This window comes from Listeria farberi, from assembly GCF_014229245.1.
GTDB lineage: Bacteria > Bacillota > Bacilli > Lactobacillales > Listeriaceae > Listeria > Listeria farberi.
On sequence record NZ_JAARZJ010000012.1, the window covers coordinates 1 to 57,671 of the forward strand.

The 57,671-nt window shown below is 38.0% G+C and carries 62 protein-coding genes, 1 tRNA gene, 1 pseudogene, 1 riboswitch and 1 other annotated feature (1 of these 66 running past the window's edge); of the genes and pseudogenes, 7 read left to right on the forward strand and 57 right to left on the reverse strand.

Annotated features, from left to right (window positions below; genetic code table 11):
- Window positions 1–36: 36 nt before the first annotated feature.
- The 3 genes from HCB45_RS11150 to HCB45_RS15470 form a co-directional block, all read right to left on the reverse strand.
- Entirely contained in the window at window positions 37–552 is a 516-nt protein-coding gene (locus HCB45_RS11150) for a hypothetical protein (protein ID WP_185619905.1), read from the reverse strand.
- A 225-nt stretch (window positions 553–777) separates the two neighbouring features.
- The gene (locus tag HCB45_RS11155) at window positions 778–1,143 is read right to left on the reverse strand and encodes a hypothetical protein (RefSeq protein WP_185619906.1); all 366 of its coding nucleotides are present in this window, start codon (window positions 1,141–1,143) and stop codon (window positions 778–780) included.
- Window positions 1,079–1,351: an IS3 family transposase gene (locus tag HCB45_RS15470; protein WP_221771198.1), complete on the reverse strand. Its 273-nt coding sequence runs from the start codon at window positions 1,349–1,351 to the stop codon at window positions 1,079–1,081. The genes HCB45_RS11155 and HCB45_RS15470 overlap by 65 nt, the downstream gene beginning before the upstream one ends.
- A 174-nt stretch (window positions 1,352–1,525) precedes the next feature.
- On the opposite strand from HCB45_RS15470, the gene HCB45_RS15475 reads away from it, so the two are divergent.
- The gene (locus tag HCB45_RS15475) at window positions 1,526–2,020 is read left to right on the forward strand and encodes a site-specific integrase (RefSeq protein ID WP_376740640.1); all 495 of its coding nucleotides are present in this window, start codon (window positions 1,526–1,528) and stop codon (window positions 2,018–2,020) included.
- Here the strand turns inward: HCB45_RS15475 and HCB45_RS11170 are convergent.
- The 5 genes from HCB45_RS11170 to racE all read right to left on the reverse strand — a co-directional run bounded on the left by HCB45_RS11170 (window position 2,021) and on the right by racE (window position 4,941).
- Window positions 2,021–2,094 (reverse strand) — tRNA-Arg (locus HCB45_RS11170). It abuts the gene before it with no gap.
- 110 nt (window positions 2,095–2,204) lie between these two features.
- The gene (locus HCB45_RS11175; protein ID WP_185619908.1) at window positions 2,205–2,729 is read right to left on the reverse strand and encodes a metallophosphoesterase; all 525 of its coding nucleotides are present in this window, start codon (window positions 2,727–2,729) and stop codon (window positions 2,205–2,207) included.
- A 37-nt stretch (window positions 2,730–2,766) separates the two neighbouring features.
- On the reverse strand, window positions 2,767–3,378 hold the full coding sequence (locus HCB45_RS11180) for an XTP/dITP diphosphatase (protein WP_185318571.1): 612 nt from the start codon (window positions 3,376–3,378) through the stop codon (window positions 2,767–2,769).
- A gap of 3 nt (window positions 3,379–3,381) precedes the next feature.
- On the reverse strand, window positions 3,382–4,128 hold the full coding sequence (rph, locus tag HCB45_RS11185) for a ribonuclease PH (RefSeq protein WP_185318570.1): 747 nt from the start codon (window positions 4,126–4,128) through the stop codon (window positions 3,382–3,384).
- 12 nt (window positions 4,129–4,140) lie between these two features.
- Window positions 4,141–4,941, reverse strand: a complete 801-nt coding sequence (gene racE / locus HCB45_RS11190) for a glutamate racemase (RefSeq protein WP_185619910.1) — start codon at window positions 4,939–4,941, stop codon at window positions 4,141–4,143.
- Window positions 4,942–5,088: 147 nt separating this feature from the next.
- Here racE and HCB45_RS11195 point away from each other — a divergent pair, with 147 nt between their 5' ends.
- The gene (locus tag HCB45_RS11195) at window positions 5,089–5,583 is read left to right on the forward strand and encodes a YslB family protein (protein WP_185319010.1); all 495 of its coding nucleotides are present in this window, start codon (window positions 5,089–5,091) and stop codon (window positions 5,581–5,583) included.
- A 55-nt stretch (window positions 5,584–5,638) separates the two neighbouring features.
- Here the strand turns inward: HCB45_RS11195 and HCB45_RS11200 are convergent, their stop codons facing one another.
- The 7 genes from HCB45_RS11200 to zapA form a co-directional block, all read right to left on the reverse strand.
- Window positions 5,639–6,853: an aspartate kinase gene (locus HCB45_RS11200; RefSeq protein ID WP_185619912.1), complete on the reverse strand. Its 1,215-nt coding sequence runs from the start codon at window positions 6,851–6,853 to the stop codon at window positions 5,639–5,641.
- Between the two features lie 190 nt (window positions 6,854–7,043).
- Entirely contained in the window at window positions 7,044–8,855 is a 1,812-nt protein-coding gene (gene uvrC / locus HCB45_RS11205; RefSeq protein WP_185318567.1) for an excinuclease ABC subunit UvrC, read from the reverse strand.
- Between the two features lie 75 nt (window positions 8,856–8,930).
- The gene (gene trxA, locus HCB45_RS11210) at window positions 8,931–9,242 is read right to left on the reverse strand and encodes a thioredoxin (RefSeq protein WP_185318566.1); all 312 of its coding nucleotides are present in this window, start codon (window positions 9,240–9,242) and stop codon (window positions 8,931–8,933) included.
- Window positions 9,243–9,322: 80 nt separating this feature from the next.
- Entirely contained in the window at window positions 9,323–11,680 is a 2,358-nt protein-coding gene (locus HCB45_RS11215; RefSeq protein ID WP_185619914.1) for an endonuclease MutS2, read from the reverse strand.
- A 22-nt stretch (window positions 11,681–11,702) separates the two neighbouring features.
- Window positions 11,703–13,415 carry a DNA polymerase/3'-5' exonuclease PolX gene (polX, locus tag HCB45_RS11220; RefSeq protein WP_185619916.1) on the reverse strand — a complete coding sequence of 571 codons (1,713 nt, stop codon included), beginning with the start codon at window positions 13,413–13,415 and terminating at the stop codon, window positions 11,703–11,705.
- Between the two features lie 90 nt (window positions 13,416–13,505).
- Window positions 13,506–14,048: a CvpA family protein gene (locus HCB45_RS11225; protein ID WP_185318563.1), complete on the reverse strand. Its 543-nt coding sequence runs from the start codon at window positions 14,046–14,048 to the stop codon at window positions 13,506–13,508.
- Window positions 14,048–14,311, reverse strand: coding sequence for a cell division protein ZapA (zapA, locus tag HCB45_RS11230; RefSeq protein ID WP_185318562.1), 264 nt, complete (start codon window positions 14,309–14,311; stop codon window positions 14,048–14,050). The genes HCB45_RS11225 and zapA overlap by 1 nt, the downstream gene beginning before the upstream one ends.
- Before the next feature lie 153 nt (window positions 14,312–14,464).
- On the opposite strand from zapA, the gene rnhC reads away from it, so the two are divergent.
- Window positions 14,465–15,391, forward strand: coding sequence for a ribonuclease HIII (rnhC, locus tag HCB45_RS11235; protein WP_185619992.1), 927 nt, complete (start codon window positions 14,465–14,467; stop codon window positions 15,389–15,391).
- 36 nt (window positions 15,392–15,427) lie between these two features.
- Here the strand turns inward: rnhC and HCB45_RS11240 are convergent, their stop codons facing one another.
- From HCB45_RS11240 to HCB45_RS11275, 8 genes are all read right to left on the reverse strand, one after another.
- The gene (locus HCB45_RS11240; protein WP_185619918.1) at window positions 15,428–16,102 is read right to left on the reverse strand and encodes a uracil-DNA glycosylase; all 675 of its coding nucleotides are present in this window, start codon (window positions 16,100–16,102) and stop codon (window positions 15,428–15,430) included.
- A 105-nt stretch (window positions 16,103–16,207) separates the two neighbouring features.
- Window positions 16,208–19,408: an MMPL family transporter gene (locus HCB45_RS11245; protein ID WP_185619920.1), complete on the reverse strand. Its 3,201-nt coding sequence runs from the start codon at window positions 19,406–19,408 to the stop codon at window positions 16,208–16,210.
- Window positions 19,405–19,875, reverse strand: a complete 471-nt coding sequence (locus tag HCB45_RS11250; protein WP_185318559.1) for a MarR family winged helix-turn-helix transcriptional regulator — start codon at window positions 19,873–19,875, stop codon at window positions 19,405–19,407. Before HCB45_RS11250 ends, HCB45_RS11245 begins: the two co-directional genes overlap by 4 nt.
- Before the next feature lie 95 nt (window positions 19,876–19,970).
- Entirely contained in the window at window positions 19,971–23,381 is a 3,411-nt protein-coding gene (locus tag HCB45_RS11255; protein ID WP_185619922.1) for an FtsX-like permease family protein, read from the reverse strand.
- A 13-nt stretch (window positions 23,382–23,394) separates the two neighbouring features.
- Entirely contained in the window at window positions 23,395–24,096 is a 702-nt protein-coding gene (locus HCB45_RS11260; RefSeq protein WP_185318557.1) for an ABC transporter ATP-binding protein, read from the reverse strand.
- 159 nt (window positions 24,097–24,255) lie between these two features.
- A complete protein-coding gene (gene pheT / locus HCB45_RS11265; RefSeq protein WP_185318556.1) occupies window positions 24,256–26,664 on the reverse strand; it encodes a phenylalanine--tRNA ligase subunit beta in 2,409 nt (802 codons plus the stop codon).
- The gene (pheS, locus tag HCB45_RS11270; RefSeq protein WP_185318555.1) at window positions 26,664–27,716 is read right to left on the reverse strand and encodes a phenylalanine--tRNA ligase subunit alpha; all 1,053 of its coding nucleotides are present in this window, start codon (window positions 27,714–27,716) and stop codon (window positions 26,664–26,666) included. Before pheS ends, pheT begins: the two co-directional genes overlap by 1 nt.
- Before the next feature lie 45 nt (window positions 27,717–27,761).
- Window positions 27,762–27,990: a binding site (T-box leader), on the reverse strand.
- Between the two features lie 91 nt (window positions 27,991–28,081).
- Window positions 28,082–28,405, reverse strand: a complete 324-nt coding sequence (locus HCB45_RS11275) for a winged helix-turn-helix transcriptional regulator (protein WP_003721618.1) — start codon at window positions 28,403–28,405, stop codon at window positions 28,082–28,084.
- 157 nt (window positions 28,406–28,562) lie between these two features.
- Between HCB45_RS11275 and HCB45_RS11280 the strand changes: the two genes are divergently transcribed.
- On the forward strand, window positions 28,563–28,922 hold the full coding sequence (locus HCB45_RS11280) for a DUF6054 family protein (protein WP_003721617.1): 360 nt from the start codon (window positions 28,563–28,565) through the stop codon (window positions 28,920–28,922).
- A gap of 44 nt (window positions 28,923–28,966) precedes the next feature.
- On the opposite strand, the gene HCB45_RS11285 is transcribed toward HCB45_RS11280, so the two are convergent.
- The 7 genes and pseudogenes from HCB45_RS11285 to HCB45_RS11315 form a co-directional block, all read right to left on the reverse strand.
- The gene (locus tag HCB45_RS11285) at window positions 28,967–29,725 is read right to left on the reverse strand and encodes a TrmH family RNA methyltransferase (RefSeq protein ID WP_185318554.1); all 759 of its coding nucleotides are present in this window, start codon (window positions 29,723–29,725) and stop codon (window positions 28,967–28,969) included.
- 25 nt (window positions 29,726–29,750) lie between these two features.
- Complete coding sequence (locus HCB45_RS11290; protein ID WP_185318553.1) at window positions 29,751–30,830, reverse strand: M42 family metallopeptidase; 1,080 nt, start codon at window positions 30,828–30,830, stop codon at window positions 29,751–29,753.
- Window positions 30,831–30,940: 110 nt separating this feature from the next.
- Window positions 30,941–31,954 (reverse strand): glucosaminidase domain-containing protein, encoded by a 1,014-nt coding sequence (locus HCB45_RS11295; protein ID WP_221771106.1) that lies wholly within the window; start codon window positions 31,952–31,954, stop codon window positions 30,941–30,943.
- A 272-nt stretch (window positions 31,955–32,226) separates the two neighbouring features.
- On the reverse strand, window positions 32,227–33,096 hold the full coding sequence (locus HCB45_RS11300; RefSeq protein WP_185619995.1) for a glucosaminidase domain-containing protein: 870 nt from the start codon (window positions 33,094–33,096) through the stop codon (window positions 32,227–32,229).
- Between the two features lie 343 nt (window positions 33,097–33,439).
- Window positions 33,440–33,988: a DUF2812 domain-containing protein gene (locus HCB45_RS11305; RefSeq protein WP_185619924.1), complete on the reverse strand. Its 549-nt coding sequence runs from the start codon at window positions 33,986–33,988 to the stop codon at window positions 33,440–33,442.
- Window positions 33,989–33,990: 2 nt separating this feature from the next.
- On the reverse strand, window positions 33,991–34,302 hold the full coding sequence (locus HCB45_RS11310; RefSeq protein WP_185318551.1) for a PadR family transcriptional regulator: 312 nt from the start codon (window positions 34,300–34,302) through the stop codon (window positions 33,991–33,993).
- Between the two features lie 91 nt (window positions 34,303–34,393).
- A pseudogene (locus HCB45_RS11315) lies at window positions 34,394–34,536 on the reverse strand (DNA topology modulation protein); the annotation flags it as partial.
- Window positions 34,537–34,624: 88 nt separating this feature from the next.
- On the opposite strand from HCB45_RS11315, the gene HCB45_RS11320 reads away from it, so the two are divergent.
- Window positions 34,625–35,074, forward strand: a complete 450-nt coding sequence (locus HCB45_RS11320; protein WP_070250510.1) for a DMT family transporter — start codon at window positions 34,625–34,627, stop codon at window positions 35,072–35,074.
- Between the two features lie 14 nt (window positions 35,075–35,088).
- A complete protein-coding gene (locus HCB45_RS11325) occupies window positions 35,089–35,556 on the forward strand; it encodes a DMT family transporter (RefSeq protein WP_003729724.1) in 468 nt (155 codons plus the stop codon).
- 45 nt (window positions 35,557–35,601) lie between these two features.
- On the opposite strand, the gene HCB45_RS11330 is transcribed toward HCB45_RS11325, so the two are convergent.
- From HCB45_RS11330 to cblT, 20 genes are all read right to left on the reverse strand, one after another.
- On the reverse strand, window positions 35,602–36,168 hold the full coding sequence (locus HCB45_RS11330) for a cob(I)yrinic acid a,c-diamide adenosyltransferase (protein WP_185318550.1): 567 nt from the start codon (window positions 36,166–36,168) through the stop codon (window positions 35,602–35,604).
- Window positions 36,132–37,667: a cobyric acid synthase gene (locus HCB45_RS11335; protein ID WP_185619926.1), complete on the reverse strand. Its 1,536-nt coding sequence runs from the start codon at window positions 37,665–37,667 to the stop codon at window positions 36,132–36,134. Before HCB45_RS11335 ends, HCB45_RS11330 begins: the two co-directional genes overlap by 37 nt.
- Window positions 37,667–38,473, reverse strand: a complete 807-nt coding sequence (locus HCB45_RS11340; RefSeq protein WP_185619928.1) for an energy-coupling factor ABC transporter ATP-binding protein, CbiO family — start codon at window positions 38,471–38,473, stop codon at window positions 37,667–37,669. The genes HCB45_RS11335 and HCB45_RS11340 overlap by 1 nt, the downstream gene beginning before the upstream one ends.
- 12 nt (window positions 38,474–38,485) lie before the next feature.
- Window positions 38,486–39,163 carry an energy-coupling factor ABC transporter transmembrane protein gene (locus HCB45_RS11345; protein WP_185619997.1) on the reverse strand — a complete coding sequence of 226 codons (678 nt, stop codon included), beginning with the start codon at window positions 39,161–39,163 and terminating at the stop codon, window positions 38,486–38,488.
- Window positions 39,150–39,446: an energy-coupling factor ABC transporter substrate-binding protein gene (locus HCB45_RS11350; protein ID WP_185318546.1), complete on the reverse strand. Its 297-nt coding sequence runs from the start codon at window positions 39,444–39,446 to the stop codon at window positions 39,150–39,152. The genes HCB45_RS11345 and HCB45_RS11350 overlap by 14 nt, the downstream gene beginning before the upstream one ends.
- Complete coding sequence (locus HCB45_RS11355) at window positions 39,443–40,093, reverse strand: energy-coupling factor ABC transporter permease (RefSeq protein ID WP_010990808.1); 651 nt, start codon at window positions 40,091–40,093, stop codon at window positions 39,443–39,445. The genes HCB45_RS11350 and HCB45_RS11355 overlap by 4 nt, the downstream gene beginning before the upstream one ends.
- An 80-nt stretch (window positions 40,094–40,173) precedes the next feature.
- Window positions 40,174–40,884, reverse strand: a complete 711-nt coding sequence (locus HCB45_RS11360; RefSeq protein WP_185619930.1) for a cobalt-factor II C(20)-methyltransferase — start codon at window positions 40,882–40,884, stop codon at window positions 40,174–40,176.
- The gene (locus tag HCB45_RS11365) at window positions 40,877–41,662 is read right to left on the reverse strand and encodes a sirohydrochlorin cobaltochelatase (protein ID WP_185318544.1); all 786 of its coding nucleotides are present in this window, start codon (window positions 41,660–41,662) and stop codon (window positions 40,877–40,879) included. Before HCB45_RS11365 ends, HCB45_RS11360 begins: the two co-directional genes overlap by 8 nt.
- Window positions 41,659–43,140 (reverse strand): uroporphyrinogen-III C-methyltransferase, encoded by a 1,482-nt coding sequence (gene cobA, locus HCB45_RS11370; RefSeq protein ID WP_185619932.1) that lies wholly within the window; start codon window positions 43,138–43,140, stop codon window positions 41,659–41,661. Before cobA ends, HCB45_RS11365 begins: the two co-directional genes overlap by 4 nt.
- Complete coding sequence (gene cobK, locus HCB45_RS11375; protein ID WP_185619934.1) at window positions 43,140–43,892, reverse strand: precorrin-6A reductase; 753 nt, start codon at window positions 43,890–43,892, stop codon at window positions 43,140–43,142. Before cobK ends, cobA begins: the two co-directional genes overlap by 1 nt.
- The gene (gene cobJ / locus HCB45_RS11380) at window positions 43,889–44,614 is read right to left on the reverse strand and encodes a precorrin-3B C(17)-methyltransferase (RefSeq protein ID WP_185619936.1); all 726 of its coding nucleotides are present in this window, start codon (window positions 44,612–44,614) and stop codon (window positions 43,889–43,891) included. The genes cobK and cobJ overlap by 4 nt, the downstream gene beginning before the upstream one ends.
- A complete protein-coding gene (cbiG, locus tag HCB45_RS11385) occupies window positions 44,611–45,642 on the reverse strand; it encodes a cobalt-precorrin 5A hydrolase (RefSeq protein WP_185619938.1) in 1,032 nt (343 codons plus the stop codon). The genes cobJ and cbiG overlap by 4 nt, the downstream gene beginning before the upstream one ends.
- Complete coding sequence (locus tag HCB45_RS11390) at window positions 45,629–46,378, reverse strand: cobalt-precorrin-4 methyltransferase (RefSeq protein WP_185619940.1); 750 nt, start codon at window positions 46,376–46,378, stop codon at window positions 45,629–45,631. The genes cbiG and HCB45_RS11390 overlap by 14 nt, the downstream gene beginning before the upstream one ends.
- A 5-nt stretch (window positions 46,379–46,383) precedes the next feature.
- Window positions 46,384–46,953: a decarboxylating cobalt-precorrin-6B (C(15))-methyltransferase gene (locus HCB45_RS11395; RefSeq protein WP_185619942.1), complete on the reverse strand. Its 570-nt coding sequence runs from the start codon at window positions 46,951–46,953 to the stop codon at window positions 46,384–46,386.
- A complete protein-coding gene (locus tag HCB45_RS11400; protein ID WP_185619944.1) occupies window positions 46,943–47,539 on the reverse strand; it encodes a cobalt-precorrin-7 (C(5))-methyltransferase in 597 nt (198 codons plus the stop codon). Before HCB45_RS11400 ends, HCB45_RS11395 begins: the two co-directional genes overlap by 11 nt.
- Entirely contained in the window at window positions 47,536–48,657 is a 1,122-nt protein-coding gene (cbiD, locus tag HCB45_RS11405) for a cobalt-precorrin-5B (C(1))-methyltransferase CbiD (protein ID WP_185619946.1), read from the reverse strand. The genes HCB45_RS11400 and cbiD overlap by 4 nt, the downstream gene beginning before the upstream one ends.
- Window positions 48,658–48,672: 15 nt before the next feature.
- Window positions 48,673–49,305: a cobalt-precorrin-8 methylmutase gene (locus tag HCB45_RS11410; RefSeq protein ID WP_185619948.1), complete on the reverse strand. Its 633-nt coding sequence runs from the start codon at window positions 49,303–49,305 to the stop codon at window positions 48,673–48,675.
- A 12-nt stretch (window positions 49,306–49,317) separates the two neighbouring features.
- Window positions 49,318–50,265 (reverse strand): adenosylcobinamide-phosphate synthase CbiB, encoded by a 948-nt coding sequence (gene cbiB / locus HCB45_RS11415; RefSeq protein WP_185619950.1) that lies wholly within the window; start codon window positions 50,263–50,265, stop codon window positions 49,318–49,320.
- The gene (locus HCB45_RS11420; RefSeq protein WP_185619952.1) at window positions 50,262–51,620 is read right to left on the reverse strand and encodes a cobyrinic acid a,c-diamide synthase CobB; all 1,359 of its coding nucleotides are present in this window, start codon (window positions 51,618–51,620) and stop codon (window positions 50,262–50,264) included. Before HCB45_RS11420 ends, cbiB begins: the two co-directional genes overlap by 4 nt.
- A gap of 161 nt (window positions 51,621–51,781) precedes the next feature.
- Window positions 51,782–51,971, reverse strand: a riboswitch (cobalamin riboswitch).
- Complete coding sequence (gene cblT / locus HCB45_RS11425) at window positions 51,953–52,447, reverse strand: alpha-ribazole transporter (protein WP_009934281.1); 495 nt, start codon at window positions 52,445–52,447, stop codon at window positions 51,953–51,955. It overlaps the preceding riboswitch by 19 nt.
- A 313-nt stretch (window positions 52,448–52,760) precedes the next feature.
- Here cblT and HCB45_RS11430 point away from each other — a divergent pair, with 313 nt between their 5' ends.
- The gene (locus HCB45_RS11430; RefSeq protein WP_185619954.1) at window positions 52,761–53,312 is read left to right on the forward strand and encodes a helix-turn-helix transcriptional regulator; all 552 of its coding nucleotides are present in this window, start codon (window positions 52,761–52,763) and stop codon (window positions 53,310–53,312) included.
- Window positions 53,313–53,356: 44 nt separating this feature from the next.
- On the opposite strand, the gene HCB45_RS11435 is transcribed toward HCB45_RS11430, so the two are convergent.
- The 7 genes in view from HCB45_RS11435 to HCB45_RS11465 are tightly spaced (at most 15 nt apart) and all read right to left on the reverse strand, a layout consistent with a single transcriptional unit that may run on beyond the window.
- Window positions 53,357–53,800: a EutQ-related cupin domain-containing protein gene (locus HCB45_RS11435; RefSeq protein WP_185607699.1), complete on the reverse strand. Its 444-nt coding sequence runs from the start codon at window positions 53,798–53,800 to the stop codon at window positions 53,357–53,359.
- On the reverse strand, window positions 53,793–54,914 hold the full coding sequence (gene eutH, locus HCB45_RS11440; RefSeq protein WP_003761804.1) for an ethanolamine utilization protein EutH: 1,122 nt from the start codon (window positions 54,912–54,914) through the stop codon (window positions 53,793–53,795). The genes HCB45_RS11435 and eutH overlap by 8 nt, the downstream gene beginning before the upstream one ends.
- 15 nt (window positions 54,915–54,929) lie before the next feature.
- The gene (locus HCB45_RS11445; protein ID WP_185619956.1) at window positions 54,930–55,475 is read right to left on the reverse strand and encodes an ethanolamine utilization microcompartment shell protein; all 546 of its coding nucleotides are present in this window, start codon (window positions 55,473–55,475) and stop codon (window positions 54,930–54,932) included.
- The gene (locus HCB45_RS11450; RefSeq protein ID WP_003721582.1) at window positions 55,468–55,737 is read right to left on the reverse strand and encodes a EutN/CcmL family microcompartment protein; all 270 of its coding nucleotides are present in this window, start codon (window positions 55,735–55,737) and stop codon (window positions 55,468–55,470) included. The genes HCB45_RS11445 and HCB45_RS11450 overlap by 8 nt, the downstream gene beginning before the upstream one ends.
- Before the next feature lie 14 nt (window positions 55,738–55,751).
- The gene (locus tag HCB45_RS11455; RefSeq protein WP_185318531.1) at window positions 55,752–56,324 is read right to left on the reverse strand and encodes a TIGR02536 family ethanolamine utilization protein; all 573 of its coding nucleotides are present in this window, start codon (window positions 56,322–56,324) and stop codon (window positions 55,752–55,754) included.
- Complete coding sequence (gene eutD, locus HCB45_RS11460; RefSeq protein ID WP_185318530.1) at window positions 56,321–56,962, reverse strand: ethanolamine utilization phosphate acetyltransferase EutD; 642 nt, start codon at window positions 56,960–56,962, stop codon at window positions 56,321–56,323. Before eutD ends, HCB45_RS11455 begins: the two co-directional genes overlap by 4 nt.
- A 12-nt stretch (window positions 56,963–56,974) precedes the next feature.
- Window positions 56,975–57,671, reverse strand: the 3' portion of a protein-coding gene (locus HCB45_RS11465; protein WP_185607697.1) for a cobalamin adenosyltransferase family protein. Its footprint extends 59 nt past the window's final position; only the last 697 of its 756 coding nucleotides appear in the window; its start codon lies beyond the right edge, outside the window — the gene reads right to left on this strand; its stop codon occupies window positions 56,975–56,977.

Below are 57,671 nucleotides of genomic sequence, written 5' to 3' on the forward strand. Positions count from 1 at the left end.
ATATAAAAATTGACATAGGCATTCTTGATTTCTGTTTTATTTAATTATTTTATAGGGTACTCCATTAAAACCAGCATTAATCATATTTTCTGGAGTAGAAAAGAAATCGTTAATAGAAGGATTTGCTTCTGTTAATAACTTATTTTGGAATTCTACTAAATTAGCACTTTGATAGTTAAAACCAGTTGTGAAATAAAATTCACGTGGAATGAATGGATCCTGATTAGAGTCATACATCATATCCATATTATTTTTACTAATTTTTTCATTTATCGGCCATTGTCTATTTGGGAAAAGTTCTTGGGCGCGAAGAAACACCTCATTAAACCATGAATCAAATAACTGATCTTCTTCTGATATATATCGAGCTAATGTAAGCAGTCGAGTTACATTTCCATAAAGTGTAGGACATGTTTCAATATAGTTAAAACGTGCGTCGCTTAATAAATCATGAGTAGCCCAAAGCGGTGGTTCTATGTTGTCTTTTATAACATCCTCATATGATTCAATACTGCGCCATTTATATAGGTAATATTTATTAATCCTAACCAATGTGCATCATTTTAGTGCCTGATGTAATGGTACAGCGCTTTTTATTGTTAAACGCTTTAATTATAGTGAACATAACTATGAAGGTACTACTCTATTGATGAAATATTCAGTAGTGAAGTAGTTTATTCTCCTTGTATCTTTTCCTGATTACGACACACTTCGCTAAAACGTATGCGGTTTAGATTCCCAAACCCATGTAGCTTTTTTTAACGACTAATTCTCTTATTATGTGAGCGTAGTATATTCCAGGTACTTTTTATTATTGTCATCAAACAAACACTCACCAACAATACGCGCAACCTTTTTCCGTTGATTACTTGTCTTACTATAAACTTGTTCCTCAATTTTTTGTGCTTCCTCCGAGCTTAATTTCAATTGACTTATTTCATCAATACTAATTACATATAAATCATCAAGTTCTGAGAATTTTGAAAAAATCTGTTCTTCGAGTATATCAAATTCTATCATGTTTTGAATTTTACCAATAATACCTTGAATTTGCTTGTCATCTGATAACTTATAAATTTCATATAATCTTTTTAGTATCTGCATTGAATTTTCTTTTATATCTTTTGCAGTAGCCTTGTCCATACTTAACCATCCGTTCTCTTATGTTTAATCTATTTATTATAAGTGTTAATAAGATTGAAACTACATTCACAAAAAATAGTTGTTTTAAATTTAGCTTTATTCTATCATAATTATAATAATAAATATATTCTTTACTTGCAAAAATCAATGCACTGACAGATTTAAATTGGTCATCATGTTTGAAAAACAGTACATATCTATTAATCATTCTGACCAAGTATTTAATACTCAGCCTCTATGCTAAAATTAGTAGCTGGCACTTTCTTTTTTTGAACTTCTTGTAATATATTCTCAGCTTTCTGTTCATAAGAATGATTTTAATACTTATACTCAATCTTGGCATATTCTCTCCGCAGTCTTATATAATAAAAAACAAAAATCTATCGTTAAGCTTACTACAAAAACAACAAAATCTGACCGTCAAATTAAAGTAGACAATTTAACGCACTATTTATTAAAACCATTAATTGATAATTCTACATCTGATTATATATTTAAGTATTCAGAAGATTTATCACGTGCAGAACATTACGTAAGTCGTTTTAAGAAATATTGTAAGTTAGCAGGTGTCAAAACAATTCGTTTTCATGATTTAAGGCACTCTCATGCATCTCTTTTAATTGCCTCAGGAGAAGACCGATTTACTGTATCTAAACGCCTAGGTCATTCATCGACGACCTTCACAGAAACTATTTATGGACACCTCTTTCCTGATAAGCAAAACTCGATTACGTCTTTACTTGAAGAGACTTTTAAAAAGGGCTTTAAAAAAAGTGTGCAATTTTGTGCAATTAATCCTGAAAAAGACAGTAAATCAGAACAAAAAAAAGACACCAAGAACGTTAAATTCGTTGGTATCACTATGTTTATCCCTTAACGTCCTGAGAGGGATTCGAACCCCCGACCGACGGCTTAGAAGGCCGTTGCTCTATCCAGCTGAGCTATCAGGACAAATGGCACTGTTTTTTCAACAGCCAAATACCATTTTATGTTTAAATTGCTTGTTTGTCAATGGTTTTCTTTAAGTTATTACATTTTTTCTCTTTTGAGTGTCTTTTGACCTAGTTATGCTTTATTAAAGGGAAAATTTGGGTCAAATCAGTTAATTCATTATCGTCACGGTCCATGAAGCGAACTTTGATTCCTTCTGGTGTGGAGTCAATAAGCGCGTATGTTTTGATACGAATGCGACCTCTTGGTAAAGAAATGCTGCCAGGATTTAAAATGATGGTGTCATCTAGCATATCAACACCTAGTTCATGAGAATGACCAAAGAATGCAAAATCAGCATTTAATTCACGAGCTCGATATCGTAAGTTCATAAGTGTCATCTTGATGTTGTAAAGATGGCCATGTGTGGTTAATATACGATAGCCATCCACTTCCCCTACCCAATCATTTGGAAAGCCTCCGCCAAAGTCACAGTTACCTCTAACAGTATGAAATCCCTGAATCGCTGGATCATCAGCTTCTAATTCAGAATCCCCACAATGAATCATAGCATCAACAGTATTTTCGTATTTTTCTTTAAGATGGATTAAGCAGTCACGTTCTGAGTGGCTGTCGCTAACTACTAATAATTTCATTTTATTTCCTCCCCCTAGTATTCTGTTACTTATTCTCTCACTTTTTAGTAACTTTTTCTACAACTTCTGTTAAATCTTTTTCTAGCTGTTTAATGGCATTAGCTCGGTGGCTGATTTCGTTCTTTTTCTCTGCTGGTATTTCTGCCATTGTTAGACCAAATTCGGGTAAGAAAAATAATGGATCATAACCGAAGCCATTCGTTCCGCATAGTTGTTCTGCGATAATTCCTTCCACTTCCCCTGTATAAAAAGACGTTTTCTCAGAAGGTGTAGCTACAGCAAGTGTGCAGTGGAAACGAGCAGTTCTTTTTGCTGATTCAACGCCTTCTAAATTTTTGAGTAGTTTTTCGTTATTTTTGGCATCATCATGAGCAACACCAGCATAGCGTGCCGAATAGACGCCAGGAGCTCCGTCAAGCGCGTCTACGATTAATCCGGAATCATCGGCAATAACGGTTTGATTTAGTAAGCTAGCAACCGTTTCGGCCTTCAGCGCGGCATTTTCGGCAAAGGTTGTACCTGTTTCTTCAATTTCACCAATTTCTGGAAAATCAAGAAGGGTAGCAACTTCTATATTAAACTTCGCAAAGATTTTTTCGAATTCTTTTGCTTTTCCTTTATTTGCGGTGGCAATAATAATTTTACTCATTTTTTATTCTCCTTTAATCCGCGCTGTGATTTTGTCTCCGAGTGTTTCTTTTTGGATTTCAATTAGTTCGCTTATTCCTTTTTTGCCTAGAGCGATTAGTTCAGCAAGTTCGGCTTCTGAAAAAGTAGCTTCTTCACCTGTTCCTTGGAGTTCTACAAAAGCGCCGCTACCAGTCATGATAATATTCATATCTACTTGCGCTGCGCTGTCTTCTACGTAGTTAAGGTCAAGTACTGTTCCGCCTTCTTCTAAAACACCTACACTAGTTGCTGCTAGGAAATCTTTGACAGGAAATTTAGCAAATGGTATTGCTTCGTCTAGTTTGGAGATTGCCATAACCATTGCGATGAATGCACCCGTAATAGAAGCTGTACGTGTGCCCCCGTCTGCTTGGATAACGTCGCAATCAAGCCAGATAGTTCTTTCACCAAGTGCATCTAAATCAACAACGGCACGGAGCGCACGTCCAATTAAACGCTGAATTTCCATTGTTCTTCCGGTAACCTTCCCTTTAGAAGATTCGCGGATATTACGTGTATTCGTTGCTCGTGGTAACATAGAGTATTCAGCAGATATCCAGCCGCGACCTTCCCCGCGCATAAATGGTGGAACTTTTGCTTCTACACTTGCAGAACAGATAACTTTTGTATTTCCTGATGCGATTAAAACAGAACCTTCTGGATGCATTAAGTAATCAGGTGTTACTTCGATTTCTCGTAATGCATTTTTTTCTCTTCCATCAAATCTCATTAGTGACACCTCTTATTTTCCTAATTTTATATGTTCTACTACCATATCTGGCATATTTAACCAGTCTTTTGCAATATCTTTGAAAATTTGTGTAGACCCTGTGGTGAAAAAGCGATGTTCAATTTCTTCGTCAGTTGCATCTAATAGATTATGATAATCCAGTAAAGCACTGACTTCGCTTGCTGTCTCTTCTCCGGAATTAATGACGGAAACGCCATCTCCCATAAAGTTTTCAATAATTGGTTTTAATAGTGGGTAATGTGTACATCCCAAAATCACCGTATCAATCTTGGTGCTTTTCAGTGGTAAGAGTGACTCGGCTACGACTTTTTTGGCAATGGCGCTTTTATACTCGCCAGATTCTACAACAGAGACAAATTTTGGACATGCAAGTGAATCTACTTCTACTCGGCGATTTAAGCCTTTTAGAGCCGTCGGATAGGCCATACTTTCGACTGTCCCAATCGTTCCTAAGACGCCAATTTTGTTGTTTTTTGTTGCTTTGAGTGCTGCTCTTGAGCCAGGTTGAATAACGCCGATAACTGGAATATCCAGTTTTTCACGTATGTCATATAGCGCTGCCGCTGTAGCAGTATTACATGCAATAACGAGCATTTTGATGCCACGGTCTACTAGAAAATTGGTCATTTCCCAAGTAAACTGAGCTACTTCTTCTTTGTCGCGTGGTCCATAAGGGCAACGTGCGGTATCACCTAAATAATATACTTGTTCATGGGGTAGCTGCTTTAGTACTTCACGCACTACTGTCAAACCGCCTACTCCCGAATCAATAAAGCCAATAGCTTGTTTCACAGTCTCGCCTCAATTTCTTTATTAATTTCCAATTTTTTTATCTATACCTTCCATTTTCTTATTTTTTCCGTTTTTTCGCAAGTCTTTTTTATGAAAAAAGCTTTTTTATAGAAATTTATTTATTGTGCTTTCCATTTTAGGATGATTTTGGTTATAATGGTGTATGAAAGTGGGGTATCCGAAATGACAGAAAATGAACAGAATGACCACGAGGAAAACTTACTCGTCTCAAGCTTTGGTTTAGATTTATTACGAAATTATTTAATTCCCGAAATTCTTGGTGATGAAGCACCTCATATTATGTACTGGGCTGGGAAAGATTTAGCACGTAAATTCCCGCTTGAATCTCTGCATGAAGTAGCTGTTTTTTTTGAAAAAGCTTCATGGGGAAAAATTAGTATTATAAAGGAAAAAAAAGATGAGTTGCGTATACTTTTAGAAGGTGACATGGTAGATTCGCGATTCCGTATACAAGAAAATCCTACTTTTAAACTAGAAGCTGGTTTTATCGCCGAGCAATTACAAGCACAGAAAAAGCTCTATACGGAAAGTTATGATGAAATAGATAAGCGTAAAAAACAAGTGACGATTATCGTTAAATGGGACCGTAAAGAAACGATTGATAACGAGGAACGTTACTAAAAAGATAAGCTTACAACAACAAAGAGAAAATTTACTTTGGTGTTGTAAGCTTATTTTATTTATCTAGCTCAAATTGGTCATGTAAAACTTGTGCCGATTCAACCATTTTACGCGCTGATACGACAGTGGAGACTTTGATTTCGGATGTGCTAATCATTTTTATGGGGATATTATTTTCTGTTAGCGCTTCAAACATTGTGGCAGCTACACCAGGATTACTTACCATTCCAGAGCCAACAATGGACACCTTTGCTAAATCTTGTTCTGATTCTAGTTTTTCGATTTGAAGCAATTCTTTGCTTTCTTCTAAAACTGCCAGTGTCGCTAAGAGTGCGCTTGTTTTGATAGTGAAGGATAGATTGCCGTGACCTAGTCCAGTAATTCCTTGAATAATAATATCTACATCAATATTATTTTCTGCTAATTTTGTAAAGACTTTGGACACACGCATTGCTTCTTTTTGTTTCCAGTGGATAGTTACACGAGTGATTTGGTCTTCAAAAGCGATTCCACGGACTACTTTGGTATTTTCCATTGTTAGATCCTCCTCAATCATTGTTCCTGGTACTTGTTCGTGACTCGCTCTGACTTCAAGCGGAATTCGGAAGTTTTTGGCATATTCAACCGAGCGGGGATGTAAAACGCCGGCACCAAGATTAGCTAATTCTAACATTTCATCATAGGTGATTTGTTCTAGCTTTTGGGCTTTTTTCACGTAACGAGGATCGGTTGTAAATACACCCACTACATCCGTGCAAATCGCGCATTTTTCAGCTTTCAGAGCGGATGCGATAGCAACTGCAGTTGTATCGGAGCCTCCCCGACCTAGCGTAGTAATTTCACCATCTGTTGTGAAGCCTTGGAATCCAGCTACAACGACAATTTGTCCCGCATCAAGTGCAGATTCAATACGAGCGCTATCAATATCGGCAATTCTCGCATTACTATGTACGGCTTCTGTTTCAATTCCCGCTTGCCATCCTGTATACGAAATAGCGTCGTGCCCTTTTTCTTTTAAAGCCATCGCAAGTAAAGAAATGGTAATTTGTTCGCCAGTAGAAAGTAGCATATCCATTTCGCGTTTATCTGGAGCCTCGCTAATTTCTTCAGCCATTGCGACTAATTTGTCAGTTGATTTCCCCATTGCGGAAACGACAACGATGACTTTATTCCCTTGTTTTTTTTCATAAATGGCTTGTTCTGCTGTTTTCCCGATTTTATCCACGGTGCTCACAGAGGTTCCACCAAATTTTAATACGACTAGTCCCAATCTCGTTCCCTCCTGTCTTGTTAGTTCTTTTTTATCAATGTTTATATTTTAGCGCATTTATGTGATGAAGGGAAGTTTATTATGTGGAAAAGCTATTTTATCTGAGAGGTTCGTTCAGTTGTTTATCTATTTCTACGCAATAAACGCCAATAACATCAAAATCATTGGCGTTTATTAATAGTGTAGAAAATCATTTTTGTTCAGTATTTTTTGCTTTTTCATTGAATGCTGTGATGTGTTTATGCACTTCTTCAGCAACATTTAGTGGGACACCTGCTTCTTTAATTTCTTCAATAGACGCTTCTTTTAATTTTTTCATGGAGCCGAAGTGTTTAAGTAATTTTTTCTTACGTCCGGGTCCTACTCCTGGAATGCCGTCAAGAATGGATTGGAAGCCAGTTTTGCTACGGAGTTGTCGGTGAAAAGTAATGGCAAAACGATGGACTTCATCTTGCATGCGTTGTAGTAAATAGAATTCTTGGCTGTTTCTTTCGAGTGGAACAATTTCTAGTGGATCGCCAAATAATAGTTGACTGGTGCGGTGTTTGTCATCCTTTGCAAGACCAGCTACTGGAATATCTAAGCCAAGTTCATTTGTTAGGACATCTTTGGCGCTATCAATTTGTCCTTTACCACCATCAATTAATATTAAATCAGGCATTGGTAATGCTTCTTTAAGTACCCTCCAGTAACGACGTCGGATAACTTCTCGCATTGTTGCGTAATCATCTGGTCCTTCCACGGTTTTAATTTTGTATTTACGATAATCATTTTTACTTGGTTTTCCGTCGAGAAATGTGACCATCGCGGAAACTGGGTCTGTACCGTGAATATTGGAGTTGTCAAATGCTTCCACCCGCGATGGTGTTGGAATCCCCATTGCTTCACCAAGTCGCTCTACTGCACCAACTGTACGTTCTTCATTACGTTCAAGTAGCATAAATTTCTCGTTTAGCGCGATTTTGGCATTTTTATAAGCAAGTTTTACGAGCTCTTTTTTATTTCCGCGCTGTGGTACGATAATTTTTGTGTCGGGAACGACGGCTTGAACGGCTTCGCTATCGACATCATCTGGTAAATAAATTTCTTTAGGTGGAATATGGTTTGCTTTTTGATAAAACTGGCCAATAAATGTGAGGAAATCTTCATCAGCATCATTGTAAAATGGAAATTGAGAAACATCGCGCTCAATCAGTTTTCCTTGGCGAATGAAAAATACTTGGACGCACATCCAGCCTTTATCAATGGCGTAACCAAAGACATCGCGGTCGACGAAATCGTTCATCGTCATTTTTTGTTTTTCCATTGTTGTTTCGATTGCATTAATCTGGTCACGGAATTCACCGGCTTTTTCGAACTCCATATTTTCTGCCGCTTCTTGCATTTTTTTCATTAAATCATTTTTAACGGTTTTATAGCCGCCATTTAAGAAGGCTACGATTTCATCTTGCATTTCTTTATACTTACTTGCTTCCACGTCAAATACACACGGGGCAAGGCATTGTCCAAGATGATAATATAAACACACTTTATTTGGTAATGTACTGCATTTACGAAGTGGATAAAGTCGGTCTAAAATACGTTTTACTTCATTTGCAGCATAGACATTTGGATAAGGACCGAAATATTTCCCTTTGTCTTTCTTTACTTGACGGGTAATAATCAGGCGCGGATGTCGTTCATTCGTAATTTTAATAAACGGATAAGTTTTGTCATCTTTTAAGCGAATATTAAAACGTGGGTCGTGTTTTTTAATTAAATTGATTTCTAGTAGTAATGCTTCTACGTTGGATGATGTTACGATATATTCAAAGTCCACAATTTCTTGAACTAAGCGCTGCGTTTTACTGTCGTGTGTTCCTGAAAAATACGAACGGACACGATTTTTTAACACTTTTGCTTTTCCGACATAAATGATAGTTCCTTGTCTATCTTTCATCAAATAACAACCAGGTTGGTCCGGCAGAAGCGCTAGTTTATTTTGGATATGTTCAGAAGACATTTTATCAACTCCAGTTACACATTTAAAAAGAAGCCTAGAATGTTTGTTCTAAGCTTCTTTCATTTTAGCATAATTTTAAACGTATTTGTTGATGACTTCATCCAGTTCTTCTTTTGGACGGTAGCCGATAATTGTTTCTACTACTTCGCCATCTTTTTTAATAAGAAGTGTTGGAATGCTCATAACACCAAAGCTTCCAGGTGTTTCTGGGTTTTCATCTACGTCCATTTTGACGATTTTAAGTGCTTCGCCGCGTTCTTCTTGTATTTCTTCTAAAACTGGAGCCACCATGCGGCAAGGACCACACCATGTTGCCCAGAAATCTGTTAATACTAAACCTTCATTAGTTTCTTGTTCAAATGTTGCATCTGTAATTTCTTTTACCATGATTTAATTCACTCCTTATGACTTTTGTACACACAGTATAGCATTTACGCCAATTTGGAGCCATGTTTTTGCTCAGTTGTTTACTTGAACTCAACGATTGTTACACCGTTCCCGCCTTCTGCTGCGGCTCCGAAGCGAATCGATTTGACCATGCGATGATTTTTTAGATATTCTGTGACGCCGGTTCTAAGGGCACCAGTTCCTTTACCATGAATAATTGCTACTTGAGGATATCCTGCGAGTAGTGCTTCATCCAAGTATTTGTCGACTTTTTGCAAAGCATCTTCGTAACGTTCGCCGCGCAAATCGAGCTCGCTTTTTGCTGGAGAGCCGCCGCTATGAACCGATGTAATGATTCGTTGTTTTTTTGGTTTCTCTGGTTGAATGTATTCTAAGTCAGTGGTTTTGATTTTCATTTTGATGATGCCGATTTGGACGTTCCATTCTTTATCGCTAATTTTGTTTAAAAGTGTGCCTTTTTGGCCGAGCGATAGTACACGAACATTGTCTCCTTCTTGGAATACGTGTGGCTTTTGTTTTGGTGCTTGTGGAATAGTTTTATTTATTGTTTTTGGTTTAGTTTTTCCAAGTCTTGTTTTAGCATCGATTAGTTCATGTTCTTTGATTCCCGCCGCCCCGTTTAATTGCATTGCGCGCAGTTCATGGATAATTTCTTCGGCTTCTGTTTCGGCTTTTTCTACGATTCCAGCAGCTTTTTCGTTTGCTTGTTCGAGTAATTTATCTTTTTGTTGATAGTAATTGGTAATTTCTTTTTGTAAATCTTTTAAAAGAGCATCGGCACCGCGAGCTAGTTCGCGCGCTTCTTCATATTCTCTTTCTGCTAGATTTCGTTTTTCTTCTAGACTTGATATCATGTCATTTAAGTCTGCACTTTCAGTATCAACGAGGCTTCTTGCTTCTGTGATGATACTTTCACTTAAACCAAGGCGGCGTGAAATATCAAATGCGTTACTTCGTCCAGGTACGCCAATGAGTAGTTTGTATGTTGGACTGAGTGTTTCAACATTAAATTCAACGGAAGCATTTGTCGCATGTGCTCGGTTATATCCATAAGCTTTTAGTTCAGGATAGTGAGTCGTTGCCACCACACTTGCACCTTTTTTATGACTCGCATCAAGAATGGCAATGGCGAGTGCTGCTCCTTCTTGAGGATCCGTTCCTGCACCAAGCTCATCATATAAAATAAGTGATTTATGATTTACTTTTTCTAAAATGGAAACAATGTTTGTCATATGGGATGAAAAAGTACTTAAGCTTTGTTCGATAGATTGTTCATCGCCAATATCAGCAAATACGTTTTCAAAAACAGCGATAGTCGAATCTTCTTGCGCTGGGATTTGTAAGCCTGATTGTGCCATCAAGGTTAATAAGCCTAATGTTTTTAACGTAATTGTTTTACCACCTGTATTTGGACCAGTAATAACAATCGTACTAAAATCCTCACCTAAATAAATGTCATTAGCAACAACTTTCTCAGCCTCTAAAAGCGGATGTCTGGCTGCTATTAAATGGACGATTCCTGTATCGCTCAAATGCGGCGTTACAGCTTTCACAGCTTTCCCGAATCGAGCTTTTGCGAGAATGAAATCAAATCGACCTAAAATAAAGGTATTATGATGAATCTCATTAATCCAGCCAGCTAATGAAGCAGAAATTTCAGCTAAGATTCGTTCGATTTCTTGTTTTTCTTTCGCTTGAAGGGCTTTGCGTTCGTTATTTAGATCAACCACGCTTTGTGGCTCAATGAAAAGCGTTTGACCGGATGCAGATTGGTCATGAACGATACCGCCATAATGTCCTTTATATTCTTGTTTCACGGGGATAACATAGCGATCATTTCGAATCGTAATAACCGCATCACTTAGCATTTTTGAAGCGTTGCGATCGCGTAAATAAGATTCTAGCTTTTCACGCACCCGGTCCTCTGTCCGGCGCAAAGTACGACGAATCGAGCTAAGGGCTTCACTAGCTGTATCTAATATTTTCCAGCTTTCATCTATTGAAATGGCAATATCTTCCTCTACATCTTTTAATACTAAAAGTTCATCAGAAAGTGCGCCGAGTAAAGGTATTTCGACCCCAATTTCTAGTAAGTCGTTCATAAAGTTTTTCATTTGACGGCTTACACGCAAGTTACTACCAATTTGGTAGATTTCTAGCCCGTTTAAATCGCCCCCAATCTCTAGACGTTTTAAATGTGCAAAAACATCTGTTAGACCAGTGATTGGCGCACTTCCCCGTAAGCGAATAATTTTGGCTCCTTCTTCTGTTTCAAGTTGTGCTTTTTGTACCACTTGAAAATCTGTAGCTGGAGCAAGTTCGTAAATCGCTTGCTCCCCTAGTGAAGAAGAAGCAAATTCAGCAAGTTGTTTTTTTATTTTATCAAATTCTAAAATGGCTTCTACTTTTTTTTCCATTTGTCATCCTTCTTTTTAAAAGTTATTTATTCTGTAAAAATTGTTTGAATTCTGCGGCTGATTTCGTATTCAGGATTGCAGATTTATCTAGCCAAGCTTTCGTTGCTGCACGGACTCCAATCGACATAAAATCAAGATGTTTCGTGTCGTGTGCATCCGTATTAATTGCAATTGGAACTCCCGCCGCGTGAGCCATTTCTAAATGCTCGCGGTTTAAATCAAGACGCTGTGGATTGGCATTTAATTCTAAGGCAGTTCCTGTATTTTTCGCTAAATTGATTAGTTCTTTCATATTAACATGATATGGCTTTCTTTTCACGACAATTCTACCTGTTGGATGCGCAATTAGGCGCACATATGGATTTTCACAGGCTGTTTTTAGTCGTTTCATAATCTCTTCTTCTGATTGTTGAAAACTGGAATGAATCGATGCGATAACAAAATCCAGCTGTTTCAATGTTTCATCATCAAAGTCCAGTGAGCCATCCGCTAAAATATCCATTTCAACACCTGAATAAACATCAATTTCCGGATAATTAGCAGCTACTTTTTTGATTTCCGCCTGTTGCTCAAGTAATCTTTTCTCATCCAGACCATTGGCTACTCGCAAAAATTTTCCATGATCGGTAATAACCATATATTCATACCCTTTTGCAATACAAGCTTCAATCATTTCTGGAATCGCATAAGCCCCATCTGACCAAGTGGTATGCATGTGTAAGTCACCCCGGATATCACTTAACTCAAGGAATCTTGTATCCTTCGTCACGCGCTCAATTTCTGTGCCATCTCGGCGAACTTCAGGTGGTAGAAACGGGATCTTAAAATGTTCAAAAAACGTTTTTTCCGATTCAAAGTGACAAACACTGCCATCTTCTTGTTCCACACCATATTCGCTTATTTTTTCATTTGATTGTTTGGCTAATTGACGCATTTTGATATTATGATCTTTAGAGCCAGTAAAATGGTGCAGTGTCGTTGCGAAAGCTTTCTTTTCTACTAAACGGAAATCTACTGAGATAGTAATTTTATCTTCTAATACAGCTGATACTTTTGTTTCACCAGCTCCAATAACGTCCGTAATTAATGGAAATGCAAGTAAAGCTTTTTGTACATCTTCTGGCTTTTCAGTAGCAATAACGTAATCTAAATCTTTCACCGTTTCCCGTAATCTTCGTAAACTGCCTGCTTGAGCAAAAGTTTCGATTGGAGCAATATCCGCAAGATAAGCTTCTACTTTTTGAATGATTGGTAAAACATCATTTAGCGGATATCTATCAGGACGCTCACCCATTTCGAGCACTGCTTCAACCATTTTTTCAGCAGACTTTTTGCCAAAACCTTTTAATGCTTCAATATGACCGTTTTCTGCTTCTTGGAGTAGTGTATCTTTATCCACCACACCAAGCTCATGATAAAGACGTGATAATTTCTTACCGCCAAGCCCTGGCACATCTAAAAGTGGGACGAGGCCAGCAGGTACTTCTTTTTTTAACTCCTCAAGTTCTGGACATTTCCCGTTATCTAAATAACGTTGAATAATTTCGCCTGTTGTTTTCCCAATCCCACTTATCTTCGTAAAATCATCTATTTCAGAAAGGCTTCTGCTATCTAACTCAATTGCTTGCGCGGCTTTTCGGAAAGCAGATATTTTAAAGCTGTTTTCTCCTTTTAATTCCATATAAGTGGCAATTTCTTCAAGTAAACGAATAATCTCTTTTTTATTGGTAGCCATCTTTTTTCCTCCTTTTACATCATTAAAAAATACCAGAGAAATCCTATCCAAAATTGGCTAAGAGTATACATCTGGTATCGAATGTTTCTTTTATTTTGGCAGAATGTCTGTCATCCAGTCATAAAATTGTTCAGACAATATTGGCGTGTTTTCAAGTATCCACTGGGCAACCGTCGAACTATCGATGAGGTTTTCAGACCAATTCGCCGGATAAATTGCCATGATGAACAAGACAACAAAAATAATTAAGTACGATTTAATAACACCAAAAACAGCTGCTAATAATCCATTAATTTGGCGTAAGACTGGTATTTTAGTCAAGCCACCAACAAGGGAAGCGAGCATATGCACAACAATGATAGCGACAATAAAAATAATCGCAAATCCAAGTACGTTGTAATAAGCTGTTTCTGTTCGTAATTCTTGTAAAATAATAGATAACCCATCTGCAGTATCACTACCTGGATAAGGAATAAATGTTAAATGTGGCGCTAAATCTTCGTAATACGTATACGAGATAAAAAATGCCAAAATATAACCTAATAATAAGATAAGTTGTTTGATAAGGCCTGTTCTAAATCCTGCAAAAAAGCCGCAAACAAGTAAAATTAAAATAATCGCATTTAAAATCATTAATCTCTTCCTTTAATTCGAGCCAGTTCTTGCTCCAACTCTAGATATTTTTGTTCTAGTTTTAAATAATCGTGTGTCGCATTCACAGCTGTCAGTACAGCGAGCCTACCACTATCTAGTGCGTGATTTTGGGAGCCGATTTCGTGCATTTTTTCATCGACCTCGCGAGCTACTTTTCGTAAGTGGTCTGTTGTTTCTACGCCAACAATCGTATATTCTCTACCGTAAATTGTTGTCACTACTTTATTTCTATCATTTGCCACGTAAATTCCTCCTCGCCCAAATTCATTTAGGCCGCTACTTGTCATAATCTTATCACGAAAAAGCTGGAAAGAAAAGAGTCAACCACCTGTTTAGCTGATATTCAGTCTTTCGTCGTAGTATGTTACAATAGAGCTTTGAAAGGATGATGCCTTATCGCAAATACAGTTATCTTAGTCGACCAACCAACACTTGAAAAAATGAAACAAACATATCTCCCTTTTTCTACTCCAAAACTACCACCAGGAGCTGTTTTTGCTGCAAAAAAACCTGGTGTCTCCATCACTGGCTATAAATCGCGCAAAGTGATGTTTCAAGGGGTGAACGGGGAAGCTGAAGCAAAAAAATGGGTAGCAACTCTTCCAGAATCAAAAGCAAAAGCGCCCTCTGTCTCTAAAGGGATTCTTCCGGCAAACTTCGCATCAAAAAATGTCATTGGTTCAGATGAAGTCGGCACTGGCGATTTTTTTGGACCGATTACGGTTTGTGCCGCATACGTGGACGCGGAAATGATGCCACTTTTAAAAGAACTAGGCGTAAAAGATTCTAAAGCGATGAAAGATCCAGAAATTTGTCGCATTGCCGAGAAAATCATGCTACTTGTTCCACATAGTGTGCTACTTTGCCCTAATCCTAAATACAACGAACTCCAAAAAAGGGGCATGAACCAAGGACAAATGAAAGCTTTATTACATAATCGCGCCATTGAAAACGTCTTGAAAAAGCTTGCTCCAGTTAAACCAGAAGCGATTTTAATTGATCAATTTGCTGAAAAAAATACGTATTACCGTTATTTAGCAAAAGAACCAAGTATTATTCGAGAAGATGTGTTTTTTGCGACAAAAGCAGAAGGGTTACATCTTTCCGTAGCTGCTGCTTCGATTATTGCTCGTTATAAATTTGTGCAAGCTTTTGATGCGATGTCAAAAGAAGTTGGCATCTCGCTTCCAAAAGGTGCAGGACCTCATGTGGATGCTGTTGCAGCGGAAATCATCGAACGATTTGGTTTGGAAACATTAGCTAAATATACAAAACAACATTTCGCAAATACAGAGAAAGCACTAAAAATGGTTTATAAGTAAAAAACATCTCGTCAATTAATGGCGAGATGTTTTTATTTATATAGAAGGAATTTGCCAATCGATTGGTTTTACACCATTTTGTTCTAAGAATTGATTCGTCTTAGAAAAATGTTTGCATCCCATAAAACCGCGCGATGCTGAAAGTGGGCTTGGATGAACGGATGTAAACGCAGTATGTTTCGGGTTTGTTAGTAATTGCACCTTTTCTTTCGCATTGCTTCCCCATAGTAAAAAGACTACTGGTTCTTCTTTTTGATTAATGATTTCAATAATGCGGTTCGTTAGTATTTCCCAGCCTTGTCCCCGGTGTGAGTTAGCTTGACCAGCGCGTACAGTTAGAACCGTATTTAATAGTAGTACTCCTTGATCTGCCCACGATATCAAATAACCATTATTTGGAATCTCACAATTCAAGTCATTATGTAATTCTAAATAAATATTTTGCAGTGATGGTGGAATCTGTACTCCTTGTTGAACGGAAAATGAGAGACCGTGTGCTTGACCTGGTCCGTGATATGGGTCTTGTCCGAGAATTACCACTTTGACATCTTTATAGGCTGTATGCTTTAATGCATTGAAAATATCGTACATGTCTGGAAATATTTTTTTCGATTGGTATTCTTTTTTTAAGAACTGGCGAAGGGTTAAATAATATGGTTGGTTAAACTCATTTTTTAGTAACTCATCCCAGTCATTTCCGAGTTTTATCATGGTTCCTTCCTCCTTCATTTATCTATCTACACTTATCTTAGCAAATTAATTTTTGAAATCAAACTAAAAACCGCACCCCTTTAAAAAGGAATGCGGTTTATTTTGTTATTTTTTCGGTGGTACGTTTTCTTGATGGTCACCTTTTCTTGTAATAAATGGCCACCAGTTGCCTCGTCCGAATAGTTTAACCATTACCGGAACGAAGAGCGGTAAAATAACGACGGCATAAAGTACTAATCCGATTAGAACAACAGTCGCTATTTCCAACAAAGAAAGTACGCCAGCTGGCATCATTGCAGCGAATGTTCCACCGAGAATAATGACTGCTGAGAAGATAACACCACCCATATTTTTCATGGCTTTTATCATTCTATCACGTACAGAGAGTCCGTTGTATTCGTTAAATCTCGACATCAAGAATATCGAATAATCAATACCGAGTGCAACGAGTACTACAAATCCGAAGAACGGCGTTGCCCACGTTAGACCACTGTATCCGAGAATTCGCATAAAGATAATTTCTGCGAACCCAAGTGCAGCAAAGTACGTTAATACTAGTGATGCAATTAGATAAATTGGCATGACTAGAGAACGTAGCACAATAACAAGCGTGACAAAAACACTCGCTAGAACGATAACAAGAACTAAATGATAGTCAGCAGTTGACATATCTCTTGTATCGTAATTGGCACTCGTCATTCCACCAATACCAATTTTCGCATTTTCTAGTTTGGTTCCTTTCATACTGGCTGCTAGTTGTTCATTAATGTCATCAATCGAATCCATCGCTTCATTGGAATATGGATTTTTAGTTAAAATCACATTAATTGTTGCCAGTTTTCCATCAGAAGAGATGTACTGGTCTAATACTTTTTGGAAGTCAGCATTTTTTAGTAGCGCATCTGGTACATAAATTCCGGAACTTGCATAGGGAACTTTTGACCAATCTTCAATAAGTCCGTTCGCTGTGTTTAGACCGCTTTCTACTTTGCCTAATCCATCTGCCCCGGAGGTTAGACCATCTGTTAATTGACCCATTTGACCGTTAATGCCTGCAAAGCCATCTTTTAGAGCACCTTGTCCAGCGGCGATTTGAGTTAGAGCATTAGATATTTCCGGCATTTTGGAAACCACTTGTCCTTGACCGTCTGCGGCTTGATTTAAACCTTTTTCTAATTGATCTAGTCCTGTTTCGATTTGGCCAAGTCCTGTACTAAAAGCGCTAAGTCCGTTCGAGATTTGCTTGGACTGTGCATTTAATTGATTCATTGCGGTTGCTAGTTGCTGAATACCTTGATTTAGTTCTTTCATTTTTGCTTGAAGTGCTGCCATTTGTTGTCCGGCAGTTGTTTTCAATTCATTTCCAGCTGTTTCTAAGCCTTGAATATCTGCGGCTAGTTTTTGGAATCGAGGATCATTTCTCACTTCTGGATGAGCTGCTGCAAATGCTTGAAAAGATTCCCCGATTTTTTTAAACTGCGCCTCTAGTCTGGAAGTATCAATTGCTTGGGAGTTCGGGTTTTCAAATCCTTTTAATTGGTCTGCTACGTTTTGTAAGTTTTTCTGAATTTCAGCGTAACCTGCTTGGATTTGCGCTTCCCCATTTTGTAACGTAGCTAGTTGTGATTTGGCTGTTGCTACGCCTTGTTTTAAGTCGCTAGCTCCAGTTGCTCCGCTTTCAATTCCTATTTGGATTTGTGCAAGCGCTGTTTGTAATTGGTCAATTCCTTCTTGTGTTGCAACAGTGCCTTTTTGTAAGTCGTTTACTCCTGAGACGGCTTTATCAAGGGCTGGCTCGGATTTTTTGAGTTCTGAACTTGCTGAATCTAAGCCTTTTTTCACTTCCCCTACGCCATCAGTTGCTTGGCCTACGCCGTCGTTTACTTGTCCAGCTTGGTTTTTAATGTAAATATCATCTACTCGTTTTCCGGCTGGACGTGAAGCGCTCATAACCATATCAATGCCTTTTAGATGTGATAAATCATCGGAAATTTTTTCAATTTGCGCGATGTATTCGGTTGTACGCATGTTATCATCATTTTCGATAAAAACTTGTGTAGGCGCTACTTGCCCTGCTCCAAAACTATCTGAAACAATTTCAAAACCTTTTTTGGAAGGATATTTGTCACTAATTTCATCTAGTGAGTTGAATGATTCTGTTCCTGTATGAAGTAAAATTGGCGGCAACGTAATCGCGGCAACGATTAATAAAGCAATCCACGGTCTAGCAAAAGTGAATTTACCAGCGGCGCCCCAAACTTTATTTTCCTTATGGCTAATATTTTTATTTAATGGCCAAAATAAATGGGTTCCGAGCGTGCTCATAAAGAATGGTACAAGCGTGTATAGTGCGGCAAGTAAAATGATAATTCCAACGCCGACTGCCACTGCGGATCGATATAAATCAAATTGAACAAAATAAAGGGAAGTAAATGCAACAAGAACCGCTACACCGCTATAAATAACTGTTTTCCCAGCTGTACGATATGTGGCATGAACAGCTTCTCGCGGATCAAGTCCTGCTCCCATTTCTTCTTTAAATCGACTCATTAAGAGAATACAATAATCAGTCCCAATGCCGAACATAATACAAACCATAAATATTTGCGTGTATGTGGAAACTGGAAAATTAAATAGATCTATTAAGAATGCTACAGTACTTTGTGCGACAAGATAACTTATTCCTACTGTTAAAAGTGGAATAAACGGAGCAACTGCAGATCTAAAAACAAGGAATAATACAACTAGTATAAAGACAACTGTGATGCCTTCTGTTTTATGTAAACCGTCTTCTGAACCTTGAACGACGTCTTCTTGAATTAGTTTATTTCCTGTTAAGTAAGTATCAACGCCTTTAACATTCATTTTTTTATCTAGAGCGTTTCGAATACTTTTAACAGAGGCATCTGCATCATCTACAGTTAAACTTGCTACCATCGTTTTACCATCTTTTGATAAGAATTTATCTTTAAGTTCTGGTTGGTTAAAACTTGATACCACGTTGGTTACATGAAGTTCATCTTTATTTTTGTCAATAGAATCTAGTGATTTTTTAATATTGTTTAGCTCTGTTCCAGTTAACTTATGGTCAGCTGTATAAACAGCAATATAAGCTGAACCTTTATCATCTGGATTATGTTTCTTTTGCATTTCCGTTGCTAGTGATGACGGATAGCCATCAGGCAGCTTTAATTCGCCTTTTTCGCGTACAAGATCTGCCATGGGTGGTGCAATAAACATTAATACGACTGCTGCTGCAAGCCAAAATGCTAAAATAGCCCAGCGGAGTTTCATAATCCATTTCATGCCAAATCTCTCCTTTTATTTTTAGGCTCGACAACCGACTTGGTAATTTTTTGAAACAACTCAAAAAATTGTTCGCTGTCTTTTTCCCCTAGTATTTCGAGCCATTCGTTTACGAGTAACTCTAATTGTTTTTCACACTCTTCGTAAACGCTATTCCCTTTTTCTGAGATAGTTAAAACTACGGCACGTTTATCTTGCTGGTTTCGTTCTCGTCTAATGTAGCCCTTTTCTTCTAGTTTTTTCAGCTTAGGTGTAATAGCACTCTTATTTACTGCTAAAGTGGCTGCCAGTTCTGTTGCACTAATACCATCATAGGTAGCAATCTCGCGCAATACAAAAAACTGCTCAATGGAAAGGTCAACAGTACTTGCGGAAATTTCCGAAATAGCTTGATGTATTTGATTCATCGCAAATATATATGTTTGTTGGTAGCTTTTTATCAGTTGTTTTACTTTTTGTCTTTCCAAATAAAGTTCACCCCTTTAACTATTTTTTAGTTTAAGCTTTATTTATTTTTAAGTCAAATGAAAAGAACTTGCCAAAAAACAAGTTCTTTTCATTATTATTCAACTGATTTTAGTGCTTCAATCATGTCAATTCGTTTCAGTTTAATGTGCATAACAACCATCACAATTGTTGCAAAAACGAGCGTGAGTATGCCGGAAAATAGGTAGCTTGTCCAACTAATCGCCGGACTGAACATCATTTGATCCACTTCTGCGGTTGTGATGACGAATCGGTGCAAGAAGAAGCCAAGGACAAATCCCGCGGCAATGCCCATTAAGGTTAAAATAATGTTTTCTCGGTAGACATACATTGTCACTTCTTTTGGATAAAAGCCGAGTACTTTAATAGTAGAAAGTTCTCGTATTCGTTCTGATACGTTAATATTTGTTAAATTGTAAAGCACTACAAACGCAAGTAATGCAGCTGAAGTAATGAGTACCACAATAACAATATTTAGACTATCCAGTGTATCATTTAACAAGGAACTAACATGATTGGAAAAAGTAACATTTAAAATTGCTTTACTATCTGTTAATTTTTCCGCAAAGTTGCTTTCTACTTTTTCGGAGGTATCTTTTAACATCAATAAATCTAAATTGTAGACTGGTTTTTCCTTAAATGTTTGCTGATAATACGCTTTGGTCATATAAATATAGTGCATGGCGTAGTTTTCAGTAACGGCACTAACTTTTATTTGGAATTTGTCATTTTCAGCATTTTTGACGGTAATTGTGTCACCTGGCTTTATACCGAATAATTTGGCCAGTTTTTCCGTTATAATTGCTCCGTCATCAGTGAGTTTTTCGGTTGTATGACTAGCTCGGTCACGAAGCACGATGTAATCGGGTAGTTCATTTAAATTTTCAGGAACAATAATAGAGCTAGTTTGTGCTGATTGTCCTGATTTTACAGTATCAATATTTTTTTGTGACATAGCTAATTTGCTTTTGATATTGGAGTCATTCATTAGTTCATCAAAAGTTTCTTTGGCTGCAGGTGGTGCGCTCATGTCTTGATAAATAGCTGCGTCATATTTCATAATTTGGCCATATTGCATTTTGGCGATATCACTAATTGAATTTCGTAGTCCAAAGCCAGTTAGAATTAATGCTGTACATCCAGCAACTCCTAGAACCGTCATGAGCATTCTCTGTTTGTAACGGAATAAATTTCTTGCAGTCACTTTACTTGTGAAGTTCATTCGTTTCCAGACAAAACTAATTCGCTCTAAGAAAATCCGTTTGCCGATTTTTGGCGCTTTAGGACGCATTAACGTTGCTGCATTGGCGCGAAGTTCAGCACGACAAGCTACATAAGCTGTAAATGTGGTACAGAATAAAGCGACAAATAAAGCAAGCAAGCTATAACTCCAATAAAATCCAATATCTACAGATGGCATTTCATACATGGATTTATAGGCATTGAAAATAATGTTCGGGAAAAATTGAAAGCCAATTAAAATTCCAAGTACGCTTCCAATGACACTGGCAATCGACCCATAAACAAGATATTTCAAAATAATACTACCATTGGAATATCCAAATGCTTTTAATGTTCCAATTTGCGTTCTTTGTTCCTCTACCATGCGCGTCATTGTCGTTAAACAAACAAGAGCAGCAATTAAAAAGAAGAAAATTGGAAAGGCGGTCGATAAGGAAGTTAAGCGATCTGCATTTTCTTTGTACTCGCTATAGCCTGGATTATCATTACGATCAAGGACATAGTATTTCGGAAGTTTCAGCGCATCTAATTTTTGCTGACCGATTTGTACATCTTTTTCCGCACTGGCTAATTTGGCTTCTGCTTTCGCTTTTTCTTTTTTAAATAAAGCGAAATTTTTATCGTATTCTGCTTGTCCGGCATTTAATTTTGCAAGTGCATTTTGTAATTCTGCGGAACCTGTTTCTTTTCCATCAGCTAATTGCTGTTTTGCTTGCGAAATTTTTTCAAGACCTGCTTGATATTTGGTAAGGCCATTTTGGTAAGCAATTTTTGCTTTTTGAAGTTCTTGGGTTTTGGCAGCCAATGTTTTTTCGCCTTGTTCTATCGTTTGTTTTTCAGCATCTAAAGTGGTTCTAGCGGATTGGTATTCATTTTCAGCATTAACGACTTGTGTAAGGGCCTCATTTAGAGCTTCTCTAATTTCCGCATCGCTAATAGCGCCATTTTCATAATCATCTAGTAAATTATTCATGGCATTTTCGTATTCTTCGCGCTCCGCATTTGATAAATCGAGTTCGGATGTGAGCATTTGAAATGAATCTGTTAAACTTGCCCGGTCTATTTCAAAATCAGTTAAATCTGGTTGTTTTAAAGCATTTTCTATAGTCGATTTTGTAGCTCGTAAATAACCATTTGCTATATTTAAGAGATTATTTGCATCTTCCCAAGCCGCGCGCCCTTCTTCTAATTCCATCTCAGCTTGTAGAAGCGCTTTTTCACCTTGATCGATTTGCATTTTTGCTACGTCTAATTGTTTTTTGGCTTTGGCAAGTTCTGCTTCCCCACTTGCAATTTCAGCTTCCCCTTGTTTGATTTTGGCATCATAGTTTGCTCTAGCTGCATTATATTTGGAAAAACCTTCCTCTAACTGTGCTTTGGCGTCTGCAAGTTTTATTTCATTTGCTTGTAATTCTGCTTTACCTTTGTTAATTTCTGCAGTAGCCTCATCTAGTTTCTTTTGTTCATTTGTCTTGATTTTATTTAATCTTTTTTCTGGTTGATCTCTCAAAACTTTTTCGACGCTTTTCTTATCTTTTTCTTCGGTGGAAACGTATGCGTCACTAAATGCTTGTTTCGCTGCTAAATTCTTAAAAGTAAGATTGGCAATAGTGTATTCTGGTAAATTAAAATCCTGTTCTGGAATTACACCAAAAGCATCTGTCTTCCCTTTACCTACCGTGCTCGAGCCACGTTCGGACTTTTGAATATAGGCGGGTGAGCTAACAAAACCGACTACTTTATAGGTTGATTTTTTAAGTGTATTAGTTAACTTATTGCCATCGCTTTTTACAAAAGTTATTTTGTCACCAATTTTAACATTTTTATGAACAAGTTGATTATTATCGAGCGCAATTTCTCCTGATTTTTCTGGTAAACGGCCACTAATCACCTTGTATTGATTTAAATTATTGCTTTTGGATGTGGAGAATAGTTTCGTAACGATATTTTTATCTTTCATTAGAGTGTCTGCTGTATATCCAAGCTCCACTTGTGCGACACCGGAAATAGCTTCTAACGCTTCTTTATCTGTCTTATCTAATCCATAAGTAGATTGCACATTAAAATTAGCTAATTCATACTTTTTAAAATAATTGTCTGCTGTTAGTAGCATATCTGGTCCTGTTGCTTTAAGTCCGGAGAAAAAAGCAACACCTAACATAATCAGCATAAAAATGGAAATAAAGCGGCTCTTGGAACGCCATATTTCGCGGTAGATATCTTTCCATAAAGCTGAACGTTTCACTAGTTGCTCCTTTCTACCATTCTAAATCATCAATGGACATTGGTTCTGGATTTTCTTTGATGCTACGAACTTTTGCATTATTAATTTCAATAATTCGATCAGCAATTGGCGTAATTGCTGTGTTATGAGTAATGACAATAACGGTTGTCCCCGTGTTGCGGCAAGTTTCTTGTAATAATTTTAAAACTGCTTTTCCAGTATCGTAATCAAGTGCACCAGTTGGCTCATCGCATAAAAGCAGTTTCGGAGCTTTAGCAAGTGCACGAGCTATGGCGACACGCTGCTGTTCCCCGCCAGATAATTGTGCTGGAAAATTGTCTAGTCTGTGGCTTAAACCAACTTGGGTTAAAACTGTTTCTGCATCTAGTGCATTCGGCGCAATTTGGGCTGCTAATTCTACATTCTCTTTGGCAGTCAAATTAGGTACCAAATTGTAAAATTGGAATACAAAACCGACATCTGTTCGTCGATACTTGGTTAATTGCTTTGCGCTATATTGAGCAATATCTTGCCCGTCTACGCTAATTTGTCCTTCACTTGCGCTATCCATTCCACCAAGGATGTTGAGTACAGTGGATTTTCCAGCCCCAGAAGGTCCAACAATAACAACAAATTCACCTTTTTTTATCCCGAAAGTGATTTTATCATTAGCAGTAACAACATTCTCACCCATTTGATAGTATTTAGATACATCTTTCATTTCTACATAGGTCATTTTTCTCGTCCTTTTTTCTCTGGCATGTGCCATCATTATAACATGTGTTATTTAAGTAAGTGAAGTACTAAAAAAGAAAAGATTTCTACTATTTTGTAAAAAGCAAAAAAAGAACTAAACTAACTGAAAATGTTTTCAGCTAGCTTAGTTCTTCTTCATTTAGCGAATAATGGCGTTTAGTTTTTCTTGTAATGCTTCTACTACTTTGTTAGTAGCTTTTTGGACATCTTCCTCTACTAACGTTCTTTCGCTATCTAAGAAAGTTAATGTGTAGGCGAGAGATTTTTTATTTTCGCCAAGACTCTCTCCTTCGAATATATCAAACAACTCAATGTTAACAAGTAATTTCCCACCGTGCTCTTTGATTACTTGAGAAATCGCTGCATGGTTGGTATCTCTATCCACAAGTAATGCTAAATCGCGTGTCATTTCTGGATAGCGCGGTATTGGATGATATACAACTTTCGCTTTGGTTGCTTCAAGTAAAGCTGCAACATTGATTTCAAATACATATGTTTCTTTTAAATCGTAGTTTGCCTCTACTGCTGGATGAAGCGCCCCAAGATAGCCGATTTCTTGTCCTTCTAACATAATACTTGCTGTTCTTCCTGGATGGAGCTCTTCTTTTTCTGTTTGTTTCCAGTGAAGCTCTGCGTTGATACCAAGTTTGTTCACTAAACCTTCGACAATTCCTTTTAAAACGAAGAAGTCTACTGGTTTCGATGTTTTTTGCCAATCTGTGATGTGCCAGTTTCCAGTAATTAGGCCTGCTAAATGTTCTTGTTCGATTGGTAAATTGTCACCTTCTGTTGCATAAAAAACTGTTCCCATTTCGTAAAGTGCCACGTCCATATTTTTACGAGCTATATTATAACTTGCGCTACGAATTAATTGCGGCACGATACTTGTTCTTAAATGGCTATGTTCTTCGCTCATTGGCATGGATAAGGCCACAGTTTTTTCATCTGAAAGTGCTAAACGAGTCGCATCTTTTTTAGATGTTAAGGAGTATGTTAAGGCTTGGTTAAGTCCTGCTCCTTCTAAATAAGCGCGCATGACACGACGGGCTTTTTGGCTAGCTGATAAACCTCCTGTTGTGCTTGTCGCCGGAAGCGTTACCGGAATTTCGTCATAGCCGTAAATACGAGCTACTTCTTCTAAAATGTCCGCTTCAATCGTAATATCCCAACGTCTTGATGGTACTTCGATGGTTAGTGTATCATTTTTCACTTCTAACCCAAATCCTAAACGGTCAAAAATAGTTTCGATTTCCGCAGGTGTAATTGCTGTTCCTAAGATACGGTTAATACGTGTTAAACTTGTTTCGATTTTATTCAATGCTTTTTCACGGTTATCTACTTCTACTACACCACCGACTAGTGTTCCGCCACTCAGTTCAGCAATTAAAGCTCCACCGTGCGCAAGTGCCTTTTCTACTTTCCAAGCGTCTGATCCTTTATCGTAACGAATGCTTGCTTCTGTACGTAGGTATAAATCACGAGATGCTTTACCGATAGAAGAGCTACTGAAAATAGCTCCCTCAAGTGCAACAGTAGTCGTACTCGCTGTAACTTCGGAAAATTCTCCGCCCATAACTCCGGCGATGGCAATTGGTTCTACTCCATTAGTGATAACTGTATGCCCAGTTTGTAATACTCTTTTCTCGCCATCAAGTGTGGTAATTTTTTCTTGTTCTTTTGCAGAACGTACAACGATTTTCTTGCTACCAATTTTATCATAGTCAAAGGAATGTAAAGGTTGTCCGTATAATAAGTTGATGTAGTTTGTGACATCGACAACGTTATTATGTGGGCGAATCCCCGCTTTCATTAATTTTGTTTGAAGCCATAGTGGTGATTCTTTAATTTCAATGTTTTCAACCATTTTAATAGCATAATAAGGTGTTTCTGTTGGGTTTTGTACTTCTACGGAAATAAAATCGTCCGCTTTTCCTTTTTCGGATACATCGGGCTCGGTTGGTTGTGCTGGTTTTTGATGAATAATCGCACCAACCTCGTGAGCTACGCCGTTCATGCTTAATGCGTCTGCTCGGTTTGGTGTAATTGCCATATCAAGGATCGCATCATCTAGGCCAAGTAATGTGATTGCACTTACGCCAGTTTCCACATGTGCAGGTAATACATAAATGCCTTCAGCGTATGCTTTTGGTACAACTTTGCTTTCAAAGCCAAGTTCAGAAAGTGAGCAAATCATTCCTTCTGATACTTCGCCGCGTAGTTTTGCGCGTTTAATTTTAAGTCCACCCGGAAGTCTTGCACCAACTTTGGCTACGATAACTTTTTGTCCAGCAGCTACATTTGGAGCTCCGCAAATTATTTGAACTGGTTCTGTTTCGTCTGTTTGAACAAGACATTTATTCAATTTTTCTGCATCAGGATGGCGTTCGCATGATAAAACTTCACCTACCACGACATTTTTTAAACTAGCACTTAATTCTTCTACGCCTTCGATTTCAATTCCTGTTCTTGTAATTGCTTCTCCTAGCTCTTCCGCTGTTAACGGGAAGTCTTGGAAAAACTCTTTGACCCAATTATATGAAACTAACATTAGATTTCCCCCGTTTCTGTACTTTGGAATTGCTTCGTAAAGCGTAAATCATTTGTATAAAGATGCCGAATATCATCCACCGCATATTTCAGCATCGCAACTCGCTCAGGTCCTAAACCAAAAGCAAATCCGCTGTAACGCGTAGAATCAATTCCGGACATTTCAAGTACATTTGGATGTACCATACCACTTCCTAAAATTTCAATCCAACCTGTTCCTTTACAAACGCGGCAGCCTGTACCTCCACATTTGAAACAGGAAATATCCATTTCAACGGAGGGTTCTGTGAACGGGAAGAAAGACGGGCGAAGACGAATTTCACGTTCTTCACCGAACATAGTTTTTGCGAGAACAGTTAGTGTTCCTTTTAAGTCAGCAAATGTAATGTTTTCGCCAACAACTAACCCTTCTATTTGAGTAAACTGGTGGGAGTGAGTCGCATCATCATTATCACGGCGGTAAACTTTCCCTGGACAGATAACTTTGATTGGTCCTTTAGAGAAGTCATGTTTTTCCATTGTTCTAGCTTGTACAGGTGAAGTTTGGGTACGTAATAAAGTATTTTCTGTAATATAGAAGCTATCTTGCATATCGCGAGCTGGGTGATCTTTTGGCAAATTTAGTGCTTCGAAGTTGTAGTAATCTAGTTCTACTTCTGGGCCTTCTGCGATTTCGTAACCCATTCCAATGAACATATCTTCCATTTCTTCAATTACTTGTGTTAAAAGGTGTTTTGTTCCAATGCTTGGAGCAGTTCCTGGTAAGGTAACGTCAATAGTTTCTGCTTTTAACTTTTCATTGATTGCTGCTGTTTCTAAAACTTGTTGTTTACTGGAAATCGCTTCTGTTAATGCGGTTCTTACTTCATTAGCAAGTGAACCCATTTTTGGTCGTTCTTCTGCGGAAAGTTTCCCCATTTGTTTCATGATTTCGGTCATCGGGCCTTTTTTACCTAGGTATTTTACCCGTAAGTCGTTCAATGTTTTTAAGTCTGATGCTTCGTTGATTTGCGTTTCTGCTTCACTTTTCAGCGTCTGTAACTGTTCTAACATACCGTTCACTCCTTCTTTTTAGACAAAATAAAAAAGCTCTATCCACAAAGGGACGAGACTTCTCGCGGTACCACCCTAATAAGAACAAAAAATTGTTCCCACTCATAATTCGATAACGGCTTAGTAACCGGACCACCTTCACACATATCGTGCTTCTCGGGGGCGACTCCAGAGGTGAAATGTTCGCAAATTCGTTTGTAAAGTGGCTTCCAGTCTATGACCACTTCTCCCTATACAGACTCACTATGCTACTTGGCTCTTTCATTGTCTTTACTTATTTAGATAGTTTCTATTATAGTATGGTTCTATGAAAGATTCAAGCTAAAAAATAATCTCCCCATATTAGCAGGAGAGATTATCTCTTTTTAATTAGGTACTTCTACCCATTTATCCGCCCAGCACTGGACTTCAAGCATTACTTCTTGGAGTGCTTTCCCTTTTTCGGTTAATTCATATTCAATGCGTACAGGAGTTTCTGGATAAACTTGTCTTAAGCAAATATCCATTTCCTCAAGTTCCTTCAAACGTTCTGCAAGCACCCGATCACTCATTTGTGGGATCTCAGCGGCAACTTGTTTAAACCTTTTTGGACCAGTCAGTAAGACATTGATGATAAGTCCAGTCCAGCGTTTACCTAGTAATTGGAACGCCGATTCAAACTTCGGACATACTGTATGTGCATCAGTCATAATTCTCACCTCTAACGTTATTGTACCATATCTATCATCAGAAAGTAACTAATAAATATTATGTTGCTTATTTTTAGTAAGTTTAAGATCAGTTGACCAAATTATTCTTCTGCCTTAAACTAAATTTATAAGACTATTTATGGAAGGAGATAGTAATATGCCATCCATTCGTTATATTGTTAAAACGGACGTTGCAGAAACCTTCGAAATAATTAAAGCTGGTCAAGTGGGATCGAATATCGTGTTTTCTGAAGTTAGAACCTTTGATTTTGGAGAACTTGCAACACTTGCTTGCGAAAAGTTTTATTTCCGCTCTTCGAATCGTGCAGCACTTTTTGTTACTATTAATAATTTTCATGGAGAAACAGAAGTAACGATAATCTCCACTGGTAGTTCGAATGGTTTCTTTACTGGGATAGACTGGGGTGCAGCATTTGATTATATGCATAGTGTTGTAGCTGACTTAAAACGTGTTGCTATTCGGGAGGTGGCAATTGAAAAACAAGAAGAAATCTAAAAAAATGGTGACTAAGTTGATTTGACTTAGCCACCACTTTTTCTTTATTTTCTTAAGCCATACAATAAAATTCCAGCCGCAACTGCGACATTCAACGATTCACTGTCTCCATATATTGGAATATATACTTTTTCAGAAAGACGATCTTGTAATTCAGGAGAAATGCCATTACCTTCATTTCCGACCATCAACGCTAAAGTGTCACGTTTTATCATGTCGTTTAATGATTTCGCTTGGTCATCGAGAACTGCACCAATAACTGGAACGCCCTCTTCTTCTAAATTCAGAATCCAATCAAATAAATCTGCTTGAATAACGGGAATATGGAAATGACTACCTTGCGTACTACGAATTACTTTAGGATTATAAAGATCTGCACTTCCCTTGCCAAGCACGACACAATCATATCCAGCGGCATCTGCAGTGCGAATTAACGTACCTACATTACCCGGATCTTGTACCGCATCTACTAACAACAATTTTTTACCATATAAAAGCATCATATCTGGTTCAGAAGTTGCAACTACAGCAAAGACGCCTTGTTCTGTCATTGTATCGCTAATTAAATGGCTGATTTCTGTGCTGATTTCAAATACATCGTAATCCCCTTTTAACCACTCTTCCGGAACAGAGACACCACTTGAAACAAGCAGCTCCATCACTAAACCATCTTGACGTAAAGCTTCTTCTACTAAATGGAAGCCTTCCACCAAATAGGTTCCTGTTTTATCGCGGCCTTTTCTTGTTTGTAGTTTTTTCCATGTTTTGACACGGTCGTTTTTTACTGATTGAATCTGTTCCATAAAAGTTGCCCTCTTTTCTCGAAACTCAACCTAGGCGAATTTCTGTTACTTTTTCTTCATTTAAACGTTTAACTACTTCTGTAATTAGTTTTACAGCATTTTCAAAATCATCACGGTGTAGCATAGAGGAATGAGAATGAATGTAGCGTGTTGCAATTGTAATGGACAAGGACGGGATTCCGTTGCCAGTCAAATGGATAGAACCAGCATCTGTCCCCCCCATTGGGATTGCTTCATATTGATAAGGGATAGATAGTTCATCCGCTACATCTGTTACAAAATCACGAAGACCAGCGTGAGCTACCATCGATGCATCATAAACAACAATTTGTGGTCCTTTGCCCATTTTACTCATTGCTTCTTTGTCCGTTACTCCAGGTGTGTCCCCAGCAATACCTACATCTACAGCAAAGCCAATATCTGGTTGCACAAAATGTGCTGCTGTTTTGGCTCCTCGTAAACCGACTTCTTCTTGAACAGTCCCCACACCATAAACGATATTTGGATGTTGTTCTTCTTGTAAGTTTTTAAGTACTTCAATAGCAATTGCAAGGCCAATACGGTTATCCCACGCTTTTGCAAGTAAGAATTTTTCATTTTTCATCACGGTAAAATCAAATGCTGGGACAATCATATCTCCTGGGCGGATTCCGTAACTTTCCACTTCTGCTTTATCAACCGCACCAACGTCAATAAACATATCCTTAATATCGAATGATTTTTGACGTTCTGCTGCTGTCATAACATGTGGTGGCTTGGAACCAATAACGCCGGTGATTTCTTCGCCCGAGCGTGTCACAATGGTTACTTTTTGTGCAAGCATTACTTGGGAAACCCAGCCGCCTACTGTCTGAAATTTAATAAAACCGTTATCGTCAATTTGTGTCACCATAAAACCAACTTCATCTAAATGGCCGGCAATCATAATTTTAGGGCCTTTTTCTGTTCCGATTTTTTTAGCAACGGCACTTCCTAAACCATCTGTTTCAAAACTATCCGCTAGCGGTTCGATGTATTCACGGAATACATTTCTAACTGCGCGTTCATTACCAGGAATACCTTTTGCATCTGTTAGTGCTTTTAACATCTTTAATTGCTCATCCATATAAATAGTCCTCCTTATAAACTCCTTTTTTATTATAACAGTTTCTTTCTAAAAATCCTTTGAAAACGAAAAAAAAGCCGAAAGAGCTATTCGACTTTTTTGGATATTTATTACCAAGCTATTGATTGAATGTTTAGTAAGGGCAAATTAAGCGCTGTTTTGCCTTTTGTTTCTTTTTTTGCAATCGTCGGGTTGTGTAGTTCTGAGACATCAATCTCCATATTAATTACTAAACGATTTTGATCATCTGTTTTAAGTAAAGCGTCACGGGTCGGAGCATAATCTTCTAACTGATAGAAGTTTTTTATAGAGGTACTTTCAATCCAACCAATAGAATCGCCATTATGATGAAGGTGATACCAAGAAATATTGGAATCAGTCACTTTTACTTCTCGATTAATTGAAACTTGATGTCCAAAATATTTAGTTGTTTTTTCGACTGGATTTGCTCCTTTTGTTCCAGCTGGAGCTGACCAAATAAAGCAATTATCTTTTGTAGCTACTTCACCAGCAGCTTTGATTGCTTTATCAGATACTCGTTCGCTATAAACTGTATCGTATTTATCTAAATTTGCTTTTTTAATTAGTTCGATTAATTTTGCTGCATACTCTGGATCAGATGAATAACCTGTTTTTCCAAGAGCAATAGCTGCCTTTTCAAAGTCATACTCTTTGATTAGTCCTCCGTATAAATGAGGGTTCCAAGATGGGCCTTTGACAAATAAAAGTGCGTGGTCATTCATTGATTCATACCAACCTGGGTATGCGCGGAAATTAGCATCCGTACCAACCCATACCACTCCGTTGTGTTCTTTCGTTGGTAATTTAATGGAAGATCCATTATAAGAGCCTTTGATTCCAAATAAATTATTGCCATCTTTTGCTAGCATACTCTCTCCCCAATTGGATTCTAGTATAGCTTGCGAAATAGTAATACTTGCTAAAATACCGTGTTCTCTTTGCACTTTTTGAGCATGCGGCGCAATCTCATTAATAAACTTCTCTTGCTTGGAAGTTAAGCCGTCCTCTAGACCAGCAGCTTGGGAGTAGATTGGTAAGGCACATAATGTAATTGTTATTCCAAGACCAATTGTCACCAAATGCTTCTTTGCGAGTTGTAACATAATGATTTATTGCACATCCTTCTTTGATTTATCCTTCTGGCTTTTTAGTGCTTGCCAGAAAACATTGTCTTTTAAACAACCATTTCATTCTATCAAAAGTTTCTTGTAATACACATTACTTTTACATTACGTATGTTACAAAAGATGGGATGTTTTGCTATAAGGCTATTCTGCTATCCTCGCTTTTCTGAAAATAAAAAAGAAAAAGAGCTCAAAAAGGACTTTTTGCCTATAAATAAGACAAGTCATTTTGGCTCTTTTTCGTTATTTTATTACTTTTTCTTGATTAATTCTTTCTTAACCCAACCGATTGGTTCATCCTTTACTGCAATTTGATACCAAGTTCCACTATCTGTTTTTGCTTCTCTAAGAAGTTTTAAATCTTCTCGTTTATAATAGTTAATTTCTTCTACTTTTTGAGCTCCTGTTAGTCCATATGGTCTTGTCCAAATAGCTCCCGATATGTCTTCTTTCACATTACCATAGCCAGTTGATTTTGTATCATAGTAAATTTTATCATCAATTCGATCGTATAATTGTAAATCATAGTTTTCGATGATAGAGATGAGTTTTTCTGCATAGTCTGGGTCTGTTGCATAACCGGCAGTTTGCAATTCTTGTGCAGCTTTTTTATAATTATCTGCCGCCACCACGCCATTATATTTATCTTTATTCCAAGTAGTACCTTTTAAAAATAATTCTGCATGCGCATCTAGTGATTCATTCCAATCTTTATACTTTCTAAAATTAGCTTTAATTTCAATCCATTTACCGTCCACAAATTCTTTTGTCGTCATCGAAACCATAGGCTGTGGCGCCTTCCCTTTGACCCCAAAAAGGTTATTTCCTTTTTCAGCCAAGCCGCTTTGTCCCCAATCCGACTCTAAAATAGCTTGTGCTAAAGTAATACTTGTTAAAATCCCATGTTTTTCTTGAATTTCTTGTGCATGTGGTGAAAGTTTATTTAAAAAGTTCTGCTCTTTGGAATGGAAAGCAGGGTCTGGTTCTGGTGCGGTCATAATTAAGTACTGTTGCCTGACAACCGATGCAATGACTCCTACTAAAATGATAAGAAGTAAAATTCCCGCTATTCCAAGTAGTCTTTTCTGTTTTTTCTTTTTGGATAATTTTCTATATTTCAGATGTCGTCACGCCTTTCTGTCTACGAACCTCTTAATGGTACTAGAATACGTTACTTTTAACACAAATGCAATCCATCTAGGGGTCTATTTTAATGAATTTAAGAAATCTTTAACATTTTTGGATACAGATGGAATTGTTGGTGCATAACCGTTGAAAGCATCACTGACATAAATGTTTCTTTTATTTGTAACATTTGCCATCAATTAGTCATATATTTTAGTATGGTTTTGCAAGTGTACTTTTTTGCAGATGTTTTTTCGAAAAAAATCGTTTTTCTTCTATATAATAGTGATTTTAGTAAAAAAAGATTACGGAATTTGAGCCGTAATCTTTTTTTGCTTATTAAGATTTCCTTGCAACTAAATTATTTATTTTTCTGGTTAAGTTGAAAAACATCTTTCCATATAATAATACGAGAATAATAAACATAATAAAAATAAATGTAGTGACTCCAAAATAATTATCCATTGGAAAAACAAGCAGTAATTCAAACAATAAAAACAAACTCATAATCACACCAAAAATGGTCCAACGTGTCCGGATTCTTTTGTAGAGTTGGATTAACGAATCTTTATCTGTAAAGATAGCTTCGTTTGTTTTCCCAGGCTCTATAGCTTTACGAAAGTACATCCAATTACCATTTAAAACAGGATAGCAATAAACATTTTCCCAACCAGCATCTGCAAACAATGTTTTATAAGCTTCCTCATCTCCTTCATTCGCTTTAAAATCAATCGCATAGCTATATATCGCAGGTTCCCCTTGTTCAAAATGATATCTAAAAGATTTATATGCTTTGAAAAACCAACCTTTTTGGGCCATCTCATTTAAATAAGCTGCTTCTTTTTCCATGTTATCAACTGTAAAAAACTTAAAGACTTTTTTCTCCATTGTTAAACCTCCCTCGAATTTCTATACAATTCTTCAATACGTGTTTTTTCTAAAAGCAAAATATCATTGCCTAATTTGGTGATTTGATAGATTTTCCGATTGCTTTCTTCTTGAATAATTTGGATTAATTGGTCTTTGTTCATTTTAGAAAGACTACCATAAATTGTTCCTGGACCAAGTTTAATTCGTTCATTAGTCATCTTTGCTACATTTTCGATAATTGCATAACCATGTCTTGGTTCAACAAGAGATAGTAATATGTAAAAGGCCGTTTCAGTCATTGGTAGATATGTTTTCCTTAATTTATCCTCCATAATTATATCGCACCTCGATGTATTTGATACTCATAATATATCACGGTTCGATATAATTTGCAATAATCTCTTTTGAATTTTGGAAAAACTGTTTTTCGATGTCGGTTCGTTCTATCTCCTTCTCATTTTCAGACAATGCAATCTGTTTCAAAATAATCATTTGTAGCCACTTGGAAACTTTTTAGCTAAAGTGGTTTTGCCGCTTCCAACAGATCCGATTATTCGAATTTTTATAAAAACACCTCACTTTAAATTAAATACTATCTTTTTACCCTTCTTTTATTTTATAATTATCTCATTGTGATAAAAGGGAGGGAAATTTTTGATTATATTATTTATTGTATCAGGTCTACTCGCGGGGATGGTATTACCCGTTCAAACAGCCATCAATACGAGACTCAGTACATATACGAAATCCCCATTTATAGCTTCATGGGTTTCTTTTATGGTAGGGACGACTGTTTTACTTATCGTTTGCTTATTTACACAAAAATCATGGCCGATATCTTCAGAAATGATTGCCTCAAATCCTTGGTATATTTGGGTTGGTGGCGGAACATTAGGTGTTATTTTTTTAACAGCTAATATTTTACTTTTACCACGGCTTGGCTCCGCACTGCTTGTGATGATTACGGTTTGTGGACAAATGATTATGGCAATTATTATTGATAATTTTGGTTTATTTCAAGTACCAATGCATGAGATTAATATCGAACGTCTACTTGGCGTTATTTTAATGTTCGGTGGCATTTATTTGATGCAACGCTTTTAAAAGGAGGAGAAAACATGACAAAAAGATCATCCAAATCATTATTACTATTTATGGCAATGGGACTTGTTTCTGGACTACTTTCCCCGATTCAAACGTCGATTAATAGCCAACTTCGGCTCACTGTCGGTTCTCCTTTTGTGGCATCATTTATTTCCTTTTTAGTTGGGACGACTTTGCTTACACTGGTTTGCTTAATTGTGGAGCGTCGTTTGACTTTTCAACTGAAAGGTGTCGGCCGAATTCCTTGGTGGGTTTTCACTGGCGGTGCGCTTGGAGTGCTCTTCGTAACTTCTAACATTTTACTTTTACCATTACTGGGCTCAGCAATGACGGTTGTTTTAGCACTTTGTGGACAAATGATTATTGCACTTATTATTGATCATTTTGGCTTTTTCGGAGTTATTCCACATCCAATTAATCGTTACCGAATGATTGGTGTGTTGTTAATGCTCATTGGTGTATTTTTAATTCAACGCTTCTAAAAAAAGGAAAACCTCTCCAGATTTGATGTCTGAAGAGGTTTTTTATTATTTCTTTTTATTGCGGAAAACAAGTTCGGAGTTTTTGTAGAAAATATCTGTTTCACCAGCACGGTAATTAACTACTCTGGCAACAGCAAAAAAATAATCCGATAAACGGTTGACGTATTTTAACACTTCTTCATTACTTGAAGCGATTTTTAGCATACCAACAATTTCGCGTTCAGCTCTTCTTGTTACGGTTCTAGCCATGTGAAGTAAAGAGGCAGCTTGGGTTCCACCTGGCAGGATGAATTTTTCGATTTCTGGGGGTTCATCGGCGTAGATGTCAATTCGGTCTTCTAGCCACGCAACAGGCTCGCTCGTTAATTTGTAATCACGCTTGCCTTCTTCGGTTGCAAGATCCCCTCCTGCATCAAATAATTGTTGTTGAATTTGTTCAAGTTCGGCTTGAATTTCTGGTTCGTCTCCAAGAGTTGTAATCGTATAACCAATCAACGAGTTGAGTTCATCCAATGTACCATATGCATCAATACGGATATTATCTTTACTTACTTTGCTACCCCCAATAATTCTTGTCATTCCTTTATCGCCGGTTTTTGTGTAGATACGCATATTTTTTCTCCTTTCATGATTTTTTCTAGTTGGTCCATTTGAATATTTGCTTCTAAAAGGGCCGCTAGTTTGTCGTATTCTTGTTCTTTATGTTCTTTCAAATTAATGATTTTATGCGGATAAACGGATTTGTTTTTGCGAGTTAGTAGTTCGCCAAATAAATTCCCTAAGAAAACGTCGTTGTCGAAAATACCATGAATATAGGTACCGATGATATTTTTGTTAGCGGAAATAGCGCCATCTTGATGGATCTCCTGGTTTCCGTTCACCGCTTCAATTTCGCAAAATGGATGAGTACGCTCTCCACGTTTCGTCTCGCCCATGTGGATTTCGTATCCTTCAACGGGTTCACCTGAAAGTGTCACCCCCGTAATTTGGGTAGTACGTTTTTGATGGAGAAAAATTGTCTCAGTATCTAGTAAGCCAAGTCCAGCTATCTCTAGTTGTTTACTTTCTACTTGATTCGGATCGAGCATTTTTTGACCGAGCATTTGGTAACCGCCACAAATTCCGATTACTTTCCCGTCATTTTCTGCATATTCTTGAATAGCTTTTTTTAGACCGGATTCTTCGAGGAAAGCCATATCTTCTAGTGTATTTTTACTTCCAGGAATAATGACTAAATCCGGGTTCCCAAAATCAGCTATATTTCGAATGTAGCGTACACTGATGTCAGCTTGAATTTCCAGAATATGAAAATCTGTAAAATTAGATATCCGTGGTAAACAGATAATCGCGATGTCAAGTAGCGCACTACTGTCTGGCACGTAATTTTTCCCACTTAGTGAAACACTGTCCTCTTCTTCCAGTTGCAGATTGACATAGGGGATCACACCAATAACAGGGACGCTTGTGAGTTCCTCAATCATATCAATTCCAGGTTGTAAAAGAGCTACATCACCGCGGAATTTATTGATAATAACCCCTTTAATCCGAGAGCGCTCTTCTTCATTTAACAACATTATGGTGCCATAAATCGAAGCAAACACGCCACCTTTATCAATATCAGCAACTAAGACAACTGGCGCATCGACCATTTTTGCCATACCCATATTTACGATATCTCGGTCGTTTAAGTTGATTTCGGCTGGGCTTCCGGCACCTTCTAGTACAATAATATCATTTTCTTCTGCTAAACTCTGGTAAACTGCCTGGATTTTTGGGATAAGTGTTTGTTTGAAATCGTGGTATGTCATAGCATCCATATTAGCTAAAATAGCACCCATAAAAATTACTTGCGACTGCCTGTCATTGGTCGGTTTAAGTAACACGGGGTTCATCCGGACATCTGGAAAAACGCCGGCTGCTTCTGCTTGAAAAACTTGCGCGCGCCCCATTTCATCTCCTGTCGCTGTTATAAAAGAATTGAGGGACATATTTTGTGATTTGAATGGAACGACTCGCTTACCTTTATTTTTGAACAGGCGGCATAGACCTGCTACCAGTATGCTTTTCCCAGCATCAGAAGCGGTACCTTGAATCATTATTTGCTTTACCATTAATTAGTCCCCTTCCCCGTGTGCGTAAAAAAATCGGCTTCTTTTTTGAACAGTGGATAGCCAGCATGTTGGTGTAATTTAATGAGCCAAGGCTGTACTAATCCCGCTTGTTCGACATTACTTTTCTCTAAGAAAACACTGCTTGTTTCCCCGTCTGTCAGGACTCTCCCATCTTTTAACATATACACATAATCACAAATTTCATAAATTAAATCGATATCATGACTGGAAATAAATATTTTTTTTCCTTGGCTTGCAAGTCGTTCGATGATTTCCATCATGATTTTTTTACCGATTGGATCAAGTCCAGCAGTTGGTTCATCTAAAAGTAACCAATCTGTATCAAGAACAAGGGCACCGGCAATTGCGACACGTTTTTTTTGACCATAGCTTAAATATTGGACTGGCTTATGTTGAAATTCCTTTGCCCCAACAATATCTAACACTTTGGTCACTCGCGCCTCTAGTTCATTTTCACTAACACCTAGGTTTCTAAGCGCAAAGGCCACATCATCACGCACATTGGAATAAAAAATTTGCTGGTCGGGATCTTGGAAAACAATGCTCACTTTTTTTCGTAAAGCAAATAATGCTTTTTTCGTATACGAAAGTGGTTTTCCTTCAAAATAAACGGTTCCATCGCTCGGCTTGTTAATACCAAGTAATTGCATAAAAAGCGTCGATTTACCGGAGCCATTGGCACCAATAAGGCCAATAATATTGCCCTTTTCTAAATCAATTGAAACATCCGTTAAGGCTTGTTTGCCATCTTCGTATTGGAATGAAATATGTTCTGTTTTAAGCAAATTGGCTTCCTCCTAGATATGAAATTCTCCTTGATATAGCTTCACATCAAGTGTTATAACCATTTCATTATATCTTTTCATGACGCGATTGAACAAAGTATTTACGAGCATTCCAAATGAACGATAGCTATTTTTTATTCCATAGTAACCAAAACGAAGGCTCTGCGCTTTTCGTATCGCCGCCGCTTCTTCTAAGAAAATAAAGATAAACCGATAAATTAAAATGGTCAGTTCAATCAGTACTTTTGGAATAAAAATTCGCTTCATCACTTTTGTTAATTGTACCACGGGAACGGTCAGGACAAAAAAGTAGGTTGCCGCTAAGCAAGCGATACTTCGGAAAAAGACTTGTGTGGCCGTCGTAATAGTCACGTCCGACACACCGAAATACAAACTCCCGATAGAAATCGAAGCAAGAAAACTACTTGGATCTTTAGAAATCGAAATAAGAATCGAAAGTAAACTAAAAAGTAGAAATGAAAATGGTAAAAGGAGCCATTTCAAATATTGTTTAAAGCGGATTTTAACAACATAAAGCGTCAGTGGCACCATACATAAAAATAGTATCGCTTGTACGCGCACGGGACCAGTTAAAGCAAGTATTAGAATTACGACATAAAATAATGCTTTTGCTGATGGCGAAAAAGCAATCCACCGGTTTTGATAAGCATATTTATCAATGGTTAACATCGGTCTCCGCTTTCCGCTTGCCACGACTTACACCAATGACATACGCGATAATTCCTGTTCCAATACACCCTTGAAGTGTAAATAATAAACTTTCAATTTCGCCACTTTTTGGTTCATAAAGAGGTTCGAACCACGGTTCATAGTTTGGATCGATTTTGGTAATTTCTGCTTCGGCTTCCCCGTCCGAACCGCCGTATTCCCCAGTTTTATTGAAGAAGAACGGACTCACCATTAACAAAACAACTAATAGAATTAAAATGACATTGATATTTATTTTTTTCATCGTAATTGTGCCACCTTTTCTGGTAAATTTTTGCTAATAAGATTGTACATGACTACCGTTAGTAATCCTTCTGCAATCGCGATTGGAACTTGTGTCACACAGAAAATCGCCATGAATTTTAGAATGGAAGCCATCATACCTGATGCTGGATCTGGGAAAACAACTCCGAGCTGAACGCTGGTGGTTAAGTAGGTTGCTAGGTCAGCTGTCATCGCACACAAGAAAATCGATACACTTTTATTACAGTTTAATTTACGAGCAAGTTTGTATACGACAAAACCAACCATTGGACCGATAACCGCCATCGACATTGCGTTCGCACCAAGTGTTGTAATACCACCGTGCGCAAGTAGTAGCGCTTGGAAAAGCAAGACAATCACACCAAGAACACTAACAACGAGTGGACCGAACATAACTGTTGCAAGGCCAACACCAGTCGGATGCGAACAAGATCCTGTAACGGACGGGATTTTAAGTGCAGAAAGAACGAAGATAAAGGCCGCACATAATGCTAAAAGTAATTTATTATTTTTATCTAGAGCGATTAATTTGCGAATTCGTATTAAACCAAGCACTAGGAAAGGAATAAATACGATTAACCAAAAGACAGCCCATTTAACTGGTAAAAATCCCTCCATAATATGCATTGCGTGTGCGGATTCTGGGTTTGTTAAAGTGAAATAAATAACACCGATTAAAACAAATGGTAGAAACTTCCATAATTTTTTCATTTATATTGCTCCCTTCTTTTTTTCACGATAATCGTGGTAAAGTATGACATTTTTTCGTCTGGATTTATCTCGCTCATGCCGTAAATGATTTTTTCAGTCGCCATGGCAACATCGCTTACTACAACAGCTGCATCAAGTAAATTCAGTTTTTTTAGTAAAGTCGTAAGAAGGGGTAAATTACTTGCTGCTTTCATTAAGACCACTGTGTCAAATAATGTGAGTGCTTGTTCGATTTTTTCAGCACCTGCTGTTACAGGAATGACAGCAAAACTTTCCTCGTCCATTACGAGTGGTAATTCAATCTTAGAAGCAATGTTTGAAAATGATGAAATTCCTGCGAGTGTCGCTGTTTCAATGTCATCTTTCAATAATTCTAGTAAATAGCTATAAGTACTGTAAATCATCGGATCACCAAGTGTAATGAAACCAACGTCATGCCCGTTTTGAACATCTGCTTTGATTTCTTCGGCGATTTCTTTCCATGCAAGCATTTTTTCTTCTTTGTTGTAACTCATGGGAAAATGGCGTTCTTTGATGATTAACGTATCTTTTAAATAAGGAATGACGATTTTCTTAGCTAAACTTTCGCCCCCTTTTTTGGGTTGTGGTGTGTAGAGAATTGCTAAATCCCCGAGTCTTTCTGCGGCTTCCATCGTGACTAATTTGCTGTCTCCGGGGCCTGTACCAATGCCGTAAAACTTAGCCACGAGCTTTCACCCTTTCTATTGCCATGAAAATATGATCGATAAATTGGGCTTGGATAAGTGGATTTTCGCCTAGACCTTGCAAATGACATTCGGTTTGAATGCCGGCTTGTTCCAGTGTACTTTTCCAAGAATCTTCGTCATCCGAAGCCATATCGTTTGTAGCGTGATCTCCTGCTACAAGCATAAATGGCATTAGGTGCGCTTTTTTAATATCCGCTTGTTGTAAACGTTCAATTACTTGGTCAAGAGCAGGATAACTTTCTACAGCACAAAGATAAATTGGTTCGTTTAACAGCATATGGTCAAGGCAAGCATAAGAACTGAAAGCATGGTGTTTTGAGCCATGTCCCATGAGAATTAGCGCTTCTTGCTCTTTTAGAGGTGGCATTTGGTGGCGAATCGCTTCAATCGCTTTTTCGTAATCTTCCATCGAATCAAGTAGCGGTTGGCTGACAATAATGGAATCGAAATCTGGCTTGAATTTTTCCACCTGCGCAGTGATCTTTTCAAATTCGCCACCACTAATAATATGTAGTGACTGAATAATGACTTCTTTGTAGCCTAATTCTTTTAGTTGGTTTAGTGCTTGACTTGGCGTATTGATATGCATATTGTCACGGGTTTTAAGTTTTTTAATAATTTTATTCGATGTAAATGCGCGAAATACAGTATAATCTGGGAATTCTTGGGCCACTCTTTTTTCACAGGCTTCAATCGTTTTTTCTCTTGTTTCTGGATAACTAGTGCCAAAACTAACGACTAAAATCGCTTTTTTCATTGTGGTACTCCTTCTAATTTTGTTTTTTGGATTAGTTCAATTAAACTCTCTGGTGTCGCGTTTTCGGCTTCTTCAAATTCATTAATGCCAAATGACTGCAAGGTTGCGCTCGTGAATTTTCCAATCGAAAGGATTGTTTTCGTTTGTAAAATCGCTTTTTCTTCGGTTGTTAGAACATCAAGTAGGTTTTGGACGGAACGAGAACTGGAAAAACATACTTGTTCAAAGCTTTCGAGGTCAAATGGTCGTTCTGTCACAGGACGCATATCATATAATGGCATCATTTCCAACTTTTCCACTTCCGCTAAAATCGCGCTAACTTCAGCCGTATCAACTATGCTTCCGATAATTAAGTTGCTCGCATTTTTCTGTAACCGTGGTAAATGCTCCAAAATTAATTCTGTGCTCCGTCTTTTAATGAAACTATCTGGAATAATGCCTTTTTCGCTAAAAGCTTCTTTCGTTTGTTTGCCAATAGCAGTAAGATGGGTATTTTTTAGAGAACGAATATCTAAATCGAGCTGGGCTAAATAATCAAAAAATCGTTCTACCGCTTCTTTGGATGTGAAAAGAAGTTCACTTACTTCGCTTAGTTCTTCTTTTGTTTTCGTTGGCACAACATCTAATACTTGAATATTGGGGTACATTGTTACTTCTCCGCCTAAATCGCGAATTTGTTCCGCGAGCATGCTTTTTCCAGCTCGTGCTCTTGGAAGTAATACTTTTGTATGGAAAAGTGGCATTTCTTCAAAAAAGTTAAGCTGAGGTCGTAAGCTCACCACATCGCCAACGACAATAAGTGCCGGCGAAGAAATACCAGACTCCGCTACTTTTTGTTCAATGTTTTGTAAGTTTCCGGTAACCGTTAATTGTTTACCGCGAGATGCCCATTGTACAATCGCAACACCCGTTTCGGCTTTTCGACCATTTTCTAGTAAGTTCGCACAAATATTAGGCAAATTAGTCATCCCCATTAAGAAAACGAGCGTACCTTCCAGTCTAGCAAGTGCTTCCCAATCTAGTGGATCGCGTCCTTTTTTCAAATGTCCGGTAATCACGTGAAAACTCGAAGCAAAATCACGATGTGTTACTGGAATTCCAGCATAGGCAAGCCCACCAATCGCAGATGTGATTCCAGGAATAACTTCAAATGGAATTCCTGCTTTATGAAGTGTTTCTCCTTCTTCACCACCTCGGCCAAATACATAAGGGTCTCCTGCTTTTAGACGAACAACCAGCTCATTTGTCGCAGCCTCTCTAACAAGAATTTGTTCGATTTCCTCTTGGGGAATTGGATGATGAAGTGGTTCTTTTCCGACATAAATTAGTTTACAACTTGCTTTTCGTTCTTGGAGCATCGCTGGTTCGACGAGACGATCGTATACAATGACATCTGCCTTTTGGAGCGCTGCTAAGCCTTTCACTGTCAGTAGTTGCGCATCTCCAGGACCTGCACCAATTAACATAACTTTTCCCATTAGTAGACCTCCAATTGACTTAAAATTTCTGGTAGTTCGGTTAAATGATTTATTTCGATTGGATAATTTAATTTTTTGCGGCGAATCACAATAACCGGAATATTTAACTCCTCAGCAGCTGTTAGTTTTTCTTGAAAACCACCTTGTTTTCCGCTTTCTTTGGTAATTACAACATCTGCCCTGGTCATTTCTAATTGTGTTCGGTTTGCTTCTTTGGTGAATGGTCCTTTCATTCCGATGATTTGATCGGCGAGGAGACCAAGTTTTTCTGCGGAACGAATCACATCAGACACTGGTAGTATACGAGCGATGATATGTCGATTTTTTAAACCGGCTACGAATTCCGGTAAATTTTTGCTTCCTGTTGTAAGAAAAATTCGCTGACCAAGTTTCATCGCAACGGTGCAGGCTTCTGCGATATCTGCGACCAAGTATGTATTATCTGTTTGTTCGCTTGTGCGTTCAAAGCGAATATAAGGAATAGCTGCTTCCTTACACGTCTCCATCGCTGTTTCAGAAACGATGGTCGCAAATGGGTGAGTCGCATCAATAACAAGATGAACATTTTCAGCGTGCCATTTTAAGCGCATTTCTTCTTTCGATAATCTGCCACAAAACACATTTTTGGCATGCTGTTTTGCTAAAGTTTCTCCGTAATCCGTTGCGACAGAGAGAATAAAGGTTTGCTTCGTTTCCGTTAGCCAGTCGCTAATGACCAAGCTATCCGAAGTTCCTCCAAGCACAAAAATCATAGGGAGTAACCTCGTGGGGTAATCATTTTACCGTTTTTTACGTATGTTTCTTTGTTTCCTACAATGACCATCGTTGTCATATCTACTAATTCATAATCGATTTCGCGCATTGTTGTAATGATTTTCCGCTCTTCTTTTCGACCGACATCTTTAACAATACCAACAACTGTGTCCCCTGATTTATACTCCATCATCTTTTGAAAAGCGTTTGCCAAATGATTGGCGCGTCCTTTACTTCTCGGGTTGTAAAAACAGACCACAAAATCAGCCATCGCAGCATGTGTTAAACGCTTTTCGATTACTTCCCACGGTGTCATTAAATCACTTAAGCTAATATGGCAAAAATCGTGCATAATTGGCGCCCCGAGAACGGCTGCTGCGCCTATACTAGCTGTAATTCCCGGGATTACTTTGACTTCTAGCTCTGGTTTGCTTTTTTCGGCTAGTTCTAAAACCAGTCCAGCCATCCCGTATATACCAGCATCTCCGCTTGAAACAACGGCTACTTTTTTTCCTGTTAAAGCAATATCGACAGCCTTCTGGCAACGATCGATTTCACGGCGCATTCCCGTTTTCACTACTTCTTTATCTTTAATTAATTCTTTGATTAGTTTGATATATGTTACATAGCCGACGATTACATCTGCGTCCGCTATTGCTTCTAGTGCTTCACCAGTCATCAATCGTTTATCTCCTGGGCCAATTCCAATTACATAAATCATTTTGCCACCTCATTATTTTTAATTAGTTTTCCTGCTGCGAATGTCACGCCATTTTCGGCAAATCGTTTCGTAATGACGTTTCCATTACTACCAATATCTGCTGATGATAAAGCGACATTTCCAACTTTTACGGTTTTTAGAACAAATTCTGACGTTGGATATTTTTCAGCTACCGTTTGTAATTCTTCTGCAGAATGAACAATAAAATGAATGTTCCACTTTTTCGCTAATTGCAGGATGGCCGGTTCTTCTGCTTTCAATATAATGCTATGGATCTCACGAAATGCGCGCGGATGTATGTTTTCTTGTTCACAAAAATGGGTAAAAACTTCCTCCATTGTTTCCGCTGAAACGCCTTTTTTGCATCCAATACCAAGCACGAATTTCCTTGGTACAAGCTGAATTCTTTCCATTTTTGTATCTGGTAAATTGTATTTGGTCGAAATGAAAATTTGCGGACTAATTTCTTTGTTTGTAAAACCTCGTGAATCTACTTCAAATGGCTCATCTACGTGCAAACTAACTTCTTTTCCTGCGGCGAGCAAGCCATTAATGCGTTTAGTTGTCGCTTTAAAATTTGGTAAATATCCGTCGATTTCTTTGGCGATATTATCAATTGCCGCAACATTTGCACGATCAGTAGCGGTTGTAATTACTGCGGCACCACCAGTTATTGCGGCGATTTGCTCTGTTAACTCATTTGCTCCACCAACATGTCCTGAGAGTAAGCTGATAATAAATTGTCCATATTCATCCATTACAATTACCGCCGGATCTGATAGTTTATCTTGAATGACTGGAGCAAGCGTCCGCACTGCAATACCTGTTGCCATAATACAAATTAATGCCTGATACGTCGTGAACATTTCTCGCATTGCTGTGCCGAAATTCGGCGTTAAAACAGCAGTCTGTTCATTCTGGTGCTTTTCTGGGACAAAGACCGTTCCTGCTACTGTTTTTGTTAATGAAATTGCTAACTCGCGTCCTCGTTCGGTAACTGCGATGATGGCAATTTTATCTGTATTCATGTTTGAAATCCTTATCATATAGTTTAGAATAATAAAATTCTTCGCCGAGAAAATCACCAACCATTATTAGGGCCGTTTTAGTAATTCCTGCTTCTGTCACTTTTTCAGCAATATCTTGAAGCGTGCCAGTTACTTTTTTCTCTTCTGCCCAAGTTGCTTTATAAATAACAGCTGCTGGGGTTTCAGGTTTATAGCCACCTTTGATAAGTTCTGAGACTACTTTTCTGATACCTTGAACAGATAAGAAGATAACCATGGACGTTTGATGCGCTGCGTAAGATCTGAGTGACTCACGTGACGGTACCGGCGTTCTTCCAGCCATTCGAGTAATAATCACACTCTGACTAACTTCGGGAACCGTATATTCAACGCCAAAACTGCTAGCCGCGCCAAGAAATGAACTTACACCTGGTGTACACGTAAATGGAATCGAACGTTTTTTCATTTCCTCCACTTGTTCACGAATCGAACCATAAATAGAAAAGTCTCCTGTTTGCAGACGAACTACTTCTTTACCAGCAGTCACACCAGCTTCCATGCAGTCAATAATCTCTATTAAATTCATGCTTGCACTATTATGGATTTCGCAGTCTGGTTTACAGTATTCTAGCAACTCCGGATTTACGAGAGACCCTGCATAAATAACGACATCCGCTTCTTTTAATAATTGATATCCTTTTAATGTAATTAACTCTTTATCTCCTGGTCCTGCTCCGACGAAATGTACTTCTGCCATTTTCTTCACTCCTCTAGTTTTTTACAGCCGATAATGACGGTTGGATTTTGTGGTTCAAAATAATGACCTGCCCCAAGTTTATGCCAACTCGAAACTTGAATTTGTTTCATTGTTAATTCGCTCACTGGTGATTTTTCTAAATGGTTCATTGCTTGTAAGGCATTTTCTAATAAAATAAAATTAAGTACCAAGCGACCGTCTAGTTTCAAATGGACTAACGACCAGTCGATAATATCGGTTAAATTCCCACCACTACCACCAATAAAAATAGCATCAAATTTCTCTTCCTGAGGTAATTCGAATGGTGCATATGCTTCGATGACTGCTACATTTTCTACGCCGAATTTGGCTTGGTTTTGTTTAATTAAGTCCACCGCTTCTTTATTCCGTTCAATTGCAGTAACTTTGATGTGTGGAAAATTATAAGCTACTTGAAGTCCAACGCTTCCAGTTCCAGCGCCCACATCTAGCAGTTTTTTACTGGTATTATCTAATCCGAGTAAATCAATACTTATAGCTCTCACTTCGCTTTTTGTCATCGGAACTTTTCCGCGAATAAATACGTCATCTTTCATCAACAATCACCACAACATTCATATCGTATTTTTCTTCAACTTTCTCTGGTCTTAGCTTATGAATTCGTTCTTCTGTTGAGCTTAAATTTTCACCTATAAACATGATTTTTTTAAGATTTCGTTTTGAGATTTCAGTAGCTATTTCGTATGGTCCAATAATGGAATCTGTTACCATTGCGACTTTTTCATGTTTGAGCAGAAAATCGAAATCTGGTATTTTACCATGGCTGCTCGTTATAAAACAATCATTCATCGGCAGTTTGATTTGGTGAAACATCATCTGGATTGCACTGATTCCCGGAATAATATGAATATCTTCTGAAAAATTTGTCATCGCCCAGTTGCCAATCCCGTAGAGCAGTGGATCACCTGATGCTAAAATCACAACATTTTTATTTTGATGAGGAATATTTTTTAAATCTGCTAATTTTTTCGGTAACAATAGGCACGTTGCAGTTGTTAATTCCGCTATTTCTTGTAATTGTCTTTTCGATCCATACACTGAATTTGCTGAAGATAAAGCTTCTCTTGCTGCGTTTATTAGCAAGTTCGTATCTCCTGGTCCGATTCCAACCACTGTAATCATCGCCATTCCTCCCGCAATACTTCTATATCTTTCGTTGCGGCAAGTAAGCCTCGTTCAGTTGAAAATGTAACGACATCAATTTCCACACTTGGCTTAGTGAATTTCAAGAAGCGTTCTGATCTTGCTTTGATTTTTTGTGCGATTACCTCATAAACTTGAGTAAAACCTGCAGCTTCAATTAATTCGCCTGCAGCCTCTGTCGTATTGCACTTCTCTACTTCTTGTAAAAGTGATAATGGTGCGCCGAGTAAAGCCAAGTTAGCAACCAAGATTTCTGCCCGCGCATCCGCATCTTTGCTATAGGTCGTAAAAATACCAGCTGAAACCTTCACTAATTTGCCAAAATGCCCAACCATCAATACTTTCTTAAATGCGAGTCGTTGGGTTTCTTTCAACATGTAGCCAACGAAATTACTCATTGAAACGATGTTATCACTCGCAAAACCAAGCGTATTTTGAACAAAATCATCTCCGTAATTGCCGGGAACAAGAATAATTTGGTCAAGTCCTTGGTTCCGTTTCATTTCGAGCTCCATTGATAATGATTTTTTCCATCCTTCATCCGACATCGGCGTGACAATTCCTGTCGTTCCTAAAATGGAAATCCCGCCGATAATACCGAGGTTGCTATTCATTGTTCGTTTCGCGCGTTCTTCCCCTTCAGGAGCATATACTAAAATGGTTGCGCCACGATTTTTGCCAAGTGATTCGCGCACTGTAGCTAGAATGTTTTTCCTTGGAGCCGGATTAATTGCTGCTTCACCCACTTCAACCGAAATACCCTTTTGTGTTGCGCGACCAATTCCAACGCCGCCATCTAAAGTAACTTCCGGACTATCTGTTAATTCGACATCAACAAAAATCCACATGCCATGTGTCGCATCAATATCATCGCCGCCATCTTTTTGAACAGCTGCAGTTGCTTTTTTTTCTGAAAACTGTTGATACGCAACGGGGATTTCAAGAATAGTTCCACCTGTTGTTGTGACTTTAACCGCGCTTACTTCTTCTTGGTTTTCTATCATTTCGACACACGCTTTAGCCGCGGCAGCTGCACACGTTCCAGTTGTATAGCCTTTACGATATTTTTTGCCATTATAATAAATAAAATCTTCCATTGCTCGTCGCCTTCTTTACATCGTAATCAAGATTGCATTAATGATTGCCGCGGCAAGGTTACTACCGCCTTTTCTGCCACGAGCGACAATTGCTGGAATGTCGGTTTCAAGAATTTCTTCTTTGCATTCAGCTGCCCCGACAAACCCGACAGGCACTGCAACGACCGCATCTGCTTGTAATTGTCCACTTTTTGTCATTTCGATAATTTTATAAACCGCTGTTGGCGCGTTCCCTAGGACAAATATTTTCGGCCCATCTTTTAAAGAAGCAAGTTTAATCCCGGCCATTGAGCGCGTAATGCCATGTTGTTTAGCAATTTCCATCGTTTCAGGATCACTCACATAACAGTGATAACTACAGCCAAGTTCATCTAAAAGACGTTTATTAATACCACTAAGCGCCATATTAGTATCTGTAAAAATGGTTCCTTTATTTTGAAGAACATGAATAATTTTTTTAATAACGTCTTGTTGAAAAACGAGGCTATCCAAGTAATCAAAATCTGCTGTTGTATGTATCGCACGTTTGATAATGGCTTCCTCAAGTTTGTTTTGAAATGTATAATCTGGTCGGATATCGTCAATAATTTGTTGAATGATTTCAAAACTTTTCTCTTCAATTTTGGCTGGATTTTTAATGTAGTTCATTGTGCCACTCCTTTAAAATAGTATTAAATGTATACTGATAAAAATTAGAAAAGCAATAATGGAAGCTGTGTATAATAAGTGAATTGTTTGACTGATTTCTTTTTCTGTAACTGCTTTTGTTCCACTGCCGATAATTGGTTTAACTACTGTCTCGCCGAAGTACTCATGGGTGCCACCAAGTGTTATCCCAAGTGCTCCTGCTACCGCGCCTTCAGGATATGCGCAATTGGGGCTCGTATGATTTTTCCGGTCACGAAGCCCTATCCGCCATGCAGCGCGTCCATCATACTTCAAAATAAAACTCGCAATCACAAGGAAAAACCAAGATAGCCTTGCTGGAATGAAATTGGCCAAATCGTCCATTTTTGCGGAAACAAAACCAATGGCGCGATATTTTTCATTTTTATAACCGACCATCGAATCAAGTGTGTTCACGGCTTTATACATTAGGGCTAGTACAGGACCTCCTATGAATAAATAAAATAATGGTGCTACAACGCCGTCTGCTGTATTTTCCGCCACGGTTTCAATGGTGGCTTTACTGATTTGTTCTGCCGTGAGCTTGTCTGTATCTCGACCAACAATCATCCCAACTTGTACTCTAGCCGCTTCTAAATCTCCATCCGCGAGTTTTCGCTGAATTTTCCGAGCCTCCTGCGCAAGACAAGTCATCGCAAGTGTCGTATATCCTAAATAAATAAACACCGCCGCATAAAGCCAAAAAGCAATTTTTGCACTAATATAAAGGAGGAGCCACGAAACAATCCCTGTCATTCCAACTGTAAGAATGAATAATAGCCCTCCAGCAAAATACAGTGATTTACCATGAAAAATTTCCCGCAAAACGTTCGTTAATAATTGAATAAGATTACCAATTGCTTTGATAGGATGAGGCCAGCTGTAAGGATCGCCTAGTAAGAAATCTAAAATAAACGATATGGTATAAAAGAGTACGATCATCTCTTTACAGCTCCAAACATCTGCATTAAAATGGCCGGATTTTGGTAGAAATGGATATGGAGATAACTGGCAAAAGTATTGCCTTTTTGATAACCCCCACGCCACTCTTTGACTATTTCACCGTCACGTTTTTTTGAAAGTTTCATACAAGCTTTTTCAGTCGTTTCAAAAACAGAATGATGGAATTCGTGACCGCGAATAGCTGTCCCTTTTTTGCCAAGTAGTGTATCTTCTAAAGGTTCCGCGATACAATAGCCAAACTTCCGAAGCCGCGCTGTCATTTTGCTAACCCCATCAAAAACCCCCACCATTTCATAGGATTCATCTTCCACTTCTAAGCTCGAACCAAGATACATCAATCCGCCACACTCGGCATAGATAGGCTTGCCTTTTTCATGCACCGCCAAAATCGATTCGCGCATTGCCTTATTCTTCGCGAGCCGCTCCGCAAAAACTTCTGGAAAGCCTCCACCAATATAGATAAGATCAGCTTCTGGAACTTCGCTTTCCGCTAGCGGACTGAACGGAATCAGCACGGCTCCTGTTGAACGAATTAAATCCAAGTTATCCTGATAGTAAAAATGAAATGCCTCATCAAGCGCATAAGCAACTCGCAGACCCGAAAAATCCGGCAATTTTATCTTAGCTGGAGGTATCATTAAATTTGCACTAGACTTACTAATCTCTAAAAGCCTATCTAAATCAACATGTTTCGTAATCAAATCTCCAAGTAATTCCCATTTTGTTTCTAACTCCGTCATTTCTTCTTGCGGCACTAACCCAAGATGTCGTTCTGGAAGTGCCACTGCCGCATTTTTCGGCAAATACCCTAAAACAGGCACATCCGTATAACACTCAATCGCGCCTTTAATTAATGAAAAATGGTTTTCTGAAGCAACGCGATTAATAATCACACCAGCAATTGCTAGCTCAGGATCAAAACGATTGAAACCATCGACAATTGCCGCAGCAGAAGTCGAAATCGCTTTGCCATCCACGACTAAAATGACGGGTGTTTTCGTACATTTGGCAATAAAAGATGTACTCGCATTATCACGGTCAATGCCAAGTCCATCGAATAGCCCCATCACACCTTCAATGACGGAAATATCAGCAGACTCTCCGTGTTTTTGAAAAAGAGTAGCAAGCATCGTATCATCATCTATCAGAAAGCTATCTAAATTAATGGAAGCTACCCCAGTTATCGCTTGATGGTAGTTCGTATCAATATAATCTGGTCCTACTTTGAATGGTTGAATTCGCAGACCTCTTTTTTTAAGCGCGTGCATAACTCCAAGTGTGATCGTTGTTTTACCGGTGCCACTTGATGCAGCTGCAAACAAAATTTTGTTCATCTTTTTTCACCTTTCACTTTAGCCATAAAAAAAGACGCCAAACGGAACATTGGCGTCTTTTTGAGATTTACGCAAATAAGCTATTTCCTTGTAGCACAAAGAAACTTCCCCATCGTGAAAATCTACTTAATCAAGACAACTCGCTCCCTTAGAAGTTGTTTTTGGATATTGAATATAAAAGCGGTCTCCTGACTTAACATCATCCTACTCACCAGTCTTCCCGGAATTTCTTCCAGTGACATATATTTGGCTTTCGTCCGTATTACAGTAGCTAGGGCCTGTAGAGGATTTTCACCTCTTTCCCGGATTAATATATTCACCTATTTAGTTGTTTAGTACCCGGCAATTCGTCTTTTCCAGCGTTCTGGCAATACTTGGTAAACGACTTCTGCGACAAAAATGTTACAAACCGAACCAATAGCAAGCACTGGGAATAAAACAAACACCGCTTGATGCATTAATGGATAAAGTGCAAGTAATGATAATGGACAATTAAAAACAAAAGCAACAATACTAGATACACTAATCGCAACTAGTTGATTTTTTTCAGCTAGTTTTTGGCGCGTAAATCCGTAAGCTATCATCGTTACGCCCATCATTCCAGCAACAATCAAATGAATCGGTAGTGTCAGCGGAAATCCCGCAAGTAATGCTGATGTTAAATGACCAAAAATCCCAAGCACTGCGCCGTACATCGGACCAAGCAGCAATGTTCCAATAAAAGCTGGAGCTGCGTCAAATGCGACAGAACCCATTAATTTTATGTTCGCGCCAATTACACACATTGCAATCAACATCGCACATAATACTAATTTTTGAATTTTCAATTGAAAAGATCACCCTCTCATGAAAGCGTTATTTCCATTTCATTATATCCCTGTTAAACCACTGGTACAAGCTCACTCAGCCTACTAAAAGCAAAATAGTGCAAGGTTTTAAAATCTGTTTTTTTCTGTTTTATATAGCAAAAATAGCCACCAGTGTGAACTATTTCTCAATTTCTATTTTTGAGACTTAAAAAATGACAATATTTTGTTATAAAAAAGAATTTATTGTTCTATTTAAAATGCAGGATTAAACGTTATTTAAAGCGATTTTATGGTATAATTAGTGCAAGTAGAAAAGGAGGAGGAATTGCATTTGGAAAAAGAAAAAGTAATCAATATTCAACCACTTATGACGAATCAAGTTGAAAATCAATTTACACAACAAATTCAGGAAGACTTTCATAAAAAAAATCCAGATCACTCCGCCCTACTTCATTCACTTGAAACAGTTGAAGTGCTAGATGTTCTAAGCGATTATTACTCTGCACATGAAAAACAAAAACAACCTAAAAAAGAAACTACGAGTGCCAACAAAACTGGCGGAGAGCATAAAGAAATCAAGCAAGCTATTCGTTACATTAAAAAAAATATTCATCGCTCCATCACGTTAGAAGAAGTTGCTAATTACGTCTATTTAAGCCCGTTTTATTTAAGTAAATTATTTAAAAACGAATTAAATATTAATTTTATTAATTACGTCAACGAACAAAAAATGCGCTATGCAAAGGAACAACTAGAAAAAAGCGACTGGGCGGTCCATACAATTGCTAAAAATTTAGGTTTTTCAAGGGCAAGCTATTTTTGTAAAGTTTTTAAAAAAGAATTTGATATGACACCAAAAGAATACCGCGACTCCTTAAAATAAAAAACGATTTCAGCCGTTAAAGCCGAAATCGTTTTTTGTTATTATTATGACTGCCAATCAGCCGGATAAGTAACATAAATAAATCTTGCTTCACCAGTTACGGAAAACTTGATTTGGCTACCTTTAGGAATGAAAATAATTTCTCCTGGTCCTGCTGAAACGGTTCTGCCATCTATGACAACATCTAGTCTACCTTCAATAACATAGTCTACTTCATCATAATCCAAGAACCAATCGAAAGTTGTATTTTTCATTTCCATTAGACCAAAACCTAGACGTTTACTTTCTTCTAGTGTTACTAAGTCTTTTGTATAAACAACATCGCTAGGATTTCCTGTATCTAATCGATCTTCCTCTGAAACTTTTACTACAGGCAGTTTCACCGATAAAATACCACTTGGATCAACGTGTTTGGAACTTTGACCCATTTTTTCTAAGACAACTTGTTTTACTAGCTGCTCAATTAATTCTTTACTAATATCAGCCATTATCTTTCACCGCCGTTTGTTCTTTTGCTTTATTTTTCTTCATCATTCGGTTAGCCATATAGATACCGACAGCTACGGCAGTTACTCCTCCGACAAGTTTTCCGACAATCATCGGGAAAATCATATCTTGAGCAACCCCAGCTGTGAAACCTAGATGATCCCCTAAAACAAAGGCCGCAGATACGGCAAAAGCAACGTTAATAATTTTACCGCGCTCATCCATATCTTTTAGCATTTGGAACATTGGGATACTATTTGCAAGTGTAGCAACCATACCAGCCGCTGCAACTTCATTCATACCAAGTAATTTACCCATTTTCATAAGTGGTTTGTTGAACACTTTCGTAATAACAAAAACTAAACAGAAAGCTCCTGCTAGAACTAATGCAATACCACCAACGATTTCGATACCTTCGCCAATTGGTGCAATTCCTGGAATAATAGTTAATCCAGTAAGTTGTTGAATAGCTCCAGCCACAAGTCCGATAGTAGCAACAATTACTACCCCTTTTCCGAAAATCGTAAAGCCTTTAATCATGCCTTCTGGTTTGAACCAAAGACCTAACATAATAAGTACAGCTACAAGAAGAATTGGTACTAAGTTTTTGAAAATCATGATTGGTGAAAATCCAGCTACAAGCCCACCGATTAAACAACCGATTGGAATCGTAATAATTCCAGAAAGTACACCAGTCGCTAGGTATTTATGGTCTTCTTTTTTAATAATTCCAAGTGCTACTGGAATCGTGAAAACAATGGTTGGTCCCATCATTGAGCCTAAAATAGCTCCTGCAAAAAGACCAGCATCAGGCGTTAGCGCAAGTTCTTGAGCTAGCGCAAAACCACCCATATCATTCGCAAGTAACGTTGTAGCAAACATTGCTGGGTCAGCCCCAAGCGCTGTATAAATTGGTACAACAATCGGGCTTAAAATTTTCGCTAAAACTGGCGCTAAGGTAATAATCCCGACCATTGCTAGCGTTAGCGATCCCATTGCCATAATACCTTCTTCAAATTGTGCTCCTAAGCCAAATTTGTTGCCGATAATTTTGTCAATGGCTCCAAGAATCATAAAGATTACCATTAAATAAATAATAATTTCATTAATGCTCAAAAGTGTTCCTCCATTCTATAGATAGCGTTTTAAAAGTTCATTAGGAGAAGGAATGACCGTATGATGTATCACCTTTTTTGGTTCGGCAGTTTCAATTAGAATCCGCATCCCTTCTTGAATAGCACTAACTTCCCCTGTAAAAACAGCCACAAATTTCCCACCAATCGAAGCACCAAGTGTCATGCGTTTTAAATGAATTGCTGATTTTTTTAGCGCTTCATTGACTGCATTTAGCCCAGCACCCAATTGACTGATTTCGATAATTCCTACTGCATCAACATCGACTTTAGGGTGTTTATTGTTTAGAAAAGCAAGTAATTCTTCGTGCGCCATATGCAAAATATAAGAAGAAACATGAAATTTTCCTGCTTCTTCTTTTGCATCTTGCATCGCACTAGTAAGTTCACCGGAAGCACCTTGCAAAATAATCAAAAATTTACCAGGACATGTCGGACGAAAAGTAAATAAAGTTACATTACCTGCTTTTAAAAAAACATCGGCCATTTCGTAACCTTTACTTATGCTCCTGAGTTCAAGAATACCTAAGGACTGTTCAGCCATAACGTTCTACCGAGTCGATAATGCCAACGATACATGCATCCACTGGAATTGTATTGTCCCCAGTAGATGCTCGTGCTGCGCTACCAGTTGTAACAAGCACAAGATCGCCGTTTCCTGCTCCGGCATTATCAGCTGCCACTATGGAATGTCTTACATCTTCCGTTTCATCGGTACAAATTTCTACTAGTAGTAGTTTTAAACCATTCAGTTTTTCGTCTTTTCTTGTCGCCCATAAACTCCCGGTAACTTTTCCAATTTGCATGCCGCTCTTCCTTCCTAACTTTCTTTAATGCTAATTCGGTTTTCCTGTAAATAATCTTTTGCAAGTGGTGTTAAGAAACTTCCTTTAGGCAAAATGAATTCACTTTTGTTCTTAGTAAGTTTTTCAACATCCTGTTCGGTGATGACTTTACTTTCTTTGGTCTCTTTTACCGGGCTTTCGATAAATTCGACACCAAAACGGCTCAGTTTCTCCTCGTATTCTTGAAAAAGTTGTCTGATACCATATTTAGCGGAACGTTTGTAAGCATGCGCTTTGATTCCACTCTTCATAATCCAAGTAGGCCGCCCTGCTAAAAGATGCTCTGTAATAAATTGTTCTTTTTTATTCATTGGTGCAAATAAACTGATTCGAGCTAATTCAGCGATGTCTAATTCTTCCAGTAATAAAACGTCACATTCGCGTTCAGAACGATCATAAAGCGAAACTTGATATTCTTTTAGATAACACTGTCTGAGAGTGTGTTCTGAATCTTGTCCCATAATAATCATTTTTTTCTCTGGAAGTTGCAATCGTCTCATGACTTCCTCAGTGACGGCTTTTATGAGCGCTTCTATTTCCATGCTCATTCAGCCTTTGTTTTCTTAATTATTTGACCTCGAATTCCCTTTTTAAAGCCGCATGCGTTGGCTTCGTCGTAATCAATATGCATATATGTAGCAAAATCAGGGCTAATTCGAACGACCACATCATCGAAAATCAGTGGTCTGTCGCCATTAATTTTCACTTGAACAATTTCACTTTGTGTTACATGTTGTTTTGCTGCATCTTCTGGCGTCATATGAATATGGCGTTTTGCAACAATAAGTCCTTCAGTTAATTGAACACTATTTTTAGCAGATAATAGTAAAATTCCTGGTGTACCGGCTATGTCTCCACTTTCGCGGACTGGTGCTTTAATACCAAGCGCCGTACCGTCTGTAGCACTAATTTCTACTTGTGTTTTCTTACGGATTGGCCCAAGGATTACTACGTTATGAATAACGCTTTTTGGTCCAACGATACTAATTCTTTCTTTACAAACATATTGACCCGGTTGAGATAGGTCACGGAAATGAGTAAGTTCATACCCAGGTCCAAAAAGTGCATCAACTGTCTCACGATCTAAATGGACGTGACGACCGGATGCTTCTACTTCTACGCCAGTTTCAAGTAATGCACGGCGAGTGACTTCTTCAATAAGGCTTGTTATTAACTCATTATTCATGAATAAGCCTCCTTACTTTTTATATTCACCAGTTCTTACGCGGAACATCAGTATCCAGAATAAACTAGATAATCGGTTGAGCGCTTGAATGATGTCTGGTCGTTTAATGGAATAATCGGCTTCCTTAAATGCTGTAAAAGCGGTTAATTCCGTTTCACGAACCATCGTTCTTAATTTGTTTAATCGAATGACTGCATTCCCCATCGTATAATCAGGCATAAAATGTGTCATTTGGTAGTATTTTTTCGGATTATGACTACGTTCCCGCAGCTCTTTTTCGTCCATGCCAAGCAAATGTACTGATTCGATTTGCTCGTTTAAAACTTCCGATCGTACAATATTTCTTACAAAGGTGAGGATTTCTTGTAAATCTTCCGCAAGATCTTTAAACTCAGCTGCAACGGAACATTGGGTTTCCAGAATTTCAGCTTCCAGTGTATCTAATTTTCCGCGGAAAGCGATTTGCGGATGGTCTTTAAACACAAGCAGGTTACCACGCAAATGCGTCATATGTTCAGGCTTCTCATCTAATGCTCCACCATAAATCGTTTGGAATTTTGCTCTAGTAGTTTCTTTTTTCACTGGCTCCACTACTACTTTTTTTTCTGGAATTGCTTCAATATAATGCAGGTCAATTTTCTTTTCAGATAAGAAACTCTTAGCTGATGGAGTAATAATCGTCCCTTTTTTTATATCTAATTTTTTCTTT

Bases quoted from the DNA above. Each gene is read 5' to 3' on its own strand.
- HCB45_RS11450 (WP_003721582.1), bottom strand. From the start codon at position 55,737: ATGCAAATTGGAAAAGTTACCGGGAGTTTATGGGCGACAAGAAAAGAC.
- polX (WP_185619916.1), bottom strand. From the start codon at position 13,415: ATGGCTACCAATAAAAAAGAGATTATTCGTTTACTTGAAGAAATTGCC.
- rph (WP_185318570.1), bottom strand. From the start codon at position 4,128: ATGAGATTTGATGGAAGAGAAAAAAATGCATTACGAGAAATCGAAGTA.
- cobK (WP_185619934.1), bottom strand. From the start codon at position 43,892: ATGATTTTTGTGCTTGGAGGAACTTCGGATAGCTTGGTCATTAGCGAC.
- cobJ (WP_185619936.1), bottom strand. From the start codon at position 44,614: ATGATTTATGTAATTGGAATTGGCCCAGGAGATAAACGATTGATGACT.
- HCB45_RS11245 (WP_185619920.1), bottom strand. From the start codon at position 19,408: ATGAAATGGATTATGAAACTCCGCTGGGCTATTTTAGCATTTTGGCTT.
- HCB45_RS11365 (WP_185318544.1), bottom strand. From the start codon at position 41,662: ATGAAAAAAGCGATTTTAGTCGTTAGTTTTGGCACTAGTTATCCAGAA.
- uvrC (WP_185318567.1), bottom strand. From the start codon at position 8,855: ATGTCTTCTGAACATATCCAAAATAAACTAGCGCTTCTGCCGGACCAA.
- HCB45_RS15470 (WP_221771198.1), bottom strand. From the start codon at position 1,351: ATGATTAATAGATATGTACTGTTTTTCAAACATGATGACCAATTTAAA.
- HCB45_RS11310 (WP_185318551.1), bottom strand. From the start codon at position 34,302: ATGGAGGATAAATTAAGGAAAACATATCTACCAATGACTGAAACGGCC.
- cbiB (WP_185619950.1), bottom strand. From the start codon at position 50,265: ATGATCGTACTCTTTTATACCATATCGTTTATTTTAGATTTCTTACTA.
- cbiD (WP_185619946.1), bottom strand. From the start codon at position 48,657: ATGGAAGATTTTATTTATTATAATGGCAAAAAATATCGTAAAGGCTAT.
- pheT (WP_185318556.1), bottom strand. From the start codon at position 26,664: ATGTTAGTTTCATATAATTGGGTCAAAGAGTTTTTCCAAGACTTCCCG.
- HCB45_RS11345 (WP_185619997.1), bottom strand. From the start codon at position 39,163: ATGTTAACCATTGATAAATATGCTTATCAAAACCGGTGGATTGCTTTT.
- HCB45_RS11225 (WP_185318563.1), bottom strand. From the start codon at position 14,048: ATGATTTTAAATGCGATTATTTTAATTTTACTTGTTTGCGGCTTTTTT.
- HCB45_RS11285 (WP_185318554.1), bottom strand. From the start codon at position 29,725: ATGGAACAGATTCAATCAGTAAAAAACGACCGTGTCAAAACATGGAAA.
- HCB45_RS11410 (WP_185619948.1), bottom strand. From the start codon at position 49,305: ATGAACTACATTAAAAATCCAGCCAAAATTGAAGAGAAAAGTTTTGAA.
- HCB45_RS11335 (WP_185619926.1), bottom strand. From the start codon at position 37,667: ATGGTAAAGCAAATAATGATTCAAGGTACCGCTTCTGATGCTGGGAAA.
- cobA (WP_185619932.1), bottom strand. From the start codon at position 43,140: ATGGGAAAAGTTATGTTAATTGGTGCAGGTCCTGGAGATGCGCAACTA.
- HCB45_RS11390 (WP_185619940.1), bottom strand. From the start codon at position 46,378: ATGGCAGAAGTACATTTCGTCGGAGCAGGACCAGGAGATAAAGAGTTA.
- HCB45_RS11420 (WP_185619952.1), bottom strand. From the start codon at position 51,620: ATGAACAAAATTTTGTTTGCAGCTGCATCAAGTGGCACCGGTAAAACA.
- HCB45_RS11445 (WP_185619956.1), bottom strand. From the start codon at position 55,475: ATGGCTGAACAGTCCTTAGGTATTCTTGAACTCAGGAGCATAAGTAAA.
- HCB45_RS11290 (WP_185318553.1), bottom strand. From the start codon at position 30,830: ATGGATGAGCAATTAAAGATGTTAAAAGCACTAACAGATGCAAAAGGT.
- HCB45_RS11330 (WP_185318550.1), bottom strand. From the start codon at position 36,168: ATGCGTATCTACACAAAAACCGGCGATAAAGGAATGACAAGAATTATT.
- eutD (WP_185318530.1), bottom strand. From the start codon at position 56,962: ATGAATAATGAGTTAATAACAAGCCTTATTGAAGAAGTCACTCGCCGT.
- HCB45_RS11455 (WP_185318531.1), bottom strand. From the start codon at position 56,324: ATGAGCATGGAAATAGAAGCGCTCATAAAAGCCGTCACTGAGGAAGTC.
- cbiG (WP_185619938.1), bottom strand. From the start codon at position 45,642: ATGAATACAGATAAAATTGCCATCATCGCAGTTACCGAACGAGGACGC.
- HCB45_RS11240 (WP_185619918.1), bottom strand. From the start codon at position 16,102: ATGATAAAACTCGGAAATGACTGGGATGAGTTACTAAAAAATGAGTTT.
- pheS (WP_185318555.1), bottom strand. From the start codon at position 27,716: ATGTTAGAACAGTTACAGACGCTGAAAAGTGAAGCAGAAACGCAAATC.
- HCB45_RS11350 (WP_185318546.1), bottom strand. From the start codon at position 39,446: ATGAAAAAAATAAATATCAATGTCATTTTAATTCTATTAGTTGTTTTG.
- HCB45_RS11355 (WP_010990808.1), bottom strand. From the start codon at position 40,093: ATGCATATTATGGAGGGATTTTTACCAGTTAAATGGGCTGTCTTTTGG.
- trxA (WP_185318566.1), bottom strand. From the start codon at position 9,242: ATGGTAAAAGAAATTACAGATGCAACATTTGAACAAGAAACTAATGAA.
- HCB45_RS11260 (WP_185318557.1), bottom strand. From the start codon at position 24,096: ATGACCTATGTAGAAATGAAAGATGTATCTAAATACTATCAAATGGGT.
- HCB45_RS11395 (WP_185619942.1), bottom strand. From the start codon at position 46,953: ATGAAAGATGACGTATTTATTCGCGGAAAAGTTCCGATGACAAAAAGC.
- HCB45_RS11280 (WP_003721617.1), top strand. From the start codon at position 28,563: ATGCCATCCATTCGTTATATTGTTAAAACGGACGTTGCAGAAACCTTC.
- HCB45_RS11175 (WP_185619908.1), bottom strand. From the start codon at position 2,729: ATGAAATTATTAGTAGTTAGCGACAGCCACTCAGAACGTGACTGCTTA.
- HCB45_RS11295 (WP_221771106.1), bottom strand. From the start codon at position 31,954: ATGTTACAACTCGCAAAGAAGCATTTGGTGACAATTGGTCTTGGAATA.
- HCB45_RS11305 (WP_185619924.1), bottom strand. From the start codon at position 33,988: ATGGAGAAAAAAGTCTTTAAGTTTTTTACAGTTGATAACATGGAAAAA.
- HCB45_RS11155 (WP_185619906.1), bottom strand. From the start codon at position 1,143: ATGGACAAGGCTACTGCAAAAGATATAAAAGAAAATTCAATGCAGATA.
- HCB45_RS11435 (WP_185607699.1), bottom strand. From the start codon at position 53,800: ATGGCTGATATTAGTAAAGAATTAATTGAGCAGCTAGTAAAACAAGTT.
- HCB45_RS11215 (WP_185619914.1), bottom strand. From the start codon at position 11,680: ATGGAAAAAAAAGTAGAAGCCATTTTAGAATTTGATAAAATAAAAAAA.
- HCB45_RS11180 (WP_185318571.1), bottom strand. From the start codon at position 3,378: ATGAGTAAAATTATTATTGCCACCGCAAATAAAGGAAAAGCAAAAGAA.
- HCB45_RS11275 (WP_003721618.1), bottom strand. From the start codon at position 28,405: ATGACTGATGCACATACAGTATGTCCGAAGTTTGAATCGGCGTTCCAA.
- HCB45_RS11325 (WP_003729724.1), top strand. From the start codon at position 35,089: ATGACAAAAAGATCATCCAAATCATTATTACTATTTATGGCAATGGGA.
- HCB45_RS11400 (WP_185619944.1), bottom strand. From the start codon at position 47,539: ATGATTACAGTGGTTGGAATCGGACCAGGAGATACGAACTTGCTAATA.